Source organism: Baekduia sp. (assembly GCF_035318805.1).
Classification (GTDB): Bacteria; Actinomycetota; Thermoleophilia; order Solirubrobacterales; family Solirubrobacteraceae; genus Baekduia.
Map to the genome: position 1 here is coordinate 1 of NZ_DATHDY010000099.1, position 57098 is coordinate 57098.

At 72.3% G+C, this 57098-nt stretch carries 50 protein-coding genes (1 of these 50 running past the window's edge); 29 read left to right on the forward strand and 21 right to left on the reverse strand.

What is annotated here, in order from left to right; translation table 11 throughout:
• From VK501_RS20745 to VK501_RS20765, 5 genes are all read right to left on the reverse strand, one after another.
• Positions 1–961: hypothetical protein (locus tag VK501_RS20745; RefSeq protein WP_324340776.1), on the reverse strand; the 961-nt coding region annotated here is incomplete at its 3' end.
• A 57-nt stretch (positions 962–1018) separates the two neighbouring features.
• The gene (locus VK501_RS20750; protein ID WP_324340778.1) at positions 1019–1405 is read right to left on the reverse strand and encodes a VOC family protein; all 387 of its coding nucleotides are present in this window, start codon (positions 1403–1405) and stop codon (positions 1019–1021) included.
• Complete coding sequence (locus VK501_RS20755; protein ID WP_324340780.1) at positions 1392–2198, reverse strand: ArsR family transcriptional regulator; 807 nt, start codon at positions 2196–2198, stop codon at positions 1392–1394. Before VK501_RS20755 ends, VK501_RS20750 begins: the two co-directional genes overlap by 14 nt.
• 49 nt (positions 2199–2247) lie before the next feature.
• Entirely contained in the window at positions 2248–2886 is a 639-nt protein-coding gene (locus VK501_RS20760; RefSeq protein WP_324340782.1) for a hypothetical protein, read from the reverse strand.
• A 7-nt stretch (positions 2887–2893) separates the two neighbouring features.
• Entirely contained in the window at positions 2894–4669 is a 1776-nt protein-coding gene (locus tag VK501_RS20765) for an FAD-dependent oxidoreductase (protein WP_324340784.1), read from the reverse strand.
• A gap of 21 nt (positions 4670–4690) precedes the next feature.
• Here VK501_RS20765 and VK501_RS20770 point away from each other — a divergent pair, with 21 nt between their 5' ends.
• From VK501_RS20770 to VK501_RS20780, 3 genes are all read left to right on the forward strand, one after another.
• Entirely contained in the window at positions 4691–5338 is a 648-nt protein-coding gene (locus tag VK501_RS20770) for a cytochrome c (RefSeq protein WP_324340786.1), read from the forward strand.
• 88 nt (positions 5339–5426) lie between these two features.
• Positions 5427–6002, forward strand: coding sequence for a cupin domain-containing protein (locus VK501_RS20775; RefSeq protein ID WP_324340788.1), 576 nt, complete (start codon positions 5427–5429; stop codon positions 6000–6002).
• A 175-nt stretch (positions 6003–6177) separates the two neighbouring features.
• Complete coding sequence (locus VK501_RS20780; protein ID WP_324340790.1) at positions 6178–6570, forward strand: nitroreductase/quinone reductase family protein; 393 nt, start codon at positions 6178–6180, stop codon at positions 6568–6570.
• 49 nt (positions 6571–6619) lie between these two features.
• On the opposite strand, the gene VK501_RS20785 is transcribed toward VK501_RS20780, so the two are convergent.
• Positions 6620–7429: an endo alpha-1,4 polygalactosaminidase gene (locus VK501_RS20785; protein WP_324340792.1), complete on the reverse strand. Its 810-nt coding sequence runs from the start codon at positions 7427–7429 to the stop codon at positions 6620–6622.
• 335 nt (positions 7430–7764) lie between these two features.
• Here VK501_RS20785 and VK501_RS20790 point away from each other — a divergent pair, with 335 nt between their 5' ends.
• Positions 7765–8808, forward strand: a complete 1044-nt coding sequence (locus tag VK501_RS20790; protein ID WP_324340794.1) for an NAD(P)-dependent alcohol dehydrogenase — start codon at positions 7765–7767, stop codon at positions 8806–8808.
• Positions 8809–8844: 36 nt separating this feature from the next.
• Here the strand turns inward: VK501_RS20790 and VK501_RS20795 are convergent, their stop codons facing one another.
• Positions 8845–9561 carry a FadR/GntR family transcriptional regulator gene (locus VK501_RS20795; protein WP_324340796.1) on the reverse strand — a complete coding sequence of 239 codons (717 nt, stop codon included), beginning with the start codon at positions 9559–9561 and terminating at the stop codon, positions 8845–8847.
• Between the two features lie 76 nt (positions 9562–9637).
• Between VK501_RS20795 and VK501_RS20800 the strand changes: the two genes are divergently transcribed.
• Genes VK501_RS20800 through VK501_RS20825 form a run of 6 tightly spaced genes read left to right on the forward strand, consistent with a single transcriptional unit; the run spans position 9638 to position 16892 of the window.
• Complete coding sequence (locus tag VK501_RS20800; RefSeq protein ID WP_324340798.1) at positions 9638–11083, forward strand: aldehyde dehydrogenase family protein; 1446 nt, start codon at positions 9638–9640, stop codon at positions 11081–11083.
• A gap of 26 nt (positions 11084–11109) precedes the next feature.
• Positions 11110–12573 (forward strand): APC family permease, encoded by a 1464-nt coding sequence (locus VK501_RS20805; RefSeq protein ID WP_324340800.1) that lies wholly within the window; start codon positions 11110–11112, stop codon positions 12571–12573.
• The gene (locus VK501_RS20810) at positions 12574–13377 is read left to right on the forward strand and encodes a gamma-glutamyl-gamma-aminobutyrate hydrolase family protein (protein ID WP_324340802.1); all 804 of its coding nucleotides are present in this window, start codon (positions 12574–12576) and stop codon (positions 13375–13377) included.
• Positions 13361–14167, forward strand: coding sequence for an SDR family NAD(P)-dependent oxidoreductase (locus VK501_RS20815; RefSeq protein ID WP_324340804.1), 807 nt, complete (start codon positions 13361–13363; stop codon positions 14165–14167). The genes VK501_RS20810 and VK501_RS20815 overlap by 17 nt, the downstream gene beginning before the upstream one ends.
• The gene (locus VK501_RS20820; RefSeq protein ID WP_324340806.1) at positions 14164–15552 is read left to right on the forward strand and encodes a glutamine synthetase family protein; all 1389 of its coding nucleotides are present in this window, start codon (positions 14164–14166) and stop codon (positions 15550–15552) included. The genes VK501_RS20815 and VK501_RS20820 overlap by 4 nt, the downstream gene beginning before the upstream one ends.
• The gene (locus VK501_RS20825; RefSeq protein ID WP_324340808.1) at positions 15552–16892 is read left to right on the forward strand and encodes a M20/M25/M40 family metallo-hydrolase; all 1341 of its coding nucleotides are present in this window, start codon (positions 15552–15554) and stop codon (positions 16890–16892) included. The genes VK501_RS20820 and VK501_RS20825 overlap by 1 nt, the downstream gene beginning before the upstream one ends.
• A gap of 11 nt (positions 16893–16903) precedes the next feature.
• On the opposite strand, the gene VK501_RS20830 is transcribed toward VK501_RS20825, so the two are convergent.
• The 4 genes from VK501_RS20830 to VK501_RS20845 are packed head-to-tail and all read right to left on the reverse strand — an operon-like array spanning position 16904 to position 23959.
• Entirely contained in the window at positions 16904–18922 is a 2019-nt protein-coding gene (locus tag VK501_RS20830; protein WP_324340810.1) for a S9 family peptidase, read from the reverse strand.
• A 5-nt stretch (positions 18923–18927) separates the two neighbouring features.
• A complete protein-coding gene (locus tag VK501_RS20835) occupies positions 18928–21435 on the reverse strand; it encodes a dipeptide ABC transporter ATP-binding protein (protein WP_324340812.1) in 2508 nt (835 codons plus the stop codon).
• On the reverse strand, positions 21432–22427 hold the full coding sequence (locus VK501_RS20840) for an ABC transporter permease (protein WP_324340814.1): 996 nt from the start codon (positions 22425–22427) through the stop codon (positions 21432–21434). Before VK501_RS20840 ends, VK501_RS20835 begins: the two co-directional genes overlap by 4 nt.
• The gene (locus tag VK501_RS20845; RefSeq protein WP_324340815.1) at positions 22424–23959 is read right to left on the reverse strand and encodes an ABC transporter substrate-binding protein; all 1536 of its coding nucleotides are present in this window, start codon (positions 23957–23959) and stop codon (positions 22424–22426) included. The genes VK501_RS20840 and VK501_RS20845 overlap by 4 nt, the downstream gene beginning before the upstream one ends.
• Before the next feature lie 512 nt (positions 23960–24471).
• Here VK501_RS20845 and VK501_RS20850 point away from each other — a divergent pair.
• On the forward strand, positions 24472–25002 hold the full coding sequence (locus VK501_RS20850; RefSeq protein ID WP_324340816.1) for an HD domain-containing protein: 531 nt from the start codon (positions 24472–24474) through the stop codon (positions 25000–25002).
• Positions 25003–25014: 12 nt separating this feature from the next.
• Here the strand turns inward: VK501_RS20850 and VK501_RS20855 are convergent, their stop codons facing one another.
• Positions 25015–25839 (reverse strand): CpsB/CapC family capsule biosynthesis tyrosine phosphatase, encoded by an 825-nt coding sequence (locus VK501_RS20855; protein ID WP_324340817.1) that lies wholly within the window; start codon positions 25837–25839, stop codon positions 25015–25017.
• Positions 25840–26001: 162 nt separating this feature from the next.
• Positions 26002–29697, reverse strand: a complete 3696-nt coding sequence (locus VK501_RS20860) for a discoidin domain-containing protein (RefSeq protein ID WP_324340818.1) — start codon at positions 29695–29697, stop codon at positions 26002–26004.
• A gap of 304 nt (positions 29698–30001) precedes the next feature.
• On the opposite strand from VK501_RS20860, the gene VK501_RS20865 reads away from it, so the two are divergent.
• From VK501_RS20865 to VK501_RS20925, 13 genes are all read left to right on the forward strand, one after another.
• Positions 30002–32575: a DEAD/DEAH box helicase gene (locus VK501_RS20865; protein ID WP_324340819.1), complete on the forward strand. Its 2574-nt coding sequence runs from the start codon at positions 30002–30004 to the stop codon at positions 32573–32575.
• Positions 32576–32732: 157 nt separating this feature from the next.
• A complete protein-coding gene (locus VK501_RS20870) occupies positions 32733–33524 on the forward strand; it encodes an IclR family transcriptional regulator (protein WP_324340820.1) in 792 nt (263 codons plus the stop codon).
• A complete protein-coding gene (locus tag VK501_RS20875; RefSeq protein WP_324340822.1) occupies positions 33521–34504 on the forward strand; it encodes a thiamine pyrophosphate-dependent dehydrogenase E1 component subunit alpha in 984 nt (327 codons plus the stop codon). Before VK501_RS20870 ends, VK501_RS20875 begins: the two co-directional genes overlap by 4 nt.
• Positions 34501–35478, forward strand: coding sequence for an alpha-ketoacid dehydrogenase subunit beta (locus tag VK501_RS20880; protein ID WP_324340824.1), 978 nt, complete (start codon positions 34501–34503; stop codon positions 35476–35478). The genes VK501_RS20875 and VK501_RS20880 overlap by 4 nt, the downstream gene beginning before the upstream one ends.
• Before the next feature lie 8 nt (positions 35479–35486).
• Complete coding sequence (locus VK501_RS20885; RefSeq protein WP_324340826.1) at positions 35487–35771, forward strand: muconolactone Delta-isomerase family protein; 285 nt, start codon at positions 35487–35489, stop codon at positions 35769–35771.
• Positions 35764–36924, forward strand: coding sequence for a dihydrolipoamide acetyltransferase family protein (locus VK501_RS20890; RefSeq protein WP_324340827.1), 1161 nt, complete (start codon positions 35764–35766; stop codon positions 36922–36924). Before VK501_RS20885 ends, VK501_RS20890 begins: the two co-directional genes overlap by 8 nt.
• 33 nt (positions 36925–36957) lie before the next feature.
• A complete protein-coding gene (locus VK501_RS20895; protein WP_324340828.1) occupies positions 36958–37272 on the forward strand; it encodes an L-rhamnose mutarotase in 315 nt (104 codons plus the stop codon).
• A gap of 104 nt (positions 37273–37376) precedes the next feature.
• Positions 37377–38477, forward strand: coding sequence for a sugar ABC transporter substrate-binding protein (locus VK501_RS20900; RefSeq protein WP_324340830.1), 1101 nt, complete (start codon positions 37377–37379; stop codon positions 38475–38477).
• A 5-nt stretch (positions 38478–38482) separates the two neighbouring features.
• Positions 38483–39985 carry a sugar ABC transporter ATP-binding protein gene (locus tag VK501_RS20905; RefSeq protein WP_324340831.1) on the forward strand — a complete coding sequence of 501 codons (1503 nt, stop codon included), beginning with the start codon at positions 38483–38485 and terminating at the stop codon, positions 39983–39985.
• Between the two features lie 2 nt (positions 39986–39987).
• Positions 39988–41004, forward strand: coding sequence for an ABC transporter permease (locus VK501_RS20910; protein ID WP_324340833.1), 1017 nt, complete (start codon positions 39988–39990; stop codon positions 41002–41004).
• Entirely contained in the window at positions 41001–42143 is a 1143-nt protein-coding gene (locus VK501_RS20915; RefSeq protein ID WP_324340835.1) for a mandelate racemase/muconate lactonizing enzyme family protein, read from the forward strand. The genes VK501_RS20910 and VK501_RS20915 overlap by 4 nt, the downstream gene beginning before the upstream one ends.
• 31 nt (positions 42144–42174) lie before the next feature.
• Positions 42175–43269, forward strand: a complete 1095-nt coding sequence (locus VK501_RS20920) for a Gfo/Idh/MocA family oxidoreductase (RefSeq protein ID WP_324340837.1) — start codon at positions 42175–42177, stop codon at positions 43267–43269.
• Positions 43266–44036, forward strand: coding sequence for an SDR family oxidoreductase (locus VK501_RS20925; RefSeq protein WP_324340839.1), 771 nt, complete (start codon positions 43266–43268; stop codon positions 44034–44036). The genes VK501_RS20920 and VK501_RS20925 overlap by 4 nt, the downstream gene beginning before the upstream one ends.
• Before the next feature lie 84 nt (positions 44037–44120).
• Here VK501_RS20925 and VK501_RS20930 read toward each other — a convergent pair whose 3' ends face one another.
• The 5 genes from VK501_RS20930 to VK501_RS20950 form a co-directional block, all read right to left on the reverse strand.
• Positions 44121–45200, reverse strand: a complete 1080-nt coding sequence (locus VK501_RS20930; protein ID WP_324340841.1) for a LacI family DNA-binding transcriptional regulator — start codon at positions 45198–45200, stop codon at positions 44121–44123.
• A 9-nt stretch (positions 45201–45209) separates the two neighbouring features.
• Entirely contained in the window at positions 45210–46361 is a 1152-nt protein-coding gene (locus VK501_RS20935; protein ID WP_324340844.1) for a mandelate racemase/muconate lactonizing enzyme family protein, read from the reverse strand.
• A 97-nt stretch (positions 46362–46458) separates the two neighbouring features.
• Positions 46459–47487, reverse strand: coding sequence for a zinc-binding dehydrogenase (locus VK501_RS20940; RefSeq protein WP_324340846.1), 1029 nt, complete (start codon positions 47485–47487; stop codon positions 46459–46461).
• Positions 47487–48197 carry an SDR family NAD(P)-dependent oxidoreductase gene (locus tag VK501_RS20945; RefSeq protein WP_324340848.1) on the reverse strand — a complete coding sequence of 237 codons (711 nt, stop codon included), beginning with the start codon at positions 48195–48197 and terminating at the stop codon, positions 47487–47489. The genes VK501_RS20940 and VK501_RS20945 overlap by 1 nt, the downstream gene beginning before the upstream one ends.
• On the reverse strand, positions 48194–49639 hold the full coding sequence (locus tag VK501_RS20950) for a hypothetical protein (RefSeq protein ID WP_324340850.1): 1446 nt from the start codon (positions 49637–49639) through the stop codon (positions 48194–48196). The genes VK501_RS20945 and VK501_RS20950 overlap by 4 nt, the downstream gene beginning before the upstream one ends.
• Positions 49640–49712: 73 nt before the next feature.
• On the opposite strand from VK501_RS20950, the gene VK501_RS20955 reads away from it, so the two are divergent.
• The 4 genes from VK501_RS20955 to VK501_RS20970 all read left to right on the forward strand — a co-directional run bounded on the left by VK501_RS20955 (position 49713) and on the right by VK501_RS20970 (position 53176).
• A complete protein-coding gene (locus tag VK501_RS20955) occupies positions 49713–50579 on the forward strand; it encodes a sugar phosphate isomerase/epimerase family protein (RefSeq protein ID WP_324340853.1) in 867 nt (288 codons plus the stop codon).
• A complete protein-coding gene (locus tag VK501_RS20960; protein ID WP_324340855.1) occupies positions 50576–51619 on the forward strand; it encodes a hypothetical protein in 1044 nt (347 codons plus the stop codon). Before VK501_RS20955 ends, VK501_RS20960 begins: the two co-directional genes overlap by 4 nt.
• A 70-nt stretch (positions 51620–51689) precedes the next feature.
• A complete protein-coding gene (locus tag VK501_RS20965) occupies positions 51690–52421 on the forward strand; it encodes a metallophosphoesterase family protein (RefSeq protein ID WP_324340857.1) in 732 nt (243 codons plus the stop codon).
• Entirely contained in the window at positions 52418–53176 is a 759-nt protein-coding gene (locus VK501_RS20970; protein ID WP_324340859.1) for an MIP/aquaporin family protein, read from the forward strand. Before VK501_RS20965 ends, VK501_RS20970 begins: the two co-directional genes overlap by 4 nt.
• Here VK501_RS20970 and VK501_RS20975 read toward each other — a convergent pair.
• From VK501_RS20975 to VK501_RS20985, 3 genes are read right to left on the reverse strand one after another with little or no spacing between them, the layout of a single operon-like run.
• Positions 53169–53507, reverse strand: coding sequence for a plastocyanin/azurin family copper-binding protein (locus VK501_RS20975; protein WP_324340861.1), 339 nt, complete (start codon positions 53505–53507; stop codon positions 53169–53171). The genes VK501_RS20970 and VK501_RS20975 overlap by 8 nt on opposite strands.
• A 51-nt stretch (positions 53508–53558) precedes the next feature.
• Complete coding sequence (locus VK501_RS20980; RefSeq protein ID WP_324340863.1) at positions 53559–56147, reverse strand: molybdopterin-dependent oxidoreductase; 2589 nt, start codon at positions 56145–56147, stop codon at positions 53559–53561.
• The gene (locus VK501_RS20985) at positions 56144–56674 is read right to left on the reverse strand and encodes an arsenate reductase (azurin) small subunit (protein WP_324340865.1); all 531 of its coding nucleotides are present in this window, start codon (positions 56672–56674) and stop codon (positions 56144–56146) included. The genes VK501_RS20980 and VK501_RS20985 overlap by 4 nt, the downstream gene beginning before the upstream one ends.
• 188 nt (positions 56675–56862) lie before the next feature.
• Between VK501_RS20985 and VK501_RS20990 the strand changes: the two genes are divergently transcribed.
• A protein-coding gene (locus tag VK501_RS20990) for a metalloregulator ArsR/SmtB family transcription factor (protein WP_324340867.1) crosses the window boundary here: on the forward strand, positions 56863–57098 show its 5' portion. The gene runs 124 nt beyond the window's last position; the window shows 236 of its 360 coding nt (coding positions 1–236); it begins with the start codon at positions 56863–56865; the stop codon falls past the right edge of the window.

Here is a 57098-nt window from a genome sequence, read left to right on the forward strand (position 1 = left end):
TGCCGAGGCCGGGCTCGTCGGAGAGGAACACCCGCCGGGCGCGCAGCGCGTAGTCGACGGCAGCGCCTTGGAACGGGCGCAGCGGCGCGGTCAGGCCGTCGATGTCGATCCGGCCCTCCTCGGCGGCCGAGAGCGCTTCGAGCGCGTCGGCGCCGCCCGCCCGGACCGCCGCGGCGTCGAGCGCGGGGAGGACGTCGTGCCCGCCCTGCAGCTCCGGCCGCGCCTCGAGCAGGCCCCGCAGTCCACCGTCGCCGTGGATCGAGACCCACCACGAGTCGAAGGTGCGCGTCACCAGGCCGAGCGCGGTCAGCTCCGGCTCGAGGTCGGGATGGCAGCGGCGGCAGAGGCGCAGTCCGACCTCGCCGGCGGCGTTCTCGACGACCGCTACGTCGCAGCGGTGCGCGACGTCGACGACCGCAGCCATCGAGAGCGAAGGTTGCTCGTAGCGGCCGACCCGCTTGCGGACCTCGGGCGTAGCGGTGAGCGTCCCGATGCGGTCGAGCTCGTCGCCGAGCGCCTCCAGCGGCGCCTCGCGCGCGGGGATCCACCAGCGGTCCAGCACCGGGTCGCGGCGGCGCTCGGGCAGCTGCGCGAAGGCGGCGCGCAGCTCGGGGTCGGGCTCCATCGCGATGACGACGCCGGGCACGCCGGGCTTGTGCTCGCAGAAGTGCGCGACGGCCGTGGCGGCCTCCGGGAGCTTCTCGACGGCGGTCAGCAGGCGTTCGGCGTCGGGATCGAGGGCGATCGACGGGTGCAACGCGACCAGCGCGCGCACGGCGCGCGCGACGATCGGCACCGCCGGCGCGCTCCAGCGGTGCGGCTCGCGGACGGGATCGCGCAGGACGTGGGGGAGCGTCGACAGCGCACCGGCGAGCCCGTCGCCCGGCACCGTCGTCACGACGAAGTGCGACCCCATCGACTCGATCCCGATCGTCGCGTTCGCTGGCGAGGGCCGGTCCATTCCACCCCAGGCTATTGCGCGTCCGGGCAGGAGCGCGGACGCCGTAGCCGCGGTGCTCTAGCGGGCCGCGGGCTGGAACAGCTCGATCGGGTTGCCCGACGGATCTTCGGTGAGGATCTGCCGGCCACCAGGACCCGAGATGATCTCGCTGCGGAACGCCAGGCCGGCCGCACGTAGGCGCGCCACCTCGGAGGCGATGTCCTCGACGATCAGGTGGATGCGGTTCCATCCGCCTGGCGTCGGTGTGGTGCCGTCGGGCAGCGGGCGTCCGGCGGAGCTGGTCGGGCCGCTGAGCAGCAACCGCAGCCGGCCGCGGACGACGTCGGCGAACGCCGGGGCGGGGTTGGACAGCACCGTGAAGTCGAAGTTGCTGGTGTAGAAGGCGACCGCGGCGTCGACGTCGTCGACGATGTAGCGGACGCTGACGAGATCATCGTTGGGCATGTTCGGCTCCGGGGTTGGTCGGGGTGTGGTCGATGGACTCGAGCAGGAACGAGACGCGACCGGCGAGCTCGGTCGCCGTGCGCTGGAACGCCGGGTAGCTCGCCTCGTCGTCGCCGCTGGCTTCGCGACCCGGGTCGGCGATGCTCCAGTGCGCGACACTCGGATGGGCGGGGAACTCGGGGCAGACCTCGCGAACGCGATCGCACAGCGTGATGACGTAGTCGAAGCGCCACGCTGCGAACTCGCTGAGGTGCTTGGCGCTGCGGCCGGCGATGTCGATGCCGTGCTCTCGCATGGCGCGCACCGCGTTGGCATGCAGGCGCTTGGGGTGGCTGCCGGCGCTGAAGGCCTCGACGCTGTCGGGTGCGCGATGCTCTGCCAGCGCCTCGGCCATCTGGGAGCGGGCGCTGTTGCCGGTGCAGAGAAACAGGATCTGCGCGCGCGGCCGCCGTGGCGGGCGAGCGGCTCTCGGCGGTTCCCAAGGCGTCCCCAGACCGGGATGCAACGCGGCACCCGTCGCGGCCAGGAGGTCCCGGCAACGACGCAGATCGAGGCTGTAGTAGGTGTCGCGGCCATCGGCGGAGCTGCGTCGCATCGAGACGACGTGCTCGGCGCGCAGCCGACCGAGGTGGTAGGAGACGAGGTTCTGAGGCCGCCCGAGCAGCTCCGTCAGCTCGCCGACGCGCCGGTCGCTCTGCGCCAGCTCGCTGAGCAGTCGCCAGCGCACCGGGTGGCCGGCGAGCCGCAGGAAGTCCGGCGGAAGGAGATCCCCGCGGGTTCCGGTCTGACCCATGCCTGGGACGATACATCAAGGCAGCTTGATGGATTGCCGAGCACGCCGCTCAGGCGGCGTCCCGCCACCACCGCGCCACGACGGGGTCGAGCGACGGCTCGAGCGCGTCGGCCGCTGGAACGGCCGAGCTCGTCGCGACGTGGGCGCCGATCGCCGCCAGCTCGTCGTGCGTGCGCGCCGCCGCGACGTCGTCCCCGTGAGCGGGCACGAGCAGCACCGGGAGGCCGCCGGCCGCGCGGTCGGGGCGCTCCCAGCCCGGAACCTGGGGGATCGTTGCGCCGACGGCCGCCACGCCGGCGAGCATGTCCGGCATGAGCAGCGCGAGCGCGAGCGCCAGCTCCCCGCCCTGGCCGTGGCCGATCAGCAGCGGTGGCCGATCCCACGTCTCGTGGGCGGCGATCGCGAGCTGCTCGACGGCGTAGAGCGCGTCGCCGAAGGTCGCCGGCTCGATCTCGCCGTCGATGCTCGTGACGTACCAGCGCCGGCCGACGTGGTCGCGGCTGAGGTACAGGAAGCGCAACGGCTCCGGCAGCACGACACGATGGTCTGGCGCGGTCGCGCGGGCAAGTTCGGCGAGCCGTGCCTCGTCGGTGTGCGTGCCGCCGAGCGCGATCGTGGTACCGCCGGCCTCGCCGACCCCCGGCGCGCGGACCTCGTAGACGAGGCCCGCGCGGTCGAGCGCGTTCACGGGCCCGTCAGACGTCCTTGACGGGCTCGTTGACGGCGTTCTCCCCGGCCGTGAAGCCGCCCGTGATCGCCGGTCCGAGCGTGCCGCCGGCCGACCAGTAGGCCTGCCCGGCGATCGACGCGATGCAGTTGCCGGCGCCGTAGAGGCCCGGGATCGGCCGGCCGTCGACGTGCAGCACCCGGCCGGCGGGGTCGACGACCGGGCCGCCGCACGTGTCGAGGGTCCCGCCGCCGATGAGGATGCAGTAGTAGGGGCCCGCCGAGGCGAACGGGTACATCGTGCTGTTCTTGTCGTTGCCTTTGCGGCGCACGCCGCCCCACGACACCTGGATCGGGGTCGAGCCGCGACCGAAGTCCGGGTCGTGGCCGTCGCGGGCGAAGCCGTCGAAGCGCTCGATCGTGCGCTTGAGGTTGCTGGCAAAGCCGTCCACCAGCCGGACGTCCGGGCCGATCGCGCCGGTGATCGAGACGCTGCCGCGCAGCTTGGCGAGGCGCCGCTCGATGTTCTTCGTCAGCTCGTCGATCGTCGCCCCCTCGATCACGAACGGCGCGGTCTTGCCGGGCGCGGGATACGGCTGGCCGTACGCCTGCTGGGGGTCGTTGGCGACGGCGGAGTCGTAGATCATGAACTGCACGAGGTTCGGATACTCGGCGAGGTTCGTGTCCCAGACGAAATGGCTCTTCGTGTGCTCGTTGTAGGGGGTCTTCTCGCTGCTGACGCGGTCGCCATAGCGGTTGACCATGATCATGCTGTCGCCCGGCGGGATCCACAGGTCGTCGACGACGCTCGAGTTGGCCAGCGCCTGCTCGAGCACATGCTGGACGAAGAACCCGTTGCTCATGTTGCCCAGCCGCGCGCCGAGCTGCGTCGCCATGTCGATGAAGTCGCCGGTGTTCGTCGGCGCGGCGCAGCCGCCGAAGATCGGGCCGCGCAGGAAGTTCATCACCTTGCTGCGGTCCTGCGTGAAGCCGCCGGTGCCGAACACGACACCCCTGCGGGCGCGGTAGAGCCGCGAGGCGCCGCCGTCGACCTGCGCCTGCACGCCGACGACCTCGCCCTTGTCGTTGGTGGCGATCTGCACGACGTGCTGCCCGGTGAGGACTTTCACGCCGATCTTGCGGGCCTCGGTGGCGAGGCTCGACATGAGGTTGCCGCCGCCGCCGCCCTCGCTGCCGAGCGCCGACAGCGTGCGCCCGTACGGCGCCTTGTTCTCGGCCAACTCGGCGTGGTACTCGGGATGCGTCCAGGGCACCTTGGAGGTCTGCGTCGGCAGCAGTGCCGCGATCTGCGACTTGAGCGCACCGCTCCGCTCCAGCTGCTCGATCACCTGCGAGCCGCGGTCGTAGTAGCCGCTCAGCAGGTCATATCTCATCTGGTCGATGCCGTTGAGCGGAGCTTCCGGGTCATAGACCGTCGGGTAGGCCAGCCGCGTCATCAGCTTGATCGCGTCGTCCTTGGGATCCTCGACGCCCTTCGCGCGCAGCAGGTGGTTGTTCGGGATCCAGTACGCGCCGCCCGACCGCGCGGTCGTGCCGCCGATCGCCGGCGCCTTCTCCAGCACGAGGACACGCGCGCCATCCTGCGCCGCGCCGACGGCCGCGGAGAAGGCGGCGCCTCCGCCACCGACCACGATCACGTCGGCCTCGGCGTCGAACGAGCGCCCGGCGGCCCGGGCGGCGCGCGTCCGGCTCCCGAGCACCGCTCCGCCGGTCGCGACACCGGCCGCCGCCAGCAGCGAGCGTCGCGACACCCTCGAGCTGAGCATGGATGCGTCGTCGGACATGGCTCTCTCTCCCACCGATCGTTGGAACGCACCCGCACCGGAAAGCTCGGGGGGAACGTCGCAGCAGCGAACATATTCGCTGTTCCGGACGCGACTATCGCATATTTTCTGCACGTCATGTACGGTGAGATCGCCTCGCCGTTTCGCCCACGTCCATTAGGAGAATCGACGTCGATGTCGCTTCGTGCTGCTCAGCTGTTCGCCGTCGCGGGTGCCTGCGTCGCGCTCGGGACGGGCCTGTCCGCCTGCGGCGGGCAGAACCACGACGCGACAGCGACGGTGAAGCTGACCGAGCTCGCGCACAACCAGGAGAACGGCTACGCGCCCGGCACCCCGGCGAACGGGAGTTCCGCGACCGCCGGCGCGAACGCGCAGCCGACTGCCAAGGACAAGCCCGCGGCCGCACAGCAGCAGGCGTCCGGCACAGGAGGCAGCCACGCGGAGGGCAAGGCCATCTTCACGCAGAGCTGCGCCTCCTGTCACACGCTCGCGGACGCCGGCGCGAGCGGCTCGGTCGGCCCCAACCTCGACGCCACGAAGCTCGACAAGGCAGCGATCGCCGCGCAGATCGAGAAGGGCGGGGGCGGCATGCCGTCGTTCGGCGGCACGCTGGCGGCGAAGCAGATCGACGCCGTCGCCGTGTACGTCGCGGCCGCCGCCGGGTCGTAGGTCCCGCGCACGGGCGCGCGTGCCTGCGCGGTGAACCGCGAAGGCACGGAGGTAGATTGTGGCGCGAGGACCGCGCGCTCCAACCACGATGTCCCCCGACGCCCCCGACCCTCCCCTCGGCCCCAGGCTGCGCGAGCTGCGCAGGCGTCGCGGCCTGTCGATCAAGGCCGCGGCCGAGCAGGCAGGCGTCTCACCCTCGTTCCTGTCGCTCGTCGAGCGCAGCCAGAGCGACCTGGCGATGAGCCGCCTCATGCGCCTCCTGACGCTCTACGGCGCGTCGCTCATCGACCTCGTCGACGCGACCGACGCACCCACGTCCGACGTGATCCGCGGGGGCGAGGAGATCCACGTCACCTCGCACGGGGAGCGCATCGACGCGTACATGCTGGTCGCCGACCCCGACCGTGTGCTCGTGCCGATGATCTGGGTCTACGAGCCGGGCGCCTCGATGGGCGAGGCGCATCCGCAGCCGGCCGACCACTTCAGCTACGTGATCGAGGGCAGCGTCCTCGTCGAGCTCGACGACGAGCGCTACGAGCTCACTGCCGGCGACACCGTCTACGTGCGCGCCGGCCGCCGCTTCCGCGTGCGCAACACGAGCGAACGGGTCGCGCGGCTGCTCGGCTGCGGGCATCCCGTCGCCCCGCGCCAGCAGAAGACCTGATGCCCCGGCGCCGGCGGGCGCGGCGGTGCTCGTCGTACCTCTGCCGGGGTGGGCGGGTTTCCTGAGCTCGCCTGACATCCGGTCTGCGACCTGCGATCGTGTGCGCATGGCTGTCGAGGTCCCTCCCGGTGGGACACGAGGAGCGAGAGGGGCGCCGAGCGGGCCGATCGGGCGGATGATCATGGGCGTCGCGCGCGCGATCCACCGGCTCACCGGCAGCAGGATGGGTGGGAGGCCGCTGCTGTACCTGAGTACCGTCGGCGCCAAGAGCGGGCAGCGCCGGACCGCCGTGGTCATGCCGTTCCCGGACGGCGACGACGCCTGGCTGATCGTCGCCTCGAAGGGCGGCGCCGCGACCCACCCGTCCTGGTTCTACAACCTCGCCGCGCATCCTGACCAGGTCGAGGTGGAGGTCGACGGTCGCAAGACCGCGGTGACGCCGCAGACGCTGACCGGCGAGGAGCGCGCGACGGCGTGGCAGCGCATCACGAGCGAGCGACCGAACTACAGGAGTTACGAGACGAAGACGGATCGCCAGATCCCCGTGGTGCGGCTGACCGCGCGTTGAACCGTCGCGCATCGCACCCGCGGGCCGGTTCGATCGCCCAGCGGGTCGATCAGCAGGCGTCGTAGGTGTAGTTGTCGTCGCCCTTGCTCACCACGTCGCGGTCGCGGTAGATGATGGAGATGGACGAGCCGCGTGACGAGCACGCGGAGTGGAAGTTCGCCTCGCCGCCGTTGTCGGTGTACTCGATCTCGTAGACCTGATCGCCGAACGGCCCGGTGTAGCTGCCGCACTCGTCGTAGACGTTGCACTCCTCGGCGATGGCGAAGTCGAACCCGAGCGCCTTGCCCGCGCCGCCCAGCTCCGGGGCGTTCTTCTGCGCGATGGCCAGGCCGCGGGCGTGGGCGCGGCGGACCAGCAGCGACGCGAAGGCCTTGTTGTCGGCCATGGTCAAGCGATGCTTGGAGCGCGTCCACGAGTCGAGGTTGTCGGGTTCGACCGCCTGGTAGCCGGCCGTGGCGCAGCGGTCGATCCAGCGTCCGACGACGGCAGCCAGCGCCCTGCGCTTGGCGGCCGTCGACGCGTCGAGCAACATCTCGTTCCAGGCCGAGTCGACGACGTACTTCCCGTTGCGCCGCAGCAGCAGCGAGCGGTGCCTGGATCGCCACCAGCGGGCGGCGTCCGGCTGCGTCTGGAAGGCGTTGACGTAGCAGACGTTGTACTTGCCGGCGGCCGGGGCGGCGGTGCGGTCGCGGTCGACGATGCCGACGGTCGGGTCCGGTGTGTAGGCGCCGCCGATCTGGTAGTCGAACTGGGCGCCGGCCGGCGGCAGGGTCACGGCGCCCGACGCGGGGGTGGCCGCTGCGCACGCGGTCAGCACTGCGATGGTCAGGACGGCGCGGAGGGCGGTCGTGATGCGCATGGCTTCCATGTCCTCGGTCCGCCTCGAGCCGGAGGCTCCGACGCAACGCAGGAATCCGCTGAGGCGACCCTCGACAGCAGCTTGAGGACCAGGCCCGCGCGAGTCAAGGCGAGTCGGCCTGCGGGTCCTCTCACGGGACGCTCCATAGAGGATGCCGGCGCCGCCGTCAACGACGCCGTCGATGCCGCGGACCGTACCAAGTACCAGCGGTACGCCGGGAGCATCGTCGACAGCATCACCAACGCCCAGGCCGGTCCACGGTGGCCGGCCGTCGGAGGCGCCGCCTCCGATGTGGTCGCGCGCCCGGAACACCCATCCAGTCACCCACGGAGAACATGCTCACCGCCAACGCCTACGGGGCGACATCCCCGACCGAGCCGCTCGCCCCGCTGACCGTCGAGCGTCGCGACGTCGGGCCGCACGACGTCCTCATCGACATCAAGTACTGCGGCATCTGCCATTCCGACATCCACACCGTCCGCGGCGAGTGGGGCGAGATCCAGTACCCGCTCGTCCCCGGCCACGAGATCGCCGGCGTGGTGGCCGCGGTCGGCTTGGCCGTGACCAGCCATGCCGTCGGCGACCGCGTGGGGGTCGGCTGCATGGTCGACTCCTGCCGCGAGTGCGCGAGCTGCCGCGACGGCGAGGAGCAGTACTGCCTGCCCGGCAACACGCTGACGTACGGGTCGATCGGCCAGGACGGCACGATCACGCAGGGCGGCTACGCGACGCAGGTCGTCGTGACCGAGGACTTCGTCGTCAAGATCCCCGACGGCCTCGAGCTCGACGTCGCCGCGCCGCTGCTGTGCGCGGGCATCACGACCTACTCGCCCCTGCGCCACTGGGGCGCAGGGCCCGGCAGGCAGGTGGCGGTCGTCGGTCTCGGCGGCCTGGGGCACATGGCCGTCAAGCTCGCGCACGCGATGGGCGCCGAGGTCACCGTGCTGTCGCAGTCGCTGCGCAAGAAGGACGACGGCCTGCGGCTGGGCGCCGACCACTACCACGCCACGAGCGACCCCTCGACCTTCGAGGAGCTGGCCGGGCGGTTCGACCTCATCATCAACACCGTCAGCGCGAAGGTGGACATCAACGCCTTCCTGGGCCTGCTGGCGGTCGACGGTGCGCTGGTCAACGTCGGCGCGCCCGCCGAGGCACTGCCGGTCAACGTGTTCTCGCTGCTGCCGAAGCGGCGAGCCTTCGCCGGCTCGATGATCGGCGGCATCCGCGAGACCCAGGAGATGCTCGACTTCTGCGCCGAGCACGGCATCGCCCCCGAGATCGAGCTGGTCTCGGCCGACGAGGTCAACGACGCCTGGGAGCGCGTGCTGGCCTCCGACGTCCGGTATCGCTTCGTGATCGACACCGCGACGCTGGGCTGATCCACCCCTACGCCGAGGGTGGCCGCCGGTGTTGGTCTATGAGCCGTGCGCTGGGTCAGCGAGGATCTGTTGGAGCTGCTCGCTCGTGCGTCTGACGTGTGCGGCCATCGCGCGGCCGGCGCGGGCGGCATCGCGGGCCTGCAGAGCGGCGAGGACGCGGCGGTGGTCCTTGAGCGTCTCGGTGACCAGAAGCTTGTAGTCAAGTGCGTCGAGCGGTAGGAACATCGCTGCCCGTGCGTCTTCGACGGCGTCGCGCAGGAGCTCACACTCCGCCGCCCCCGCGATCTGGAGGTGAAAGAACGAGTCGGCCTGCCGGAACCCGCCGACCCCGTCGGCGCGCTCGATCTGCCCGACGGAGCGCTCGAGGCCGTCGAGGTCCTCGGCGGTCAGACGCGTCGCCGCGCGCTCGGCGGCCAGGCGTTCGTTGACCAGGCGAAACTCCTGGACGGCCAGGAGATCGTCGATGTTGTGTCGCAGGCGCTCGACGAGCTGGCCCCGCGTCTCGGTGGAGCCGAGCACCGTCACGCCGCCCGACGAGCCCCGTCGGGTCTTGACGTAGCCCTCGCCCTCGAGCACCCGGATCGCGCCGCGGAGGGTGACGCGTGAGACGCCCAGCGCCTCGGCGTGCTGGCGTTCGGGGGGGAACTTGTCTCCTGGTGCGTACTGGCCGAGGTGGATCGCGCGGCGCAGGTGATCGACGACGACGGCGTAGGCCGCCGGGACATCGAGGCGCTCGGTCGTCCCCTGTTCCATGTGCCGAGCATAACGCAAAGTCGGCACATGGGATAATGGACTAGTAACCGATCCATGTGTCTGTTAGCGTGGCGTCATGGCCACCGAAGAGGTCGAGCGCGTGCAGCTGCTGGTCGCGGGGACGCGGACCTCGGGGCAGACGAGGGCCCTGATGGAGCCTGCGACCGGCGGGCTTCTGGCGCTCGTCGAAGAGGCGACGCTCGAACACGTCGACGAGGCGCTGGCCAGGGCGACGGAGGCCGCTGCGGGCTGGGCGGCGATGCCCGCGAGCGGGCGCGGTGCGGTGCTGCGCGAGGCGGCGCGCGTGCTCTCGAAGCGCGCTGAGGACCTTGCGCTCCTCGAGGCGCGCAACGTGGGCAAGCCGATCCGCGACGCGCGCGCCGAGGTCGGCGCCGCGATCGCCGCGCTGGAGTTCTACGCGGGCGCGGCGGCGACGCTCGAGGGGCAGGTGCTGCCCGTCTCGGCGCCCGGGCTGGACCTCGTGTTGCGCGAGCCGGTCGGCGTGTGCGCGCTGATCGTGCCGTGGAACTTCCCGCTCTTCATCGCCGTCATCAAGGCCGCGCCCGCGCTGGCCGCCGGCAACCCCATCGTCCTCAAGCCGGCGGAGCTCACGCCGCTGTCGGCGCTCGTGCTGGGCGACGTGCTCGTCGAGGCGGGCGTGCCGGCGGGCTGCGTCTCCGTGCTGCCGGGCGACGGCCCGCTGGTCGGCGCGGCGCTGGCGGCCGATCCCCGCGTGGCGAAGGTGTCCTTCACGGGATCGACGGCGGTCGGCGTCGCCGTGCTGCGTGCCGCGGCGCCCAAGATCGGACGGGTCTCACTGGAGCTCGGTGGCAAGTCCAGCAACCTCATCTTCGCCGACGCCGACCTCGACAGGGCCGCGCCTGCCGCTGCCGCGGCGGTGTTCGGCAACGCGGGCCAGGACTGCTGCGCGCGCAGCCGCGTGCTGGTGCAGCGCACGGTCCTCGAGGCGTTCCTCGAGCGCTTTCTGGAGGCGACCGATGCGCTGCGCGTCGGCGATCCGCTCGACGAGTCGACCGACATGGGGCCGTTGGTCTCCCGCTCACAGCAGGCGCGCGTGCTCGAGTACGTCGAGGATGGTCGTCGCGCCGGCGCGACGCTGTTGCGCGGAGGCGGCGTCCCCGCCGACGAGGCTCTTGCTGCCGGCCCGTACGTGCAGCCGACGGTGTTCGGCGACGTGGCGTCACGGATGCGCATCGCCCAGGAGGAGATCTTCGGGCCCGTGGCCATGGTGATCGCCTTCAGCGACGAGGAGGAGGCGGTGGCGCTGGCCAACGACGTCGACCTCGGCCTGTCGGGATCGATCTGGACGCGCGACCTGAGCCGGGCGGTGCGCGTGGCCCGCGGTGTGCGCAGCGGTGCGCTGTCGGTCAACTCCAACCAGAGCGTTCACGTGGAGGCCCCGTTCGGGGGCATGAAGCGCAGCGGGCTCGGCCGGGAGCTCGGGACCGAGGCGCTGCGGCAGTACACGGAGATCAAGAACGTCTACATCGCGGTGGACTGATCCCACCGCCGAGTGAGGAGACCATGATGGAAGTGGGCGAGCACAGCCAGCGTCTCAGGGAGGGCGAGGTCAGCCTCCTCGGCGCCGTCATGACCGGGGCGGCCGTCATGGCGCCGTCGGCGAGCATCCTGTTCGGCGTCGCGGTCGTGGCCGCAGTCGCGGGCTCCGCGGTGCCGCTGATCTTCGTGATCGCCGCCTTGGGGGTGCTCGCCACCGGCAACTCGCTGGCGCGGTTTGCCCGTCAGTGGCCGAGCGCGGGATCCTTCGTCACGTTCATCACCCGCGTCTTCGGGCCGACCGCCGGTCTGTGGATCGGTGTCACCGCCCTGCTGGGCTGGCTCGTCGCCTACGCGGCCGTGTTCCTCTTCATCGGGGACTTCATCGCCAACGACTTCCTCGGCGGCTCGACGTCGGATCTGACCACCGGCCTGTCCATGGTCGCCTTCGTCGGCGTCGTGCTGGCGCTGGTCATCCGGGGCGTGTCGATCAGCGTGCGCGTCAGCCTCGTGGCGCTCGTGATCGAGGTCGCGGTGATCGGCATCATCTGCGCCGCAGTGCTCATCGACGGCGGCCCCAACGGCGTCAGCCTGGATCCGTTCGCCTTCCCCTCCGGCGGCTTCGAGCCCGTGGCCCTGGGCTTCGCGGTCACCGTGTTCCTGTTCGGCGGCTTCGAGCAGCCGGTTCCGCTGGCGGAAGAGACGCGCAACCCCCGCCGCAACGTCCCACTGGCCGTGCTGCTGTGCGTCGTCGGCATCGGCGCCCTGTACGTGGTGGCCTCGTGGGCGCTGGTGATCGCGTTCGGCGACGGCGCCGGCCTGGCCCAGCAGGCCGACCCGCTGCACGCCGCGGCCGACGCGTATGTCGGGTGGCTGGCCCCGGCGGTCAAGTGGGTGCTGCTGGCCTCGTTCCTGGGGTTCGGCGTGGCGGCCATCACCGCGGTGTCCCGCATCCTGTTCAACACGGCTCGCGACGGGCTGCTGCCGCCGGCCCTGGGCAGGCTGCACGCCCACTACCGCACCCCGGCCGCGGCGTCCGGCGCGTTCGCCGGCCTCGCACTCGCCATCGCGCTGGGCTCCAAGCCGATCACCGACACCCTGACCGCGGTCACGCTGCTCTCGACGGTGGGATCGCTGCTGATCATCTCGATGTACGTGGTCATCAACGCCGCCCTGATCGTGTGGTGGGGCCGCGAGCGTCGTGCAGGGCGCCGTCACAACCCGCTCACCTGCGTGGCGGTGCCGGCTGCCGGCATCGCGGTGCTCGCGTCGCCCTACTACTACAACCTGAAGCCCGGTCAGGCCTCGCCGCTGGACCTCGTGCCCTGGGTCCTGGCCGGGGCGGTGGCGATGACCGTTGCGTATGTGGCCTGGGTCCGTGGCGCGCGGCCAGCGCAGCTGGCCGACGCCGGGCGCATCCTCGCCGGCGAGTCGACGACCGTCCCCGCCGCACCGTCCTCCGGCGGCGTGCCGGCCGGCGTGGGCACGATCTGAGTGACCGCCACGACCGTCAGCGACCTACGGCCGGCGGGTGCCCGGCGCCCGCTGGTCGGCATCACCGGGCCACGGATCCATGCCGCGCAGATCTCCACGACGCCGGCGATCCTGTTGCACGCGTTCACCGACGCGTACTACGCCTGCTACGCCCAGGCGGTCGGACGCGCCGGCGGGATGCCGGTGCATGTCCCGCGTGACAACGACGCCCAAGCCGTCTGCGCGCGGCTCGACGCGATCGTGCTGGCGGGCGGCCAGGACATCGATCCGCGCCTGTACGACAGCCAGCCGACGCCGGCGGCGACCATGATGGATCCGGTCCGCGACCGCTTCGAGATCGCCCTCGCGCTCGCCGCGCTGGACCAGGATCGGCCGCTGCTGGGCATCTGCCGCGGGGCGCAACTGCTGAACGTCGCGCTCGGCGGGACGCTCATCGACGACCTCGCCGGCGAGCAGGAGGTCGAGCACACCGTCGTCCTCTACCCGCCCGACGCGCGCGTGCATCCGGTCCGGTTCACGGCGGGCTCGGCGCTCGCCGGCGTGTACGGCCCGGAGATCCGGGTCAACTCCTTTCACCACCAGGGGATCGGCAGGCTCGGCGAGGGTGTCCGCGCGACGGGGCTTGCCCCGGACGGGATCATTGAGGGCATCGAGATCGACGGCGCCCGCGCCGTCGGCGTTCAGTGGCACCCGGAGATGCTCGCGGAGTTGGACCCGCTGTTGACCTGGCTGATCGACCAAGCCGATGAACACGGGGCGCCGAGAGCCTCCCGGAAAGGATCGTGCCGTGAGCACCACAACTGAGCCACGACCGCTGCTGAACCCCGATCGCCATGCCGGCCGCGTGGCCCTGGTCACCGGGGCGGCCTCCGGCATCGGCCAGGCGGTCGCGCTTCGGCTGGCCGCAGAAGGGGCCGGCGTGGCCTGCCTCGACGTCGACGGCGACGGTGCGTCGCGCACCGCGGCACGGATCGACGACGGGGCCTCGGCCGAGGCGCCCCGCGGTCTGGCCGTCGCGGCCGACGTCCGTGATCGCGAGGCCATCCGCGCCGCCGTCGAGCAGACGGTGACGACGTTCGGCGCGCTCGACCTGCTCGTCAACGCCGCGGGCATCATCACGATGTCGGGATTCCGCGACGTCACCGACGACGAATGGGACCGCGTCGTCGACGTCAACCTCAAGGGGTGCTTCATCGTCGCCCAGGAGGCCGCCAAGGTCCTGGCCCCGGGCGCGGCGATCGTCAACATCTCGACCGTGGAGGCCGACCGCGTCGTGAGCTCCTCCGGCCACTGCCAAGTGCACTACAACGCCTCGAAGGGCGGCGTGAAGATGCTGACCAAGGCGCTCGCCGCCGAGCTGGCCGCCGATGGCGTACGCGTCAACGCGGTGGCCCCGGGGCCGGTGAACACGCCGTTGACCGGGATGGACCTGCACGCCCCGGACATCTTTGCCTTCCTGTCTGACCACCTGCTCATCAAGCGGGTCGCCGAGCCCGACGACATCGCCGCCGCCGTCTCGTTCCTGCTCTCCGACGACGCGGCGTACATCACGGGCGTGCAGCTGCCGGTCGACGGCGGATGGATGGTCCGATGAGCGTGGAGCCGAGCCCGCCCGGCCCGCCGGCCGGCGTGGGCGCGCCGCTGGATCCCGAAGGCCTGGAGCTCGCCGGGATCGAGACCGTGATCGTCGCGGCGCCCGACATGCAGGGCCGCCTGTTCGGCCGGCGCATGAGCCCGTCGATGTTCTTGTCCAAGATCGGCGGCATCGAGGTGTGCACGTGCACGCTGGCCTGGGACATCGAGCAGGAGCTCGAGCTGCAGGTCGACTTCGCCGGGTTCCACAACGGCTGGCCGGATCTGCGGCTCGTGCCCGACCTGGCGACGCTGCGGCCGCTGGGGTGGCTCGACGGGGTCGCGCTGTGCTTCGCCGACGTGCAGGGCGACGACGGGACGCCGCTGCCCATCGCGCCGCGCAACCTGCTGCGCACGCAGATCGAGCGGCTCGCGGGCCTCGGCTTCGAGCCGTACCTCGGCACCGAGCTGGAGTTCTTCCTGTACAAGGTGACCCCTGACGAGGCGCGCGCGCGCGGGTACCGAGACCTGCCACCCACGACCCGCCACCACGCCGACTACCTGATCGCCGCCGGCAACGAGCTGGAGGACTTCTTCCGGCGCCTGCGCAAGGGACTGGAGCCCGCCGGCGTCGTGCTGGAGCTCGGACAGATCGAATGGGGCCTCGGCCAGTGGGAGATCGGGATCCGCTACGACCGCGCGCTCACCACCGCCGACGCCCACGTGCTGTTCAAGATGGCCGTCAAGGACCTCGCCGCCCGCGACGGGATGGTGGCGACGTTCATGGCCCGTCCCTCGACGGGCGAGATCGGCTCGTCGGGCCATGTGCACTGCTCGTTGCGCGGGCGCGGGGGCGAGCGTGTCTTCCATGACGCCACGGCCGACGACGGCCTCAGCGACCTCTACCGCTGGGCCGTCGGCGGCATCCTCGACCATGCCCCCGAGATGATGGTGTGGTACGCGCCCACGATCAACTCCTACCGGCGAGTGTCGCGCGAGGAGCTCGTCGCGGGCGCCGGCTGTACCTGGGGCTATGACAACCGCACGGTCTCGGTGCGCACGATCGGGAAGGATCCCGCCGATCTCCGCCTGGAGTTCCGTCTCCCCGGCGCCGATCACAACCCGTACCTGACCTTCGCCGCGCTGCTGGCGTCGATCGCGGAGGGCATCGAGCGCCGCACCGACCCCGGGCCGCCGGTGGCGGGCAACGCCTACGACCAGGACCGACCGCCGCTTCCGAGCGACCTCGGCAAGGCCGGCGCGCTGTTCCGTGCCAGCGGGACGGCGCGCCGCTGGTTCGGCGACGACGCCGTCGACCACTACGCCAGGGTCGCCGACTTCGAATGGGACCAGTTCATGGCCCAGGTCACCGACTGGGAGATCCAGCGCTACTTCGAGCAGATCTAGTGGGCCACGCGGACGACGTGATGACCGACCGGCTGCTCGGCGACCTCGTTCAATGGTTGAGGATCCCCTCCATCTCGACCGGGGAGCCCGACCGCGCCGGGCTGCACGCCGCCGCGACGTGGGCGTCCGCCCGAGTGCGCGAGGCCGGCGGCACCGCGGACGTGCTCGACGGCTACGGTCACCCGCTCGTCGTCGGCGAGCTGCGCGCCGGCCACGCCGACGCGCCCACCGTCCTGATCTACGGCCATTACGACGTGCAGGCGCCCGGCGACCTCGGCGCGTGGCAGACGCCGCCGTTCGAGCCCGCAGTGCGCGACGGGCGCCTCTACGCGCGCGGCGCCTCCGACGACAAGGGCAACTTCCTCCCGCTGCTGCACGCGGCGTGCGAGCTGCACCGCGCCGGCGCGCTGCCGGTCCACGTGCGCGTGCTCGTCGAGGGGGAGGAGGAGATCGGCAGCACCGGCGCCGCGCGGTGGCTGCGCGACGACCGCCGTGGAGCCGACTGCGCGATCGTGTTCGACGCCGGGATGGCCGACGAGGCGACGCCCGCGCTCACCGTCTCGCTGCGCGGGGTGGTGCGGCTGCAGGTCGCCGTCCGCAGCGCGGCGCGCGACCTGCACTCGGGCATCTACGGCGGCAGCGTCGTCAACGCCCTGCACGTCCTTCACGCGATGCTGGCGACGGTGCTCCCCGGTCCCGACGGGACGCTGCGCGAGGAGCTGCGCGCCGGGATCGAGCCGCCCCACCCGGCCGAGCCGGCGTCGTGGGCGCGCCTCGCCCCCGGCGACGCGCTGCTCACCGCCTCGGGCGGGCGGCCGCTGCACCCCGGCGCCGGCGCCGAGTACTACCCGCGCAACGGCGCCGGCGCGTCCCTCGATGTGCACGCGATCGCGGGCGGGGACACGCGCACGATCGTTCCCGCCGTCGCCACGGCCACGCTCTCCCAGCGACTCGCACCCGGGCAGCGCCCCACCGAGATCGCGGCGACGCTGGAGCGGCTGCTGCGGGCCGCCGCGCCGGCGGGGGTCGAGGTCGAGATCGACGCCGAGACCGCCGACCCGATCCGCTTCGCCCCCGACGAGCCGGCGATCCGCCTGGCCGCCGGCGCGATCGAGCGTGCGACCGGGATCGCACCGGCGTTCGTGCGCCTCGGCGCGACGATCCCGATCGTCGCCGAGCTGGCGGCGCAGGGGATGCCGGTCATCGTCAGTGGCTTCGCGGTGCACGCCGACGCGATGCACGCGCCGAACGAGTCCTTCCGGCTCGAGAGCCTGCGGCTCGGCGAGGCGACGGCGCGCGAGCTGCTGAGCAGCCTCGCGGCGCTCGGCGCCCCTCACTGATCGACCGGCGGTCACGCGGGGGCGTGACGGGCCAGCCAGTCGATCAGCGCCTCGTTCTGGGCCACGCGGTGGCCGGGGCGACCGAGGTCGATCGCGCCGTTGTGGAAGGTGCCCGGCAGCGTCAGCAGCTCGGCCTCGCAGCCGTGGAGCTTCAGCAGCGTGTAGAACGCCTCGGTGCCGTTCGGCGGTGTGCGCAGGTCCCGCTCGTGGACGATCAGGAGCGTCGGCGTCGAGCAGTCGGCCGCGTACGTCGACGCCGAGGAGCGCGCGAGCGTCGCTGCCGCGTCGAGGCCCGTGCCGCCACGGACGCCGGTCCAGCCCTCGACGAGGATCGCCCCGATGTCGGCGCCGGTCGAGGTGAACCAGTCGATCGCCGGGTTCTCGAGCATCGCGGCCTTGAAGCGGTCGCCGTGGGTGATCAGCCAAGCGCCGAGGTATCCGCCCGCCGACAGGCCGTTGACCGCGAGCCGCTCCGGATCGGCCAGCCCGAGGTCGATCGCGTGGTCGAGCATCGCGGTGACGTCGACGGCCTCGAGATCGCCCCAGTGCTCCCGCAGCGCAAGGGCGAACTCGGGGTCGTAGCCGGTCGACCCGCGCGGGTTGCAGAGCAGGACCCCGTACCCCGCTGCGGCGAGCAGGCAGTGGTCGTAGGAGAAGGCATGTCCCCAGGCGGCGGCCGGACCGCCGTGCAGGCTCAGGACCGTCGGCACGGAGCCGTCGCGGCCGTGGGGACGCAGGAACCAGCCTTCGACCGGCGTTCCGTCCGGCGCCGTGGCCTGCAGGTGCTCGACGGCGAACGTCGCCGCCGCCGGAAAGCGGTCGGCGTTGAGCGCGGTCAGGCGGCGGCGCGGCGCGGCGTCCGTGCTCGGCGCTCCGACCTCGGCGAGCCACAGGTCGGGCGGCTCGTGCATCGTGCTGACCGCGAGCAGCAGCCGGCCGTCGCGCGCGTCCAGCGGCACTGCCGCGCAGTCGCCGGTGACGGCGCGCGCGGCGGCGCCCGGCTCGGCGTCGATCCGCCACACCTCGCCGCGGCCGCCCGCCTGCACCGGGACGTAGGCGGCCCCGCCGTGCGGATCGACGACGATGCGCGGCGCCGCGAGGCTCGTGAAGCTCGGGTGGTCGGCCTGCAGGATGCCGAACACCCAGCCGTCGACCTCGGTGGCGCAAGGTCGCGGCTGCGTCCCGTCGGGGCCGGTCACCACGAGCCCGACCGGCTCGCCGGCGCCGATGAAGTTGGCCGTCGTGCGCAGGATGCGGCCGTCGGGCAGCCACGCGGCCGCCGGCGGGTAGACACGGAACTCGTCCGACGTCCAGAGCGTCGCGACCGCGCCCGAGGCGACAGTGCAGACGCGCAGCGCCCAGGTCGGCAGCTCGCCGTCGAGGTCGAGGCAGACGTACAGCAGGCGCTCGCCGTCGGCGGACCACTGCGCCGAGACGATATGGCCGCCGTGGTCGGTCAGGCGACGCGGCTCCGGCGCGCCGGGGTCGAGCACGAACAGCTCCTGGACGATGTCGTCCAGCAGCCCGGCGCCGTCGATGCGCCACACCGTGCGCCGTACGCGCACCGGCTCCGCCGGGTCGCGCGGCGGGCGGACCGGGGCGCTGAAGGCGATCGCCGCGCTTGACGGCGCGCACAGCGGGCCGATGCTGCCAAGCCCCCAGGGCAGTGCGGCGAGCGGGACCGGGTCGTCGGCGCCGTCGCGATCGACGCGATAGGGCTGGAAGCCCGTGCCGTCGTGCAGGCGGAACGCGATCGTGCGCCCGTCCGGTGCCCACGACGGCGACGTCGCGAAGGCGCCCTCGGGACTGAGCGGCTGCGCGCCGTCGAGCGCGAGCGCGTCGCCGGCACCGGTCGGGGCGACCCACAGTCGCGCCACGTCGGCGAGCGGGTCGCGCTGGACGGACGCGACGGCCATCGCGACGTGCCGCCCGTCCGGGGAGAGCCGGGCGTCGAGCAGCGCGGTCAGGTCCAGCACGCCGTCCGGCGGCAGCGCCGCGGTCTCGGGTGGCAGGGCAGGGGTGTGGTCCATCGCGTTCATCTCCTGAGCGGCGGTTCGGTGGGCGCTTCGAGCCGGGGAACGGCGTCGAGCAGCGCCCGGGTGTAGGGGGCCTGCGGCGCGGCGAAGACGTCAGCGATCGCGCCCTGCTCGACGATCCGCCCACGGTGCAGCACCGCCACGTCGTCGCACACCTCGCTGACGACCGCAAGGTCGTGGGAGATGAAGAGGAGCGTGAGGTCCAGCTCGGCGCGCAGATCGTGCAGGAGGTCGAGCACGCCCGCCTGGACCGAGGTGTCGAGCGCGGACGTGATCTCGTCGGCGATCAGGATCGCCGGGCGCGCGGCGAGCGCTCGGGCGATCGCGACGCGCTGGCGCTGGCCGCCGGAGAGCTGGTGCGGGTAACGGGAGGACAGCCCTGGGTCCAGCGCCACTTCCCCGAGCAGGCGCTCCACCTCGCTCCTGCGCTGCGCGGCGCTCAGCGCCGGGTCGCACCCCTCGGCGATCGCGGCGGAGACGGTCATGCGCGGGTTGAGCGAGGCATACGGATCCTGTGGCACGAGCTGGACTCGTCGCAGCCCGGCCCGCCGGCGGGCGCCGCGCAGCGCCGTCAGCTCCTGGCCGTCGAGCTCCACCGAGCCCGACTGCGCGCCGACGATGCCGACGATCGCCCGCGCGATCGTCGACTTGCCGGAGCCGGACTCGCCGACCAGCCCGAGCGCGCGACCGCGCTCGAGCGCGAAGCTCACGCCGTCGACGACCGGCGCGGCGTTCGCGTCGTAGCCGACGCGCAGCTGCCGCACGGCGAGCGCGGGCGCATCCGGGTCCGCGTCGCTGTGCGCGGACGCCGTCGGGCCGTCGAGACGATCGATGCCGGCCGCGCCGGCCGCGCCGAGCCGCGGCGTGGCGCCGAGCAGCGCGCGCGTGTGCGGGTGCGTCGCCTCGCCCGCCCGCAGGCGCTCGACGGGCAGGTCCTCGACGATCCGCCCGTGCTGCATCACGAGCACGCGATGGCAGAGCTGGCAGACGACGGCGACGTCGTGCGAGATGAACAGGATCGCCGTGTCGTGCCGCTCGTTCGCGCGCCGCAGCAGGCGGAGGATCTCGGCCTGGACGGTCACGTCGAGCGCGGTCGTCGGCTCGTCGGCCACGATGAGCGACGGGTCGTTGACGAGCGCGCCGGCGAGCATCACCCGCTGGCGCTGCCCGCCGGACAGCTCGTGGGGGAAGCGGCGTAGCTGGCGCTCCGGCTCGGGCAGGCGGACCTCTTCGAGGGCCCGCACGGCGGCGTGCGCGGCGGTCGCGCGGCTCGCGCCGCCGTGCACGCGTGCGACCTCGGTCACCTGCGAGCCGATCCGCAACGCCGGGTTCAGCGACGACGACGGGTCCTGGAAGACGACGCCGAGGCTCGTCGCGAGCGCGCGCGGGTCCGCCGCGCCGAGCAGGTCTATGTCGCCGATCCGCAGCTCGGCGGCGGACGGCGTGAGGCCCGCGGGCAGCAGCCCGGCGAGCGACATGGCGGTGAGGGTCTTGCCGCTGCCGGACTCGCCGACGAGCCCGACGATCTCCCCACGCTGCAGCGCGAACGAGACGCCGCGCACGAGCTCGGCGCCGCCCGCGCCGCGTACGTGGAGGTCGCGCACGACGACGTGCCCCTCTGCCAGGCCGGCGACGTCCGCGACGTCCGCGACCGGCGCCTCCGTCGCGGCGGCGGGCGCCGCGGCCGGCGTGGCGCCGAGCGTGCCCGGCGCGAGCGCGACCGCGATGCCGTCGCCCAGCAGGCCGGCGAAGAGCCCGATCAGCAGGATGCCGACGGCCGGGCCGACCGCCTGGACGGGGTTCGTGTAGAGCGCCTGCAGCCCCTGGTTGAGCAGGCTCCCCCAGTCGTAGGAGGGCGGCTGGACGCCGAGGCCGAGGAACCCGAGCGCCGACAACGACACGACCGCCGAGGCAAAGCAGATCGACGTCAGGATCAGCAGCGTGTCGCGGATGTTCGGCACGACGTGGCGGCGCAGGATCCAGCGGCGGCTGCGCCCGAGGAGCCGCGCGACGACGACGTGGTCGCGTGCGGCGACGGTCGTGGCGAGGCTGTTGGTCATGCGCGCGAACGCGGGCGCGAGCGCGAGCCCGACCGCGAGCGTCGCGCTCCATCCGCTCGGGGTGAGCACCGTGGCCACGACGATCGCGAGCAGCACCGCCGGGAAGGCGATCAGCAGCTCGATCGCGCGCTCGCCGACCGCGCGCATGCGCCGTCCCGCGAGTGCGACCGCGGTGCCGAGGAGCGTGCCGAGGCCGAGCGCGACGAGCGTCGCGCCGCCCGCCATCAGGAGCGTCAGTCGCGCGGCGACGAGCGTTCGGGCGAGCATGTCGTGGCCGAGGGCGTCGGTGCCGAGCGGGTGCTGCGACGACGCGCCCTGGCGCAGCTGGTGCGTGAGCTCGTCCGCCCGGCCGCCCGCGACGAGCGGCGCGACGATCGCGACGAGGATCAGCACACCGAGCCCGCTGAGGCCGACGCGGGCGGCGGGGGAGAGCCGGCGGGCGCTCACGCGCCGGACCGCCGGCGCCGCGGATCGAGCGCACCGAGCAGCCCGTCGATGAGCAGCGTGATGAGGACGGCGACGAGCCCCAGCACGATGACGGCGCCCTGGATGACGGGGTAGTCGCGCGTGGCGACCGCCTCGACCACGCGCGAGCCGAGTCCCGGCCACGCGAACACGCTCTCGGCGATGATCGTGCCGCTCAGCAGGCCCGCGAGCAGCAGGCCCGCGTAGCTCAGCGTCGCGGTCATCAGGTTCGGCAGCGCGTGCCGGACATACAGCCGCAGCGGGGGCAGGTGCTTGCTGCGCGCGGCGCGCATGTAGTCGAGCTCGAGCACCGTCGCGGTCTCGCGCCGCACGATCCGCGCGAGCGTGCACGTCGGGGCGAGGCCGACCGCGATCACGGGCAGCACGAGCGTGTCGAGCGAGTCCGACCCGCCCGGCGGGAACAGGCCGAGCCCGATCGCGAAGACCAGCACGAGCAGCGTGCCCGCGACGTACTCGGGGAACGACGCGCCGATGCTCGTCAGCGCCTGGAAGGCGGCGTCGAGCCGGGGCCGCCCGCCGCGGCACAGGACGGCGACCGTCATGCCGAGCGCGATCCCGGCGACGAGCGCCGCGACCGTCGCGACCAACGCCAGCACGAGCGTGTACGGCAGCGCGTCCTGGATGATCGTCCGCACCGGCTCCCCGGTCTCGAACGAGGTGCCGAAGTCTCCCTGCGCGAGCCGCCCCACGTAGTCGCCGAACTGCTGCGGCAGCGATCCGTCGAGGCCGAGCTGGTCGCGCACCACCGCCAGCTGGTCGGCGGTCGCCTGCGTGCCGGCGACGCTGCGTGCCGGGTCGCCGGGGATCAGCCGCACGAGCAGGAAGCTCGCGACGACCAGGCCCGCGACGACGCATGCGACGCCCGCCGCCTTGCGCAGGACGGCGCCGAGGAGCCCGCCGGCGCGGGCCTGCCAAGGGCGCGCGCCGGCGGTGATGGGCTCCGTGCGGATCACCCGAGTCGGATGGTCCCGAGGTCGGGCATCCCGCCCTGCGGGGCGACCACCGAGACGCCCTTGCGTGCGACGATCGACAGCGGCAGCGTGCTGAGCGGCAGCACGTCGACACGGGCGTTGAGCGCCTGCTGGACCTGGCCCCAGGCGGCACAGCTCTGCGCCCCGACCTGCGTGATCGCCTTGCCGAGCGCGGCGCCCGCCTGCGGGTTCTGGGCGCTGCCGAAGTTCGTGCCCTTCGGCGGCGCCGCACCGGTCGTCTGGCTGATCGGGATGATGATGCTGCCTGCGGGGTTGAGCGCCGGGACGACCGACAGCTCCCAGTCGCCCTTGCCGCCCGTGAGCGTCTGCGACCAGGTCGCCGTGTCGGTGTTGCGCAGCTTCGCGTCGACCCCGACGCCGCGCAGCGCCGCCTGGATGTACTCCTGGCCGGCGCCGCCGCCGAGCTGGGTCGTGCCGATGATCGTGACCGTCCCCACCTTGCTCAGGGCGGCGCGCGCGGCGGCCGCGTCGAGCTTGGGCACGGCCGCGCCGGCCCCGGCGTCGGAGCACTGGATCGACGGCCCGACGACGCTCGGGATGACCTTGCCGCGCCCGAACGTCGCGGCGTCGGCGAACGCCGCGCGGTCGATCGCCTGCGCGACCCCGCGCCGCAGCGCCTCGTCCTTCATGCTCGTCCCCTGCTCGTTGAACGCGAGCCACACGGTGCCGCCGTCCTTCTGCGTCACCGTGAACGCGGAGCGGCCGATGCGCTCGAGGTCCGGGCCGCCGAGCAGCGCGATGTCGAGCTTGTTGGACACGAGCAGGTTGACCGCGGTGCTCTCGTTCGCCACGACATTGAGCTGCACGGTCTTCGGGGGCGTGCCGGCCTCGCTGCCGCCGAGTTTCGGTCCCCAGGTGTAGCCGCTGCGGTGTCGCAGCAGGAAGCGCCGGCCGGGCGCGGCGCTCTGGAGCTCGTACGGGCCGGTGCCGAACGACTTCGTCAGAAGCGCTTTCGGGTCCTTCAGGCCGGCCGGGCAGACGATGCCGGTCCACGACATGGCGAGGCCCGGCAGCAGCTGCGACCACGGCCCGCTGGTCTTCACCGTGACGCTGCTCGCCGCGTCGTCCGCGGTCACCGTGACCTTGTTGGGCCCGAACGACGCGCCGATGTACGGCGCCGCAGTGGCGGGGTCGACAAGCCGTGTGAGCGAGGCGGCGACGGCCGAGGCCGTGAGCTTCGTCCCGTCCGAGCAGGTCACGTCCTTGCGCAGCTGGAGCGCAACGGAGTCGGGCGTCGCCGTCCACGACGACGCGAGGCCGGCGACCACGTTGCCGCCGGCGTCGAGCCGGACGAGCGTGTCGTAGAGCCCGCTGAGGGCGATCCCGTCGGCCTGATTGGCGGCCTTCGCGGGGTCGAGCGAGGGGTTCGATGCGATCGCCATCGTCACGCTGTCGCGCGCTGTGCCGCCGCCGTCGCTCTTCGAGCCCGACCCGCAGCCGGCGAGCAGGGCAGCGCCGGCAGCTGCGGCCGCGATGAGCCCGAGCGCCGGCAAGCGCCCAGGTTGAAGCCCGGTCCGTCGTGCGTTCACTTCAGTCCCCTCCAGGTGGATCTAGCCGGCGTCGACCGCCAGCTAGGAGCTATGGAGCGCAAACCATAGCATTGATCCAAAGGTCCATGGAACGAGTTCTGGCGCCGCCGGCGACGACCATGGAATGGCCTGTTCAAACAGGAATACGGTGCAAAATCCCGCAGCGTTGACGCGCTCTGGCCAAGGATGGGGCGCAGCACCTCGGGATCGAGGGCGTCACCAACGATCCGCAGACCGGCGGCGGCCCGCCACCAAGCCGCTGACCAGGACGGTGCTGGTCGCCGTCTACCGGCTCCAGGTCGCGCTGCTGGCCGCCGAAGGGTGGCTGACCAACGCGCAGGCGAGCGAGCTGGCCGGGTTCGCGGCGAAGCTGTAGGCCGGAGGTCCCTGCTCGCGGGCGAAGGGGGTTGCGCGGTGTGAACGTCGCGTAACCTCCGGCCATGGCTCGTGCGTTTCCGGGAACCTCGGGAGAGACGATGCAGGACGATCTGGTGCAGCAGGCGCAGGAGTTCGTCGAGAGCGCCTATGGAAGCCGCGACGACCGCGCGGGCGTCGCCCACGCGCGGGGCGTCGGTGAGCTGCTCACCGAGCTGCGCTGCGAGCACCAGATCGTCGTTGCGGGCCTGCTCCACGACGTCGTCGAGGACACCGCCGTCACGGTCGGCCAGATCGAGCAGGCCTTCGGGCCGCGCGTCGCCGGCCTCGTGGCCACCCTCACCGAAGACCAATCCATCCGCGACTTCCGGGAGCGCAAGCTCGCGCTCCGCACGGCCATCGCCGAGGCCGGGCACACGGCGCTGGTGATCTTCGCCGCCGACAAGCTGGAACGCGTCCGGGCCGCCGACCGCAGCGCAACGGCGATCGAGCCCGCCAAGCTGGAGCACTACCGGCGCTGCTCGGAGATGTTCGCGGCGCACGGGGCGCGGACGCCCCACGCCGAGGAGCTGGCCCGGCGGCTGATGCTCCGGCGCGGAGGTCGAAGCAGGGCCGGTGCCCTGACGGGCTGACCGGCACGAGCCTCAGGCGGTCGCGCCCAAGCGCCTGGCGGCCTCGCGCGCCCGGCGCAGCGCGGCGCCGCCCGGGCCGCTGCGTGACGGGACCGGAGCGTCGACGCGGGGCAGCCCGTGGCGCAGCAGGAAGCGTGGGTTGGCCTGGGTGAGCTGGACGATCTGCGCGGGGGCCGCGCCGGCCGCGCCGGCGGCGGCCTCGCCGTCGGCCAGCGTGTGGTCGCGATGGCCCGGATGGCCGTCCGAGGCGATGATGTAGGCCACGCGCAGGCGGATCATGTGCTCGGCCGCGGCGAGCGCCTCGGTTCCCTGGCGGCCCAGCAGCGAGCAGGCGTTGACCTGCAGCACGGCGCCGGCCTGCATGGCCGGGCGCAGCCGGGTCAGGCCGCCGTCGAGGATGCCGGCCGCGCGCTCGGGGTGCGCGATCACGACGCCGAACCCGCGGCCGCTGATCGCCTCGAGGCCGTCGAGGAACCGGTCGTCGATGCCCGCGAAGGGCACCTCGGCGAGGACCCAGCGCGCGCCGCGCGGGCCGTGCGCGATCAGCTCGAGCTCGGCGCCCGTCAGATCGGCGCCGGCGTCGGGGTGCACCTCGCCGCCGTGGTGCAGGCGCAGCGGGATGCCTTCGTCGACCAGGGTGCGTTGCAGGGCGGCGCAGCGCTCCGGGATCGACTGGAGGTCGACGTCGAAGTACGGGGAGCCGATGTGAGGCGTGACGGTCGCGACCTGGACGCCGGCGGCGACCATCCTGGCGGCATGCGCGACGGCGGTCGCCTCGTCGGGGGCGCCGTCGTCGACGCCCGGCAGGAGGTGCAGGTGCAGATCGACGCGGGTCACGATGCTGTCTTCGGCATCTGCGACGCCAATGCTGTTACCAGCCTGCGAACGTTCAGGGGACCGTCACCGTCATAGCCGTACCTCCTCGGCAGAGCCCGCGGTTCTCAGAACGACAACACATTGGTCACCAGCCCTGCGCCGGGACGCGCGCCGCCGCAGGGCTCACGACGGTCGCAGGTCCAGCTCGGCGAGCTGGACGTTGCGCGCGGCACCGCCGCGGTCCCAGCCGACCGTGATCCGGACTCGGACCCAGCGCGCCACCGTCGGCGCGAAGGTCGTCGTGGTCGGGCCCGACGACGCGGCCGACGGCACGTCGGCGACCTGCCGCCACGCCGTCCCGTCGTCGGAGACCTCGATGGTGTAGGTCTTGGGCCCATAGCCGCTGCGTGGCGTCATGATCACCCGGCCGATCGTGACCGGCCCGGCGAGGTCGACGCCGAGCGCGATCGGGTTCGCCGGGCTCGGGCCGGTGGCGACCGAGGAGCCCGCCGAGACCCAGAACGTCGACGCCGATCCATCGGTCGCCAGAGCCGCCGGATACTCGTCCTGCTGGCTGGAGGCGAACGGCGCCGGCCACGGAGATCCCAACCCGTTCAGCGCGAGGTTCTCGCTGTGGCGCAGCGTGAGCACCTCCTCCGCGTGCGCCCCTCCGGCAGCGTCCGCCACCACGGTCAGCTCGCTCTCGCCACTGGTGAGCGACGCGTTGCGCAGCGGCAGCGAGATCTCCTGCGACGCGCCCGCGGCCACCGTCACGGGGTCGGCCGGCGTGTCGACCGTGACCCCGTCGGCCGTCCTCGCGACGATCCGGACCGGAAGATCGCGGCCGGTGTGGTTGACGGCGCGTACGGTGGCGCGGTTCACGCCCCCGGCCGCCAGCGGGATGACCGGCGTGTCGGTGACGAGGTCCAGGGCCGGCCTGACGACGAGATCCAACACGCCCGTCGAGGTCCTGGACCGGGAGCCCTGGCGGAACGCGAGCGTCCCGGTCAGCTGCACCTGACCGCCGGACGCCGTATCAGCCGGCACCCGCAGGTCGGCCTCGACGGTCTCGGCCCCGCCGGGAGCGATCGGCGGCACGTCGACGGTGGCCGTGCCCCAGCCGGCCGGGCCGGCGAGCGTCAGCGTTCCGTTCCGGACGGCCGGCCGCCCTCGGTTGAGCAGCACCGCGCGGACGTGCACGACCTCGCCCTGCAGTGCGGCACCGGTGGCCGCCAACCGCACGATCGCGGTCAAGCCTTCGGCGCGGGCGCGGTCCAGTGCCTCCAGCGTCGTCGCGCGATCCTCGGCCACGCGCTTGCGCACGGCGTCGGGCAGGAGGCGGTCCAGGGGCAGCAGGGTGACCTGCAGCGCGGCCGCGTCGAGCGCCGCCGAGGCGCGGGCCGTGTCGGGCGTCTCGGCCGTCACGGCCGCCACCACGCGGTCCAGCGTCCAGACGACGGCGTCAAGCTGGGCGCCGAGGGCCGTGGCCGCGCCGTGCGACAGCGTCCCGTCCGCGGCCCAGCCCCTGACGGCCTCCCGCAGCGCCGTCATGCGCGCCCGCGCGTCGCGCACGTGCTCGTACTCGGGCCCGGCCGTCACGAGCTCGCCTCCGACCAGCCGTGCGACGACCGCCTCGCCGGCCGTGATCGTCCGGCGCGCGGTCAGCGTCCTGCCGTCGTCGCCGACGTGCGTGACGGTGACGTGGACCGGTGCGGAGCCGTCGTTGACGAGCTGCGCCCGGTCTCCGTCCAGCGCCCGGGCCTGAAGCGCGCCGTCGCTGTGGACCAGGTAGCGGATGGTCTCGCCGTGCGACGCCGGAGCCGCGAGCTCCGTCGAAGCCTCGGCGCGGTCACCGTCGATGGTCCCGCCGGCCTGCGTGACCGGCGCGCCGCGATCGTCGGTCAGCGTCAGCGGCGCGTGGTCCGGACCGCCCCAGCGCGCGACCGCGAGGCGGCCGGTGCCGTCGGGCGCGCGGCCGTACAGCGCCGACCACTCGTCGGGGGTGTCGGGCTGGATGACGCTGCCCGCGAGGCTCGCGGTCTCCTGGTGGTCGCTGTGCGGGAGCACCAGGGCGCCGCGGTTGCCGCTGCCGGTGTCCTTGGACCCGTCGAGCTGCCGGTAGGGGTTGGCCGCGACGACGTCGGACGCCCGCAGGCCCGCGCCGCCCTCGACGACCATGCCGAGCCGGTCGGCGACGTTGGCCCACGTGCCGGTGAGGTCGCCGAGGCCCTCGCCGCCGGCCGAGTACACCGGGCGCTCGCCGGTCAGGCCGGGGATCTGCTCGAAGCCGAGGTTGAACGTGCGACCGGTCCCGCGGTCGAGCAGCATCGTGACGCCGTCGGGGAACGCGGTCATCGAGAACCGCCGCGTGCCGATGCTTCCGGCGGTCGAGAACCGGTCCGTGCCGCACTCGCAGCTGTGCGGACCGGGAGCGCCGGTCGCCGCGCCGATCAGGCTGCGCGGCGCGTAGGCGGTCAGGATCGGGTCGTCCTCATGGCCGGCGGCCGTCGGGACGACCAGGCCCATCGCACGCTGGTCGTCCCACGACATCGAGACGAACGCGTCGCGCAGCGGCGCCTGGACGACGCTGATGTACGGGTACTCGTGCACGCCGCCCGTGCGGGCCCGGTCGGCCGCCAGCTGCTCCGGCGTCGGGACGGGGGAGGGGCCGAAGAGGTGATGGTTCCACCAGGCCATCGACAGGCGCTTGATCAGCATCGACTCGTAGCCGAGCTGGGGCTGACCGACGATCGAGCCGTCCGCGTGGGTGCCCTGGCGGCGGGCGACGAGCTCCAGCGCTCGCGACTCGGCCACCGACGCATCGGCGCGGTGGAAGCGCGTGGAAAGCACGGAGAGGTAGAGCAGGTGCTGGTAGTCCTTGCTCGTCCAGTCCTGGCCGGCGGTCATGATGATGTCGCCGTCGTCGCTGACGAGCGGCCCGAGCACCTGGTCCCAGATCTGCTCGGTGCGGAACGAGAAGGCGTCGGGTACCGGCAGGCCGCTCTGTGCGCGGATGATCGCGCCCTCGCCGATGTTGGCGTGGGTGACCTGCTGGTAGATGGGGTTGAAGTACCCGTGGTTCTCCATGGTGAGATCCGAGTGCACGACGGCTCCCGCGAACCACGAGCTGAGCGGCTGGCCGTCGATCACCGGCGTGGCGGCGTCACGGTCCTGGTCACGCGTCGAGGCGTTGACGGCGTGCCGGCTCATGGCCTGGTCCCAGGCCGGCCGGCGCAGGTCGTCGGGGAACATGGCCGATGCCAGCGCCGGCGCGGGGGCGTTCCAGCCGTTGTCCTCGGCGCCGGTGTCGCCGTCGACGCCCTTGGCCGGAGCCTTGGTGACGAGGATGTCGGCCTCACCGGTCACGACCTTCTGCACGAGCGCCCGCGTGTCGGCGTCGAGGTCATGCCAGAGCAACTTGGCGGCAAAGCCCCAGCCGTACATCTCCAGCGACGCCTGCCAGGTCCCCTGGCCCCACCGGTTGTAGCCCGCGCCCGAGAGCTTGCTCGTCAGCGCCTCGTGGCGGATCGTCTGGATCGCCTGCTCCTCGAGGGTCGAGCGCGGCACGCCGCCGAACGCGGCCTGGTCGGGACGCGCGGTGAGCAGCGTGGCGAAGCTGAGGGCGACGTTGCCCGCGCCGCGCGGCTGGGTCACCCCGGGCCCGACGGCGCTGAAGTAGCCCGTGCGGGGCTCGCGCAGGTCCGACGCGGTCCAGAAGCGCTCGGCGAACGGCACGAAGCGATCCAGGATGCCGAGCATCTGCTCCTGCTTGGCCGCGTCGTCGAGCGCGAGCGGCGACGCGGCCGCCGCGCTCGAGGCGATGGCGAAGGCTGCGACGCCGGCGCAGAGCGCGACGGCGACGGCACGGAGGTGTCCCATGGTTCCCCCTCGGTAGCGGTTCGGAGGCCCCAGCGGCATGCCGGACCGGCTCGACCACGATTGGTTGAAATCGATACCGGAAACCATTCCAGCACCCGTTTCGCTGATCCTAAGCAGATTCAGATCCGGCGTGCAACGCCCACGGGCAACAATCCGTTGCCTTGCGCAGGAATGGTTCCCTGGCGTGACCACACCGTCCGGGTGTCGTACGCGCCCAGCGGCGGCGTGTCGCTGAACGCGACGCTGCGCCGCTGCGCGCCGAAGCGCCACGAGCCCGCCGGCGAGTACCGTGGCCCAGCGACGCATGAGCCTGGTCGACGCCCTTCCCACGCAGTCCAGCGCCGACTCGCTGTACGACGCCTTCACGGGCTGGGCGGCTCAGCAGGGCGTGAGCCTCTACCCGCACCAGGAGGAGGCGGCGATTGAGCTGTTCGACGCCAACAACGTAGTGCTCGCCACCCCGACCGGCTCCGGGAAGTCGATGGTCGCGGTCGCCGCGCACTTCGCCGCGCTGGCCGATCGCCGCGCCACCTTCTACACGGCGCCGATCAAGGCCCTCGTCTCGGAGAAGTTCTTCGCCCTCTGCGAGATCTTCGGCGCTGAGAACGTGGGCATGCTGACCGGCGACGCGTCCGTCAACGCCGATGCGCCGATCGTCTGCTGCACGGCGGAGGTCCTGGCCAACATCGCGCTGCGGGAGGGGTCCGGGGCGGACGTCGGCCAGGTGGTGATGGACGAGTTCCACTACTACGCCGACGGCCAGCGCGGCTGGGCGTGGCAGGTGCCGCTGCTCTGCCTGCCGCAGGCGCAGTTCCTGCTGATGTCGGCCACCCTCGGCGACGTCTCGGAGATCGCCACGGACCTGACGCGCCGCACGGGCCGCGAGACGGTGCTGATCGACGACGCCGAGCGGCCGGTCCCGCTCACCTACTCCTGGTCGGTCGAGCCGCTGCACGAGCTGCTGGAGGAGCTCGTGGCGACGGATCAGGCGCCGATCTACGTCGTGCATTTCACGCAGGCCTCCGCGATGGAGCGCGCGCAGTCGCTGCTGTCGGCGAAGCTGTGCACGCGGGAGGAGCGCGAGGCGATCGCGGAGGCCATCGGCGCCTTCCGCTTCACGGCCGGGTTCGGCCGCACGCTCTCCAAGCTGATTCGCGGCGGCGTCGGCGTCCACCACGCCGGCATGCTGCCGCGCTACCGGCGCCTGGTCGAGCAGCTGGCGCAGACGGGCCTGCTCAAGGTCATCTGCGGCACCGACACGCTCGGGGTCGGCATCAACGTCCCGATCCGCACCGTGGTGTTCACCGGCCTGGCGAAGTACGACGGGGCTCGCCACCGGCTGCTGAAGGCGCGCGAGTTCCATCAGATCGCCGGGCGGGCCGGTCGCGCGGGGTTCGACACGTCGGGATACGTCGTGGTCCAGGCGCCCGACCACGTGATCGACCGGACGCGCGCGCTGGCCAAGGCCGGCGACGACCCCAAGAAGCGCCGCAAGGTCCAGGCCAAGAAGCCGCAGGACGGGGCGATCAGCTGGACCGAGGAGACGTTCGAGCGCCTGAAGGACGCGGCCCCCGAGGCGCTGGTGTCGCGGATGCGGGTCGACCACTCCATGATCCTCAACGTCGTCAACCAGCCGGCCGACCCGGTGGTCACGATGCGGGCGCTGATGGAGGACAACCACGAGGACGAGCGCGGGCGCCGGCGGCTCGCCGAGCAGGCGCAGGCGCTCGGGCAGGAGCTCCTCGACGCCGGCGTCCTGGAGTGGCTGCCCGAGCCCGACCCCCACGGCCGCACGCTCCGGCTGGCCCTCGCGCTGCAGGAGGACTTCGCGCTCAACCAGCCGCTCGCGTCGTTCGCCCTCGTCGCGTTCGAGCTGATCGACCCGGAGTCCGAGAGCTACGCGCTCGACGTGCTCTCGGTCGTCGAGGCGATCCTCGACGATCCGTTCCCCGTCCTCATGGCGCAGGCCAACAAGGAGCGGGGCGAGGCCGTCGCCGAGATGAAGGCGCAGGGGATCGAGTACGAGGAGCGCATGGAGCTGCTCGAGCAGGTCACCTACCCGAAGCCGCTGGACGAGCCGCTCCGGGACGCGTTGCGCGTGTTCCGCGAGACCCACCCGTGGGTGCGCGAGTCGGACCTCTCGCCGAAGTCGGTCGTGCGCGACATGTACGAGTGGGGGCGCACCTTCACCGAGTTCGTGGCGTTCTACGGGCTGTCGCGCTCGGAGGGCCTCGTGCTGCGCTACCTGAGCAACGCGTATCGCGCGCTCCGCCAGACGGTGCCGGAACGGGTCAAGACCGACGAGCTCGACGAGATCGTCGAGTGGCTCGGCGAGACGGTGCGCCAGACCGACTCGAGCCTGCTGGACGAGTGGGAAGCGCTGACCGATCCGGATTCCGTCGCGCGTGCTGCGGCCGCCGTCGCCGCTGGTGAGGCACTGCCACCGCCGCGGCCGATCACCGCCAACCAGCGGACGTTCACCGTGATGGTCCGCAACGCGCTGTTCCACAAGGTCCAGCTGGCGTCCCGGGATCGCTGCGACGGGCTCGCGCAGCTCGAGGCCGCAGCGGCGGCGCTCACCGAGCCCCCGGGGAGGGTCACGATGGGCGCCCCCGCGTGGGAGGCCGCGCTCGGCGCCTACTGGGAGGAGCACGAGTCGATGGGCGACGGCCCCGACGCGCGGTCGCCGCACCTGCTGATGATCGACCGAGCGCCCGGGGGCGAGCCGCGCCGCTGGACGGTCCGCCAGATCATCGACGACCCCGAAGGCCACCACGACTTCGCGATCGTGGCGACGGTGGACCTGGATGCCTCGGACGCGGTCGGCGAGCCGGTGATCCGCACCGAGTCGTTCGGATCGGCCGCCGGTACGGCCTGAGCGGCTTCCGGGACGGACGTCGACGGAGCGGCGGCCGCTGGTGCGGCACGCCTGACAAACGATCCCGGTAACGTTTCCTCTGCGAGCGGTTCGGCCTTGACGTGAGCAGCCGTCAACCCATAACGTCGCAGCGAATCATGAAACCGGCTTTCACACCATGAAAGAGTCGACGGACGCGCCGCCCACGGTCATCCGCTCGGTCTCGCGAGCGGCCGCGCTGCTGCTGGCCGTCGCACGGGAGCCGGAAGGCCTCGGCGTGACGCAGGCCGCCGGCCAGGTGGGCCTCCCGGCGCCCACCGCGCACCATCTGCTGCGCACGCTGCTGCTCGAAGGCCTGCTCGTCCAGGACGCGCAACGCCGGTTCCGGCTCGGGCCGTCCGTCGGCGTGCTCGCCGACGCATGGGGGCGGGAGTCGCAGGTGCCGGAGTTCCTGCTGACGCAGCTGCGGAGCCTGGCGAGCGAGACGGGTGAGGCCGCCTACCTCGCGGGCTGGCGGGCAGGGGCGATCCGCGTGCTCGCGTCGGTCCAGGGCGCTCACGCCGTCCGTGTCGCCGAGGCCGAGCTCGGCACCTACGACCTGCCCCACGCGCGAGCGACCGGGAAGCTGCTGCTGGCCTTCGCCGACGAGGATCGCCGGGCGTCGATCATGGGCACGGGCCGGCTGGGCGCCGCGACGACCAACACCATCACCAGCCGCCGGGAGCTCGAGGCCGAGCTCACGCGGATCCGCGACCGGGGCTGGGCCGAGGACCACGAGGAGTACCGCGAGGGCGTCTGCTGCGTCGCGGCTCCCGTCATGGTCGGAGGGGTCGTCATCGCCGCCCTGACGCTCGCCGCTCCACGTGAGCGCTTTGAACGAGATCAACCACGACTGCGCGATGCGGCGCTCCATGCCGCAGCGCAGGCCGCCGGCGGCGACTCCGCCGCGGCCGCCGGGAGGGCCGCATGACCACCACGAACCCGATCACCACCGACGAGCTGCCGGTCGACGAGCGGCTGGAGCTGCTGCGCACGATGTGGCAGATTCGCTTCTTCGAGGACGAGTGCCACCGCCTCTTCGCCCAGGGGTTGGTGCGAGGCTCGACCCATCTGGGGCAGGGCCAGGAGGCGGTCAGCGTCGGCGTCTGCAGCGCGCTGGAGCCCGGCGACACCATGACCTGCACGTATCGCGGGCACGCGGCGACCCTCGCGAAGGGCGCCCCGCTCGACGAGGCCTTCGGCGAGATCCTCGGCAAGGCGCGCGGGCTGTGCGGCGGCAAGGGCGGATCGATGCACCTCACCGACGTGCGCGTCGGGGCGCTCGGGTCCTTCGCGATCATCGGCGGACACCTCCCGATCAGCGTCGGCGCGGCGTTCGCCGCGCGCTACCGCGAGACCAGCGAGGTCTCGGTCTGCTTCTTCGGCGACGGCACCACGAACATCGGGGCCTTCCACGAGGCGCTCAACCTCGCCTCGATCTGGAGCCTGCCGGTGCTCTTCGTCTGCGAGAACAACCTGTACGGGGAGTACTCGCCGCTGGCCTCGACCACGCCGGTGGAGGTGCTCGCCGACCGCGCCGACAGCTACGCCATGGCCAAGGCCCGCGTCGACGGCAACGACGTGCTCGCGGTCCGCACCGCCACGCTCGAGGCGACGCGGCGTGCCCGCGCCGGCGAGGGACCGACGCTGATCGAGGCGCTCACCTACCGCCAGAAGGGGCACTCCCGGTCAGACCCCGGCAAGTACCGGCCCGAAGGCGAGCTGGAGGCGTGGATCGAGCGGGACCCCAACACGCTGCTCGAGGCGGCGCTCGCGGGCGCCGGCGTCGACGCCGAACGCCTCGCCGGGCTCAAGCGTGACGCGGAACGCGACGTGCTCGCGGCGCTGGAGCGCGCCCAGTCCTGGCCTGACCCCGATCCGGCGAGCCTGATGGAGGGCGTCTACGCATGAGCACCGTGACCTACCGCGACGCGATCGTCCGCGGCATGGCCGACGCGCTGGCCGCCGACGACGACGTCTTCTTCCTCGGTGAGGACGTCGGCGCGGCCGGCGGGGCGTTCAAGCTCAGCGAGGGCCTGCTGGAGCAGTTCGGCCCGCGCCGCGTGCTCGACACGCCGATCAGCGAGCAGGCCATCATCGGGACCGCGATCGGCGCCGCGACGCAGGGGCTGCGTCCCCTCGCCGAGATCATGTTCGCCGACTTCGCCGGCGTCTGCTTCGACCAGATCGCCAACGAGCTGGCCAAGTACCGCTACATGACGGGGGGCCAGATCAGCGTCCCGGTGACGATCCGGATGGCCAACGGGGCCGGCACCGGCTTCGCCGCCCAGCACTCACAGCCGGCCGAGAACTGGTTCCTGAACGTCCCGGGGCTCAAGATCGCGGTCCCCGCGACCCCGGCGGACGCCTACGGCCTGCTCCGGGCGGCGATCGCCGATCCCGACCCCGTGCTCGTGTTCGAGCACAAGGGCCTCTTCAACGTCAAGGGCGAGCTGGCCGACGCTCCGGCGCCCGTCGAGCTGGGTCGCGCCGAGGTCGTCCGCGCGGGCGAGCACGTCACGGTGGTGGCCACCCAGCAGATGCGACACCGCGCGGTGCAGGCGGCCGACCTCCTGCAGGCCGAGGACGTCGCGCTGGAGGTCATCGATCCCCGCTGCCTGGTGCCGTTCGACGTCGAGACCGTGCTCGGGAGCCTCGAGCGCACCAACCGCCTGGTCGTCGTCCAGGAGGGCGGTCTGCCCGGAAGCTGGGGCGCGTCGCTGGTCGCGTCCGTGCTGCAGACGCACTTCGAGATGCTGGACGCCCCGCCCCGGCTGGTCGGCTCGCCCGAGACGCCGGTGCCGTACGCGGGGGCGCTCGAGGCGGCGTGGCTGCCCAGCGTCGAAGACATCGCGCAGGCCGCCCGCGAGACGATCGCCTACTAGGCCGTCCCATGGAGTTCCTGGTGCACATCACCGTGTCGATCCCGGACGACATCGCGGAGGACGTCGTCGCGGAGGAACGCCGAGTCGGCGCCCAGCTGCGCGAGGCCGGAGTCATCCGCCGCATCTGGCGCGTGCCCGGCACGACCAGCAACGTCGGCATCTGGGAGGCGTTCGACGCCACCGAGCTGCACGATGCCTTGAGCTCGCTGCCCGCGTTCCCGTGGGCCCACGTCGAGGTCACGCCGCTTGCCGTCCACCCGCTCGAAGCCGTCACAGGAGATATCAGTGCCTGACGTCGCAATGCCCCGTCTGTCGGACTCCATGGAGGAGGGGACGGTGCTGCGCTGGCTCGTCGCCGACGGCGCCGTGGTCGCGCGCGGCGAGGAGATCGTCGAGCTCGAGACCGACAAGGCCAACATGGCCTACGAGGCCGACTTCGCCGGCGTGCTGCGCACCGTCGCCGCCGCCGGCGACACGGTGCCGGTCGGCGCGGTGATCGCGACGATCGGCGAGCCCGCGGCCGGCTCGCCGGCGGGCAACGGCGCGCTCAGCGCCTCGCCCGTCGCACGCCGCCTCGCCCTCGCCCACGAGGTCGAGTTGGGCGACGTCGCGGGCAGCGGCCCGCTCGGGCGGATCCTCAAGGCCGACGTCCGTGCGTGGGTCGACGCGGCGGCGGCGAAGCCCGCGGTGCCGTCGCCTCCGACCGCCGTGCCGCTGCCCCCGACCGCGGTCGCCGTCGACGCGCCCGCCGCCGAAGGCGCCAAGGGCGTGGTCTCGGTCCAGGAGCCGAGCCGGCTGCAGCAGACCGTCGCCCGCCGCATGGCGGAAGCCAGGGCGACCATCCCGGACTTCACGGTCTCGGTCGACGCCGACATGGGCGCGGTGCTGGAGCTCCGCGAGCAGCTGCGCGGCACCGCGGCGGTGCTGCCGTCGATCAACGACATCATCGTCAAGATCGCCGCCCGGGCGCTGCGGCGACACCCGCGCGTCAACGGCGCCTACCGCGACGGCCGCTTCGAGCTCTACGAGCGCATCAACGTCGGGATCGCGGTGGCGGCCGACGACGGCCTCGTCGTGCCGACGATCCGCGACGCCGATCGCCTCTCGCTCACGGAGCTGGCCACCGAGTCGCGCCGCCTCGCGCAGCGCGTGCGCGACGGCGCGGTCTCCGCGCAGGAGCTCGCAGGAGGGACGTTCACCATCTCCAACCTGGGGATGTTCGGCGTCGACCGCTTCGCCGGGGTCATCAACCCGCCGCAGGCCGCGATCCTCTGCGTCGGCGCGGTCGCCAGGCGCGCGGCCGTCCACGAGGAGCAGCTCGCCATCCGGTCGCTGCTCACGCTGACGCTCGTGAGCGACCACCGGATCATCTACGGGGCCGACGCGGCCGCGTTCCTCGCGGATCTGCGAACCGCCCTGGAGCACCCGCTCGGCGAGTTGTTGTAGGCCGGCGTCGATGGACGTCAGAAAGGCGTGACGATGGAGAGGTTCTGCTTCACCTTCCGGTTGCGGGAGGGCATGGAAGAGGAGTACGGGCGCCGCCACGACGAGATCTGGCCGGAGCTCGTCGAAGCGCTGCGCAGCGCTGACGTGCGCAACTACACGTTGTTTCGCCGCGGGCGCGACGTCGTGGCCTACGCCGAGTGCCATCCCGACGCCGAGACGGCCTTCGGGAAGGTCGGTGCGACCGAGGTCAACGCACGCTGGTCGGCATGGTTCACCGACGTCGTCGAGGAGCTGACCGACGCTGACGGACGCCTGTTCACGGCCGACGAGGTCTGGCATCTCGACTGAACTGCCGACGGTCGCGCCTTGACGCGGCGAACGTTCCCGGATACGGTTCCGGAACCGTTTCCAATCGGTGCGGCCACCATCGGGTTTCGTAGGAGGAGAGGGTCTTGAGAGCACGTAGAGGCGCCGCCGGTCGTCCAGGCGGACGCGCGGTGATGGCGCTGGCATGCGTCGGGTTGGTCACCAGCGTTGCCGCTTGCGGCAGCAGCAACGACTCGAGCGGCGGCAGCGCGACCGCCGCCGGCACGACGGCCGCCGCGGCGCCGGCGCCGGCCGTGACGGTGTCCAAGGACGGCATCGTGAAGTTCCAGACGCCCGCCGCCGGCAGCGGCAAGGGCCTGAAGCTCGGGTTCATCGCGCTCGGCGACTCGGTGCCGTTCTCCAAGCTCGTCACCGACAGCATGAAGAAGAACGCCCAGGCCGCCGGCGCGCAGCTCGTCGTCTGCGACTCGCAGCTCGACGGGCAGAAGGCGCTGGACTGCGCGAAGTCGTTCAAGAGCCAGGGCGTGCAGGCCTACCTGAACTTCCAGGTGGATCAGAAGCTCGCCGGCGCGATCTGCAAGGCGGGGCCGCAGGTGCCCGTCATCGCCGTCGACATCGAGCAGCAGCCCTGCCAGAAGGCGTTCATGGGCGCAGCCAACGAGTACGCGGGCTTCATCGCCGGCCAGGCCGTGGGCAAGTTCGCCAAGGACAAGTGGAACTGCGACTACGACGCCTACGTGTCGCTCGAGTCGACCGCGTCGGTCGATGCGAGCAAGCAGCGCATGGGCGGCTACCGCAAGGGCTTCCAGTCGGTGTGCCCCGGCGACCTCAAGAACGAGAAGATCCTCGACGCCGACCGCACGGACACCGCGCGGACCAAGATGACCGACACGCTCACCACGCTGCCCGGCCAGAAGAAGATCGTCGTGGTCAGCATCAACGACGACGGCATCCTCGGGGCGATCGCGGCGGCCAAGACCGCCGGCCGCTCGGGTGACATCTACCTGTCCGGCCAGGGCGCCGATCCGTCGGCGCACTGCGCGATCAAGACGAACCCGAACTGGATCGCCGACGCGGGGTACTTCCCGGAGCGCTACGGCGAGATCGGGATCCCGTACCTCATCAAGGCGGCCAAGGGCGAGCAGATCGACGCCAAGCTCCTCGTCGACCACCAGCTGGTCAGCAAGGACAACATCGACCAGCTCTACGCCCCGAAGGGCTGCTGACGGGCATGAGCGACACACCCTTCCAGCTCTCCGCACGAGGGATCCGGAAGGGGTTCGGCGGCGTCGAGGTCCTCCATGGCGTGGACCTCGACGCCACCGGCGGGTCCGTGCTCGCGCTCCTCGGCGAGAACGGCGCCGGCAAGTCGACCCTCGTCAAGATCATCGCCGGCGACTACCAGCCCGACGACGGCCTCCTGACGATCGCCGGGGCGCAGCGCACGTCGCTGACCCCACCGCAGGCGCGCGACCTGGGGATCCGCATGATCTTCCAGGAGCTCGCCGACGCGCCGACGCTGACCGTCGCCGAGAACATCTCGCTCGGGCGCTGGCCGACTCGTCGCGGTCTGGTCTCCTGGAGGGCGGTCAAGCGCCGCGCCGCCGAGGTCGTCGAGCAGCTCGGCGTCGACCTGGACCTCGATGCGCCGGTGGGATCGCTGAGCGTCGGCGAGCGCCAGATCGTCGAGATCGCCCGGGCCCTGAGCGACCGGGCGCGCTGCCTGGTCCTCGACGAGCCGACGGCCGCGCTGTCCTCCCAGGAGGCGCAGCGGCTCTTCACCTTCGTGCGCCGCCTGCGGGATCAGGGCGTGGCGCTCATCTACATCACCCACCGGCTCGACGAGGTGCGCGAGATCGCCGATCGCGTCGTCGTGCTGCGCGACGGCAACGTCGCGCTGGAGGCCGACACCGGCTCGGTCACGCGCGAGCAGATGGTGTCGGCGATGGTCGGCCGCTCGCTCGGCGAGGTTCGCCGGCCGGTCGACGTCCACCAGCCCCCGGTCGACGCGACGCCGGCGCTGCGCTTCGACGGCGCGGCCCTCGCCGGCGAGTTCGACGGCGTGGCGCTTGACGTCCACGGCGGCGAGGTCGTCGCCCTCTACGGCAAGCTCGGCTCGGGCATCGCCGAGGTCGCCGAGTGCGCGTTCGGCGTCCGGCGGCTGTCGGCCGGTCGCATGGAGCTCGACGGCAAGGCCATGAGCTTCCGCCAGCCGTGGGACGCGATCGCCGCCGGCGTCGGCTTCCTGCCCGCCGACCGGCAGCGCGAGGGCGCGTTCATGGTGCGGTCGGTGGCCGAGAACCTCGCGGCGCCGTCCTGGGGCCCGCTGTCGCGGCGCGGCTTCCTGACCGCCGACCGCGAGGCCACCGCCTACCGGCGCTGGCACAAGGAGCTCAACATCCGGTCGCGGGACGACCCGCGCCAGCTCCTGGCCACCCTGTCGGGCGGCAACCAGCAGAAGGTGCTGCTCGGCCGCTGGCTGGAGCGGCAGTCCAAGGTCTTGGTGTTGGTCGAGCCGACGCGCGGGGTGGACGTCGGCGCGCGGCAGGAGATCTACCGCGCCATCCGCGCCCTCGCGGCGTCGGGCGTGGCGGTGCTCGTCGCGACGTCCGACTACGAAGAGGTCGTGCAGCTCGCCGACCGCGCGCTCGTCATGGGACGAGGGCGCGTCGTGGCCGAGCTCGCCGACCAAGAGATCACCACGCAGCGGTTGACCCAGGAGGTCGGAGGTTGATGATGAGCGCCGAAGGGGCGACGGAGGCCGGGCGCCAGGCGCCACCCGCCGGGGGAGAAGCGGTGCCGACGCCCGGACGAGCACCCCTGCTCGCGCGGATCCCGGACATCGCGCCGCTGGTGGTGTTGCTGCTGGCGCTCGGGATCTTCTTCGCGATCAAGTCGCCGTTCTTCCTCAACTACGACAACTTCCTCAACGTCCTGACCGCCGCGGCGATCGCGGGCATCATCGCGGCGCCGGCGACGCTGCTGCTGGTGGCCGGCCAGTTCGACCTCTCGGTCGGCTCGGCGCTGACCTTCTGCGGCGTGTTGATGGCCTACGTGGCCGACAAGCACGGGCTGGCGGCCGGCATCGTCGCGGCGATCCTCGGCGGCCTCCTGATCGGGGCGATCAACGGCACGCTGGTCACGGTGGTGGGCGTCAACCCGTTGATCACGACGCTCGGGACGCTCGCGGCGTTCGTCGGCCTGGCGCGCGTCATCGCCGACGGCCAGACGCTGCCCCTCAACGGCTTCGGCGGCCTGGGCACCTCGCGGCCGCTCTTCAACATCCCCCTGCCGGTGATCGTCTTCCTCGTCGTCGTCGGCGTGTTCTACGTCCTGATGCGCTACACGGTCTTCGGACGGGCGATGTACGCGATCGGCGCCAACCCGGTCGCCGCGCGGCTGGCCGGCCTGCGCACCGGGCGCCTGCTGTTCATCTCGTTCCTGCTCTCCGGGCTGTTCGTGGCGCTGGCGGCGCTGATCAACGTCTCGCAGCTCGGCGCGGCGTCCACGAACGCCGGCAACGGGCTCGAGCTGTCGGTCATCACCGCCGTGGTCCTCGGGGGCGCCAGCCTCGCCGGCGGCCGCGGCACGATCATCGGCACGCTCTTCGGGCTCCTCGTCATCGCCGTGCTCAACAACGGCCTGACCCTGCTCAGCGTCAACTCGTTCTGGCAGGACGTGGCCCGCGGCACGCTGCTCATCCTCGCCGTCTCGTTCGACCAGCTGCGGCTGCGCTTCGCGGTCGACACGTGAGCGTCGTCTCCGTCGAGGCGATCCCGGTCGCCTACCCCGAGCCCAACGACGACAACAGCGAGCGGCACCTCTGCCTCGTGCGCGTGCGCGACGACGAGGGCCGCGTGGGGTGGGGGGAGGCGGTCACGATGTGGCCCGAGGCCTCGCAGGCCACGGCCGCGCTCGTCGCGGCCCTCGAGCCGCTGGTCGCCGGGCGCGATCCCCTGCACACCGAGCGGATCTGGCAGGACCTACGCGACCACATGTGGTGGTACGGCGGCGCCGGCATCGCGTCGTTCGCGCTGTCGGCGATCGACCTCGCGCTGTGGGACCTCAAGGGCCAGGTCCTCGAGCGCTCGCTGCTCGACCTCCTGGGGGGGCCGGCGCGCGACCGGCTGCCCGTCGTCGCCAGCGGACACGCCACCAGCCCGTCGATCGCGGTGCTGGCCGAGGAGATCGGTGGCTGGGTCGAGGGCAAGGCGCAGGGCGTCAAGATCGGGTTCGGAAAGCGGGGCGACGCGAACCTGGGCTTCGACCACGACCGCGACGTCGCGTTCGTCGCCGCGGTGCGGGAGGCGATCGGCCCCGACGCCTGGCTGATGATTGACCTCGGCGTCCGCAACCGCTGGACCGTCGCCGAGGCCGTGGAGCGCACGCGCGCCTTCGAGGAGCACGGCCTGCACTGGATCGAAGAGCCGCTGGGCGCCGACGACCCGGAGGGCTACGTGACGCTCAGGGCCAAGACGTCCACGCTGATCGCCTACGGCGAGCGCGAGTGGAGCGTGCGCGGACTCGAGCGCGTCATCCGGTCAGGCACCTGCGACGTCGTGGGGATCGACCCCGGCCGTGCGGAGGGCATCACCGGGTTCCTGCGCGCCGCGCGGATCGCCGAGGCGCAGCGCGTCACCACCAACGCCCACTCGTGGTCCAGCGCGATCGTGCTCGCGGCCAGCCTCGCGGTGTCCTGGGCGCTCCCGTCCTGCCGGCTGCTGGAGAGCAAGCCCCTCGAGAACCCCATGCAGCATGAGCTGGCGGGGGCGTCGGGGTGGAAGCCGAGCGGAGGGTGGTGGCCCGTTCCGGATCGCCCGGGCCTGGGCATCGAGGTTGACGAGGACGTGGTCGAGCGCTTCCGGCTCGGCCGAGCAGAGGGCCGCCGGTGAGCGGCGAACCATCGAGTACGAGGAGCATCGAGTGAGCAAGCTGCGGTTGGGCGTCATCGGCGCGGGATCCTGGGCCGTGTCCTCGCACCTGCCGACGCTGGCCCGGCGCCGCGACGAGCTCGACTTCGTCGGCGTCAGCCGCATCGGCGCCGAGCCGCTGGCGCGCATCCGCCGGGAGTGGGACTTCGCGACGGCCAGCGAGGACTACCGCGACGTCCTCGCCGAGGGCGTGGACGTGGCGCTGATCGCCAGCCCCACCGGCTCGCACTACGAGCACGCCAAGGCGGCGATGGAGTCGGGCGCGCACGTGCTCGTCGAGAAGCCGTTCACCATCGACCCGGCACAGGCCTGGGACCTCGTGGCGACCGCGCAGCGAACCGGACGCCATCTCGTCGTCGTGTTCGGCTGGAACTACCGCCCGATGGTCCGCGCCGCCAAGCGGCTGATGGAGGAGCACGGCATCGGCCGGATCGAGCAGCTCTCGGTGCAGATGGCCTCCGTGACGCGCGAGCTGCTCTCCAACACGGGCGCCTATCCCGACGCGGCGCCGGACACGGTGCCCGAGCAGTCCACGTGGACGGATCCGAGGATCTCCGGTGGCGGCTACGCGCAGGCCCAGCTGAGCCACGCGCTCGGACTGGCGCTGTGGTTCACCGATCTGCGCGCCGCCTCGGTCTTCTCGCTGATGTCCGCGCCGCTCGGCGCGCCCGTGGAGCTCCACGACGCGATCGCGGTGCGCTACGACGAGGGCGCGATCGGCACGGTCTCCGGCGGCTCGTGCCACGAGGGCGCCAACGGCAACAAGCACCAGCTGGAGTTCCGGGCGATCGGTGACGCGGGCCAGCTGCACGTCGACGTCGAGCGTGAGGTCGCGTGGCTGTGGACCGAGCGGGGGCGGATCGACGTCCGCGTACCCGTGCAGGACGGCGACGGCGCCTATGACGCCGAGGGCCCGACGAACGCGATCGTCGACCTCGCCCTCGGCAAGGACACCGACAACAACTCGCCCGGCGAGCTCGCGGCGCGGACGGTCGAGCTGCTCGATGCCGCCTATCGCAGCGCCGCGACGGGCGCGCTCGAGCCGGTCCGCGGCGCGGAGGCGGCGACGGAGGAGGTCCCGGCGTGAGCCTGCCGCTCGGCGCAGGGCTCCAGGACCGCGGCGTGCTCGTCACCGGCGCGACCGGTGGCATCGGCTCTGCGGTGGCTCAGGCCCTGGCGCTGGAGGGCAGCCGCGTCGCCGCGCTGGACCTCCACCAGGACGCGGTCGACGCGCTCGTCGCCGGTTTCGAGCGCCCGGAGCGCCATCTGGCCGTCGCCGGCGACCTCCGGGAGACCCAACGGCTCGACGAGCTCGTCCGTGGCGTGCGGGCGCAGCTCGGGTCGCTCCGTGCCCTGGTGCACGTGGCCGGCGTGCTCGTCCGCCGCCCGGACATCGACGCGGTGACCGAGGACGACTGGGATCTGCAGCACGACGTCAACCTGCGCGCCACCTTCTTCCTGAACCGTGCCGTGGCCCGGGTCATGCAGGAGGACGGCCGCGGCGGGCGGATCATCAACTTCGCCTCCCAGGGCTGGTGGACGGGCGGCTTCGGCGGCTCGACGGCCTACTCGGCCAGCAAGGGCGGGGTCGTGTCCCTCTCGCGGGGGCTGGCCCGGACGCTCGGCCCCGACGGCATCACCGTCAACTGCGTCGCGCCGGGCGCGGTCGACACCCCGATGCTGCGCGACGGGATGGACGGCCCGGCGCTGGAGGCCTTCCGCGATCAGATCCCGCTCGGGCGCTTCGCCCAGCCGGCCGAGCTCGCGCCGACCGTCGTCTTCCTCGCCTCGGACCACGCGTCCTACATCTCCGGCGCGACGATCAACGTCAGCGGCGGCCAGTTGATGTACTAGGGGAACACTGGCCCAGAGGGCCAGGTTCCCTTGCGGGTCTTCGCCCAGGGGGCGAAACCCGCGGCGGGTCAGGGACCAGCGCTCCTAGCCGGCCGTGCGGGCGCGCGGCTTCTTGGCCGCCGCCTTCTTCTTGGGCGCTGCCGGTGGGGCGCAGCTGGCGCGCGCGACGAACTCGGTCGGGAGGACGACCTGCTGGGGCGCGAGCTCCTCGTCGCCGAGATGCTGCAGCAGCAGCTCGGCGCCGCGCCGGCCGATCTCCCGGTTGTCGCGCCGGATGACGGCGATCGGCGGGTCGAACAGCTCGGTCACGGAGATCGCGTCGCAGCTGACCAGCGAGATGTCGCGGCCGACCTTCAGCCGCCGGTCGCGGAGCTCCTCGAGCGTGCCGACGAGCAGCTGGTTGCCGCCGGCGATGATCGCCGTCGCCGCAGGGTCCTCGTCCAGGAGGCGCCGGGTCGCCTCGCGTCCGTGCTCGGAGCCCAGCCGCCCTTCGACGACCGAGTACGTCGCATCCAGGCCACGCTCGCCGTAGGCCTCCTGCAGGCCGATGAGCCGCTCGCGCGAGAACCGCAGCGGCTGACCGAGGATGAGGCCGATCCGGCGATGCCCCAGCTCGAGCAGGTGCGAGACGGCCGCCTTCATCCCCGAGCGGTGGTCCGACAGGACGGCGCTGGCGGCGACCGAGGCCGGAAGGTCGCGGTCGATGAGGACGACGGGCGCCTCCAGGCCCCGCAGCGCGTCGATCGTCTCCCGGTTGTCCTCGGCGGCGAGCGAGAGCAGCAGCCCGTCCACGCGGCGCTGCTGCAGGAGCCGCACGTGGGACGCGTCGAGCGCCGGATCGTTCTCGGAGTTGGTGAGCAGCATGGAGTACCCGGCGGCGCGGAGGGCCGTCTCGGCCCCCATCGCGATGTCGGCCAGCAGCGGGTTGGAGATGTCGCTGACGACGAACCCGACCGACTTGGTCGAGCGCCGGCGCATGCTCTGGGCGAGCATGTCGGGCTGGTAGCCGAGGCGATCCACCGCGGCCATGACCTTGTCGCGCATGGCCGGGCTCACGTCCGGGTGACCGGACAGGACGCGCGAGACCGAGGACAGCGCGACGCCCGCGAGCTCGGCGACCTCGCGGATGGTTGAGCGCGGCGTGCCGCGATGTCCGTTGGCCATGGTGCGATCCTATGCGGCGGTCACGCGGTGATGCTCGACGTAGTCCAGATCGAGCTCCCAGCCGAGCCCGGGCTCGTCGGACAGCGTCATGCGGCCGTCGACGAGCGGCGGGCGATTGGCGACGAGGTTCCACCAGATCGGATCGCGGTCCGGGTGGAAGCACTCGACGAAGCTGCCGTGCGGGATCGAGGCCAGCAGGTGGCTGGAGATCTGGGGCTCCTCGTGGTGCGCCATCTGCACGTCGAACGCCAGCGCCATGGCCGCGACCCGCCGCCACTCGGTGGGGCCGCCGGACCAGGAGGCGTCGAAGTTGCAGAAGTCGACGACGCCGTCGACCATCAGGTCCCGGCAGCCGCCGGCGCTGAACTCGCTCTGGCCCGCGCAGATCCGCACGCCCGCCATGTTGCGGACGTCGCGCATCGCGCGACGGTCGTTGTGCCAGCGGCATGGCTCCTCGAACCAGTAGAGGTCGAGGCCGTCGACGCGCCGGGCGAACTCGATCGCGGCGTCGCGCGTGAAGCCCTGGTTGCCGTCCGCGGCCAGGATGAAGTCGGGGCCGGCGGCTTCGCGTGCCTGGCGAAAGCGGTCGGCGTCGGTCGCCGGGTCCAGCCCGCCGACCTTGAACTTCATGCCCGCCAGCCCGCGCTCCTGCAGGTCGACGACCTCTTCGGCGATGCTGACCGGGCTGTCGTAGTAGCCGCCGATCGAGATCATCGGCAGCTCGTTGCGGTAGCCGCCCCAGAGCCGCCACAGCGGCTGGTTCAGCGCCTTGCCGATCGCGTCCCAGAGCGCGCTGTCGACGCAGGCGCACGCCACGAGGCCGAGCCGGCGGTCGCGGAGGATGTCGAAGGTCGCGGGGCGGGCCAGCTCCCAGCACCGCTCGATGGCCATGGCGTCGGCGCCGATGAGCTTGGGGGCGATCTCGTCGCGGATGATCGCCTCGATCTCCAGCAGGCCGGCGTCCTCGTCCCCCGCGTAGGCCTCGCCGACGATGCCCTCCTCGGTGTACACCCGGGTCACGATCGTTGAGCGGTGTGTCATCCGGTAGTGGCTGCCGCGGTACTCGCGCCCGAGCGGCACGCGCAGCGCGACCGTCTCGACCCTCGCGATCGTCAGCGTGGTGGACGCCGGAGTGGAGGCGGTCCGGTCAAGGGAAGTCACGTGGGAAGGGTCTCCTGCAGAGGATCGATAACGGTACCGGGAACGTTTCCAGTCTATGGCTCGGGGCGCGATGAAGTCAAGGATCGAGCCCCGACGCTCAGGTCCGGTCGGGACGCAGCACGCTGCGCAGGCCGCGACCGGCGCGCAGGTCGTCGAAGGCCGCGTTGACCTCCGCCAGCGGCCGCTGCGCAGAGACGAGATGGTCGACGCGCACCTGGCCGTCGGCGTGCAGCCGGAGCACGGCGGCGATGTCGCGCGCGGTGAAGCCGCGCGATCCCAGGACCGAGAGCTCGCGCCAGATGACGTCGGTCGAGCGCACCGCGAAGGGCTCGGTCGCCGCGCCGATCAACACGATCCGCCCGCCCGGGCCGGCCACCGCGACGGCGAGCGCGTCGACCGCGGGAGAGCCGACGCACTGCACGACGACGTCGTAGCCGTCCGGCGCGGCGGCCCGCAGCGCCGCGGCCTCGTCCACGCCGGGCCCGAGGGCGACGGTGGCGGCGGCCCCGAGCTCCTGCGCCAGGCGAAGCTTCCCGGCTCCGCGCGAGGCGGCGACCACGTGGGCCCCCAGGCTGCGGGCCAGCTGCACCGCGTTGCTGCCGATGCCACCGATCCCGAGCACGAGGACGGTGTCACCGGCCTGCACCCGGGCGACGCGAACGAGGGCGTGGTACGGCGTCGCGACGGCGTCGGTGAGGACCGCGAGCTCCTCCGGCGCGATCGGCGCCGGCGGTCGGATGAGCGTGTGGGCCGGGCGCACGACGTACTCGGCGAACGCGCCGTCGACGTCGACGCCCATGCGCTTCAGGGCCGGGTCGAGCTGCTCACGGCCCGCGCGGGCCCAGCGGCCCTCGGGGTCCGCGTCGATGTAGTACAGCGCCACCTGCTCGCCCACGACCCAGCCGGTCACGCCCTCGCCCAGGGCGTCGACGACGCCGGCCGCCTCGTGACCCGGAACGACGGGGAGCTTCTCGGCGCCGAAGCCGCCCTTCTGCAGGAAGAGGTCGGACCCGCAGACCCCGCAGGCCTGCACGCGCACGCGGACCGTCCCGGGGCCCGGCTCCGGGACCGGACGCTCGACGAGCTCCAACGCGCGATCGACGCCGGGAAGCACGGCGGCGAGCATCAGTGGACGAGGAAGCCGCCGTTGATGTCGACGACCTCGCCGGTGATGTACCCGGCGTGCGCCGAGGAGAGATAGGCGATGAGGTCGGCGATGTCCTCGGGCGTGCCGAGACGGCCGAGCGGGATGAGCTTCTCCATGCCCTCGCCCTGCTCGTCCATCATGGCCGTGTCGATGAGCGTCGGCGCGACCGCGTTGGCGAGCACGCCGGTCGAGGCGTACTCGTTGGCGATCGACTTGGCGAGGCACATCACGCCGGCCTTGGAGGCCGCGTAGGCCGCGCAGTTGTTCTTGCCGCCGTTGATGCCCGCGCTGGACCCGACGACGACGACGCGGCCGTAGCCGCCGGCGACCATGTGCGGAAGGGCCCGCTGCGCGCAGAGAAACGGTCCGGTCAGGTTCACGTCCAGCGAGCGCTGCCACTGCGCGAGCGTCGTGGTCGCGAACGGCTCGACGACGAAGATCCCCGCGTTGAGGACGAGCAGCTCGACCGGTCCGAGCTCTGCCTCGACCTGCGTGAACGCCGCGTCGACCGCGGCCTGATCGGTGACGTCGGCGGCGACGCCGAGGACCGCGTCGACCTCCGGCTCGCGGAGGTCGAGCCCCGCGACGCGCGCGCCCAGGGCGGCGAAGGTCTCCGCCGTCTTGCGGCCGATGCCCTGCGCCGCGCCGGTGACCAGCGCGACGCGACCCTCGAACCCGTCCAGCTTCATGTCCCGTTCCTGTCTGTCGTGATGACGCAGCCGACGCCGAGGTGCCGCGCGACGGCCGCCACTGCGGCGCCGGCGTGCCCGGTCGTCGCGGCGCTGTGATGGTTGACGCCCGCACGGACCCAGCGCGTCCACGCCGCGCCCACGGACTCGTCGCCGGCGAAGCGAAACGCCGCGTGCGCCGTCCCGGTCTCGATGAGCGCCCGTGGCACGAACGCGCCCTCGGCGACGATGAAGCGAAAGCCGCTCGGCTCGTCGCCGTGCGGGGTGAAGGCCACGAGCGACGCGGGGCCGGGCGCGGGGGCGAAGCAGGCGCACGCGCCGCAGCGCGCGTCGCCGGCCCACCACGCGTTGCGCAGCAGCCGCGGGCGCGTCGCCGGATCGGCGAGCGCGAGGTCGTGCTCGCCGGAGTTGGCCAGCAGCGCCTCGCCGCGCTCGTGGTCGAGCGCCTCGATCTCGTGGTAGAGGCCGGGCAGGCCCAGACGCTTGAGGACGAGCATCGCGACGGCCGTCACGGCGTCGCCGGCGCAGGTCCACGGAACGCCCCGCGACGTCTCGCGCCCGAGCGCGAAGCACGGTGTGATCCCGGGCTCGTCGCGGGCGAAGCGCAGCTCGTTCACGTGGCAGTTCATCGCGCCGGCGTCGATCTGCAGTTCGTCGTCGAGGACGGCCAGCGCGGCCGCGAACCGCATCGACCGGTCGAAGCCGTCGCCCTCGAGGCCGCGGTCGACGTCGAACGCGTCGCGCGTCTCGGTCGCGATCGCACGGGCGTCGGAGCGCTCGGCGCCGAGGTAGGCATCGCGCACCCGCGACGGCGCGACGTCGACGACCGTGATGCCCGTCGCCGCACGCAACGTCTCGGCGTCGACCGTGACGCAGTCGTAGCCGTCGATGGGGCGGCCGACGCGCAGCAGCCGCGCGCCGCGGAGGCTGCCGGCCGCGGCGGCGGCGGCGACCGCCGCCCGGGCGGCCGAGGGGTCTGCGTCGAGCATCGCGAGCACCACGTCGTGGCGCCGGCCGGTCCGGGCGAGGACGTTGGTGAGCTGCGGTGCGCCGACCGTCGCCCCCTGTGCGGTGATGTCGGCGTGGCCGAGACCGTCGACGCCGGAGCGGCGCGTGGCGACCAGGATCACCAGCGGCACGCCGGGCACGGCGTCGATCGCCGCCAGCACGTACGCGGGCGGCGCGCACATCGACTGGACCACCACGACCGCGTCGGGCGGGTCGGCGCGCAGCCGGCGCCCTGCCTCCTCGCCGGCCTCCTGCGAGTCGACGAGCCACGGGCCGCCGGCCTCCGGGCCGTCCCCGCCCACCAGCCGCTCGGTGACCTCCGCGGCGAGCTGGCGGCGGTCGGCGCGGAGGTCGAAGCCGACGGTGTGCTCGAAGAAGCTCCAGTACGGGGCCAGCACCTCGACCCGCCGCCCGGATGGTGCACCTCGCGCCATGCTCGGGTACACTACTGGAAACGTTTCTTGGACCGGACGGCCGCGCCTGTCGCGGCAAGGGGGAAGACCGCGGATGCAGCTGGCGAGTGCCGATTTCTCATGGCCGGGACTGCGGCCGGAGTTCGTGCTGGACCTGATCTCCGAGTTGGACGTCGAGGGCGTGTCGCTCGCGTTCTTCGGCGGGTTCACGGCGCGAACCCCGCAGGACGTCGCCGTCGACCCCGAGCAGCGCGCCGAAGCGCTGGCCGCTGAGCTGGCCGCTCGCTCCCTGGCGGCCGCCGACGTCTTCTTCGTGCCCTCGGCGGACCTGGTCGGCGGCGCCGTGAACCATCCCGACGCGTCCGAGCGCGAGATCGGCGACGAGCTCTTCGCGTCCTTCGTGCGCTTCGCCCGGCGCCTCGGGGTCAGCGGCATCACGATGCTTCCCGGCCTGGTCTTCGGCGGTGAGTCGTCCGACCGCGCGCTGGCGCGCTCCGCCGAGGGACTCGCGCGGCGGGTCGACGTCGCTCGGGAGCACGGGTTGCGGGCCTCCGTGGAGCCGCACATCGTCAGCACCGCGCCCTACGCCGGGTCGGTGATCGACACCCCCGCCCGCGTGGCGGCGCTGCTCGACCGCGTCCCCGGCCTCGAGCTGACGTTGGACTACGGCCACTTCAACGTCCAGGGCATCCCCGATCGCGAGGTCGAGCCGCTCGTCGCCCACGCGCGGCACTTTCACATGCGCGGCGGGGCGCGCGGTCTGGTCCAGACGCGCTTCGAGGACAACGTGACGGACTTCGGACGGGTGCTGGACGTCCTCGCCGAGACGGGCTACGACGGATGGGTCGAGATCGAGTACGTCCACGACGCCCGGCCGGGCTGCACCAACTGCGACAACCTGCAGGAGATCTCGAAGTTCCGGGACTTCGTCCGCGCCCACGAGCAGGCGGCGGACCGGTGACCGCACGCCAGGGCATCTCCGGCGGGATCGCGGCTCCGACGACGCGCCTGAGCTGGTCGGACTCGTTGGGCAAGCGGATCCGCGACGGAGGCCCGGCCGCGCTCGCCGTCTCCACCGTCGAGCGCATCGAGGCCGCGATCGACGCGCAGCAGTGGGAGGTGGCCGCGCAGCTGGTCGACTACTTCATGGAGGAGGCCAAGGTCTGCCACCTCGTCTACACGACGTGGGTCGAGGGCTTCGAGGGCTGGCTGCGCCAGCAGGGCGTGACGGCGGCGGAGCTGGCCGCCGAGCGCGAGCGGCTCGACCTGCTGCTGCGCTTCGACGACGGCGCGCCGTTCGAGCCGCACGTCCGGTGGACGCGCGTGGGGGAGCGCGCGGGTGGCCTCGGCAACGACCTGCGCGGGATGCAGGCCGGCGCCGGCGAGGCCCACGCGCGGGTGGCGGCGCTCGCGGTCGCGTGGCGGGACCTGCATGATCGCTGGGCCGATCTCCAGGCGGGCCTGATGGGGTTCGTCGCCGCCCGGTTCGGCGAGGCGGCGATCGGTGAGTGCTACCGGGCGGTGCTCGAGCCGTTCCTGCAGGAGCGCTATCGGCCGTTCGACGTGCGCCAGACGCCGTACGACCAGACCGTGGAGCGCAACCTGTACCTCGCGTTCGAGGCGATGCGCGCCCATCTCGTGGGCCCCGACCGGCTCGGCAACATGCAGGTGACCGAGCACGAGGACCGGTGGGTGATCGCGTTCGATCCGTGCGGCTCCGGCGGCCGGCAGACGCGCAACGGCGGGTTCGCCGGCACCGGGTTCACCGAGGAGCGCCACGACTGGGCCTGGAACCAGGAAGGCGTATGCCATTACTGCGCGCACTGCTGCCTGACCAACGAGCTCTGGGCCGTGGAGCAATGGGGCGCGCCGGTGCGCGTCACCCAGCCACCGTTGCGCGACGACCCCCAACGCCCGTGCACCTGGACGATCTACAAGACCGCCGAGGCGGTGCCGGCGTGGGCCTACGAGCGGATCGGGCGGGAGAAGCCGGCGGGCTAGGCGAGCCACGGTGAACGTCAGGTGAACCGGTTGCAGTGACGATTGTCGATGGAGTAGCGTCCCGCTCTCCATGCATCACCATGCCGGCCCCGTCGCCGTCATCACCGACATCCACGGCAACCTGCCCGCACTGCAGGCCGCGCTGGCCCGCATCGACGAGCTCGGCATCGACGAGATCTACTGCGGCGGCGACCTCGTCGGCTACGGGCCGCGCCCCAACGAGGTCTGCGCGCTGATCGAGGACCGTGGCATCCCGACGATCTACGGCAACTACGACTACGCGATCGCCCGTGACCTGGACGACTGCGGCTGCGCGTACATCACCGCGCACGATCGAGAGCTCGGTCAGCGGTCGGTCGTCTGGACGCTGGCCAACACCGGCCGGCGGTCCAAGGACTTCATGAAGGATCTGCCGTTCGACCTGCACTTCGGTCTCGGCGAGCAGCACGTCCATCTCGTTCACGGCTCGCCGCGCAAGGTCAACGAATACCTCTTCGAGGACAAGCCGGCCTCGCTCTACGAGCGCCTCGCCGGCAACGAGGACGACGACGTCCTCGTCTTCGGCCACACCCACAAGCCATGGGTGCACGATTTCGGTGGGGTGCGGTTCGTCAACTGCGGCTCGGTCGGCAAGCCCAAGGATGGCGACCCGCGCGGCGCCTTCGCGATCCTCACCGCCGGTGCCGGCGGGGTCGAGGTCACGATCGAGCGCGTGGAATACGACGCCGGCGCGGTCGCCGCCGAGGTCCGTGAGGCCGGACTCCCGGGCGAGTTCGCCGACAAGCTCCTCGTCGCGGCGTGAGCGCCCGTCCCGACCTCGCCCGTCGGCTGCTGGCCGAGCTCCTGGGCTCGGCGCTGCTGGCCGCCGTCGTCGTCGGCTCGGGCATCGCCGCCCAGCGGCTGTCGCCGGACGACACCGGCCTGCAGCTGCTCGAGAACGCCGCCGCGACGGCCACCGGCCTGTTCGCGATCATCCTCATGTTCGGCCCGGTCTCCGGCGCGCACTTCAACCCGGTGGTCTCGCTGGTCGACGCGGCCTTCGGCGGCCTGCCGTTCCGCGATGCGCTGGCCTACGTCCCGGCCCAGGTGGTCGGCTGCATCGGCGGCGCCGTCCTCGCCAACGGCATGTTCGCCGAGGCCGCCATCAGCATCTCGACCACCCATCGCGCGACCGGTGCCCATCTGCTCGCCGAGGTCGTCGCCACCGCCGGCCTGTTGTTGGTGATCTTCTCGCTGGCCCGCACGGGACGTGGCGCGACCGCGCCCGCCGCCGTCGGCGCGTACATCGGCGCGGCGTACTTCTTCACCAGCTCGACCAGCTTCGCCAACCCCGCCATCAGCATCGGGCGCATGTTCTCCGACACCTTCGCCGGCATCGCGCCCGCCTCGGTACCCGCGTACGTCGCAGCGCAGCTCGTCGGCGGCGCCGGCGCGATCCTGCTGATCCGGGCGCTCCATCCGGACGTGACGCCGGCTGAGGCCGCCGACGTCGTCGTACCGCACGACGGCCGGCCGCAGACGGCGCCGTCGAGCACCTCGGGAGGGCTCGTCAGCTGACCTTGAAGTTGCCCTTCATCCCGGCGGCCGCGTGGCCGGGCACGGTGCAGAGGTAGGAGTAGGTGCCCTTCTTGAGGTTGACGGTCAGCGTGGCGCTCTTGCCGCGCTTGATCTTCGGCGTCGCCCTGCCGGCGATCTTGAAGTCGTGGTCGATCGTCCCGGCGTTCTTGACCGTGAAGGTCACGCTGCCGTGCCTGGCGCTGGTGGGGCGCAGGGCGAACTTGAACTCCTTGGCGGACACCGAGACGCTGGCCTTCGCGGCGTGTGCCGGACGTTGCGAGGCGCCGACGGCGATCGGCGCAGCCGCAGCGGCGGTGAGGGCGAGGGTCACGGGCACCAGGACGTATGGACGCTGCACGAGGTCTCCTCGTTCGGTCGTGGGTCAGCCGCCGGGCGGCACGGCGACGGAGACGAACTCCTTGGCCTTGGAGTCGGGGTTGCCGGCGGAGCCGGGGGCGGTGATGGCGTGGCCCTCACGGGCCTTCAGGGAGTACGCCGGCGCCTTGGCGGCCGTGATCGGCGCGCGGTCGATCTTGCGCAGGGCGGCGCGGGCGTTCTTGAAGAACGCGCCGTTGGACTTCTGCTGGCCCTCGGCGCCGCCGGCGACCAGGTTGTTGGCGTAGTACTGCGGCATCCCGAACTTGTCCTTGTCCGTGTAGCCCTGCCAGCCGAAGATGGCCGAGATCAACCCCGGCTGGACGTCGTCGGAGACGTTGACGACACCTTCGGTGCGCGAGAACTGGTTGCGCACCTCGGCCCAGTCTCCGTCCTTGAGCCCGGCGTTCTTGGCGTCCTTGGGGTGGATGACCAGCTCCATGTAGGGCTGGCTGTGGGCCGACAGGTCGTGCAGGTAGCGGAACGTGTAGCCCGACTGCCACACGGTCTGGTAGCGGATCGTCGTGACGAAGAACGGGTACTGCCTGTTGGGCTTGACCGCCTCGGGGAGGAACGCGAGCGGGTCGGCGTCGGTCCACTGCTGGTCGTGCGCGACGAACCGCGCCTTGCCGTCGTCGGTGGCGAACTTGTCGGTGTACATCCGCTCGGTGCCGACGAGCGTGTTGCCCTGACGGGTGATCGGCTCCTGGATGCCGTTGGTGCCCAAGGCGGCGAGCTGTGCCGGTGTGACCTGGTCGATGCCGACCGCCCTGCCCTCCGCGGTCTGGCGCATCGCGTTGAAGACGTCGTCCCACGAGCTGAAGTTGTACTCGTTGGCGTCGACGAGTCCGTGTCGCTGCGCGAGTGCCTGGCCGATCCGGGTGAAGATGAGGTACTCGGGCAGCACCTCCCCGGGGGCGTCGTAGAACTGCTGGTTGACGCGCAGCCGACGCTCGAGGTTCTCGCGCGTGTAGGTGTACTCGCCCCAGGCGGCTGCGGGGAGGACGACGTCGGCGATCTTGGTCGTGTCCTGCGGCCGCATGTTGACGTCGACGATGAACGGCACCTTCTGGGCGAACTCCGTCAGCTGGTGTGACTGCTGCTGCATGCGCAGCGGGTTGGCGACCGCGAAGATCAACAGGCCGATCGTGCCCTTCTGGAGCTCCTGCCAGAGGTTGCGCCGGTCGTCGCCCGGCGCGGGGTGCGGCCAGTCGAAGTCGTACATGTAGGCGCTCTGGTGGCCACCCTGGCGGCCGAAGACCTGGCCGGGCCGGCCGATGCTGCCCAGCAGCAGGGCGAGGTTGGCGTAGGAGTTCATCACCGCCTCGTTCTGCGTGCCCGACCAGATGACGCCCTTCTCGAACAGGATCGACGTCTTGTGCGGCGCGCCGAGCAGCGCCGCGGCGGCGCGCACCGTCTTCGCCGGGATGCCCGTGACCTTCTCGGTGTTCTCGGGCTTGTACTTGTCCTGCGAGACGGTCGCGACCAGCTGCTGGTGGCTGGCGGGATCGACGCGTGCGTCGATGAACGCCTGATCCTGCTTGCCGGTGGCGAGGATGGCGTTCATCAGCGAGTTGACCAGCACCACGTCGGTGTTGGGCTTGAGCTGGAGGTGCACGCCGCCCGTGTCCGTCGCGTTCTTGGCGGAGACCGTGCGTCGCGGGTCGATGACGACCTGCTTGTGCTTCTTGGAGAAGATCCGGTTGTAGAGGACGGTCCCGGTCACGTAGCTGTTGGCGCCCGACAACAGCACCGTGTCGGCCGTCTCGAAGTCCTTGTAGGAGTACAACAGCGTGTTCGCCGAGCCGAAGTTCGCGGCGATGCTGGGGTGCTCGGAGTTCCACTTCGGGCGGTTGTGGATAGCCCGCACCGCGACGCCGGCGTCGGTGCCCAGCGCCGGGTTGTAGAGCCCTCTTGGTGACGGGGCGAAGAACAGCTTGGTCGTCGCGAAGTTCATCTCCGGCGACAGATGGTCGGCCGCCCACAGCCCGATCGACGACGGGCCGCCCGTGTCGAGCTGGGCCTTGATCTGGTCGGCGACGCGGTTGAGCGCCTCGTCCCAGCTGACTCGGCGCAGCGGGTCGCCGCGCTTGTCGCGCATCTGCGGGTACAGGTTGCGTTCGGTCGGGTCGCTCAGCGGATGCTTGCGCTTGGTGTAGACCGTCAGCGCGTTGGTGCCCCCACGTGGCGAGTGGTCGCCCTTGTTGACGACGCAGTCCTTGTCCGGGACCACCGCGATGTAGCTGTCCTTGCCGCCGACGCTGCCACGTGTGACGAACGTGGGGGAGACCCAGTCGCCCAACGGCCCGGCCGGCGGGGACGTGCCCTGCGGCGTGTTCTTGACCGGCCAGGTGTAGATCTTGTAGCCGCAGCCGACGTTGCAGTACTGACAGGCTGAGGTGTGGACCTTGGCGTTCTTGGGCGGAACAGGCAGCTGCTTCTGGCCGAGGAACAGCGCCATCGCCTCGTCGCGCTGCGCCTGCGTCGCGCCGATCGCGTCGCCCGGAGCCAGGAACGCCGGAAGCGAAAGAGCGCCCGCACCGGCGAGTCCGGCATCGATTGCCTGCCGGCGGTTGAGACGGGGCTCGTCGGTCATGACGTCACCTTCCTGCCGGGCGCGAGGTTCGTGCGATAACCGTAGATCAGTCCGTCCACACCCACCGCGTAGACGGCGCCGTTGCGCACCTGGAGCAGGACCCGCGGCAGCGCGCGGGTCGCGACGCCCTGCACGATCGAGGAGAGCCGCTCGGCGTCGTAGCGCGACTGATGGCACGGGCAGACGAACTCGCGCAGCGACCGGCTGTAGACCACCGGACAGCCCATGTGCTGGCACAACGTGCTGAACGCGACGATGCTCCGCTTGGGCCCCACGCCGCCGGGAACCTTGTGCCCCATGTCGACCAGCGCGTTGGGCTGGTCCTTCAACGGATACATGAAGCTCACAGGCCGGTTGACGCGCAGCCCCTTGAGGGAGGCGACGCGCAGGCGCGGATAGCTGCGCTGCGCGGCGGCGGCGGGCTCGGTGTCGATCCCCACTGCCGCGCCGGCCGTAGCGGCGGCCCCGGCGGCCAGCAGCTGCCGACGTGAAAGACGCGAGCTCTGGCCTTCGGAGGTGGCGCTCACGGCGCCCCCTTTCCCTTCAGGACTCGCGCGGCACCGGCGACACAACACCGGGTCGCGCACGCCCGGATGGCAGAAAACCCAACCTTCACCAGACCTTCACCGCGACCGTACATGCCGTCGATCGCATACGTCAACGCGGGCATTTCGGAGCATTGGCCACCGAGGGTCTCGGCGCGTACGATCGCTGCATGCCTTCGGCTCAGCCCACTCCGCTGCCGATGGTCCAGCCACCGGCGATCACCCTTCCCGGCGACACGACCCTCGAGGTCCTGCGCGCGCTGGCGCACCCACTGCGCCTCGAGCTCGTCGCCCACGTGGCGGCCCGCGGACCGCTGTGCTCCTGCCACCTCGAGGCCGACATCGACGCCTCCCAGCCCCAGATCTCCAAGCACCTCGGGGTGTTGCATCGGGCGGGGCTGCTCGA

What these genes read in the sequence shown, in the direction of transcription:
- VK501_RS20775 (WP_324340788.1), top strand. Translation starts at nt 5,427, where the DNA reads ATGTCCCCCGACGCCCCCGACCCTCCCCTCGGCCCCAGGCTGCGCGAG.
- VK501_RS20940 (WP_324340846.1), bottom strand. Translation starts at nt 47,487, where the DNA reads ATGCTCGCCGCCGTGCTTCCCGGCGTCGATCGCGCGTTGGAGCTCGTC.
- VK501_RS20750 (WP_324340778.1), bottom strand. Translation starts at nt 1,405, where the DNA reads ATGCCCAACGATGATCTCGTCAGCGTCCGCTACATCGTCGACGACGTC.
- VK501_RS20870 (WP_324340820.1), top strand. Translation starts at nt 32,733, where the DNA reads ATGAAAGAGTCGACGGACGCGCCGCCCACGGTCATCCGCTCGGTCTCG.
- VK501_RS20930 (WP_324340841.1), bottom strand. Translation starts at nt 45,200, where the DNA reads ATGGCCAACGGACATCGCGGCACGCCGCGCTCAACCATCCGCGAGGTC.
- VK501_RS20980 (WP_324340863.1), bottom strand. Translation starts at nt 56,147, where the DNA reads ATGACCGACGAGCCCCGTCTCAACCGCCGGCAGGCAATCGATGCCGGA.
- VK501_RS20880 (WP_324340824.1), top strand. Translation starts at nt 34,501, where the DNA reads ATGAGCACCGTGACCTACCGCGACGCGATCGTCCGCGGCATGGCCGAC.
- VK501_RS20820 (WP_324340806.1), top strand. Translation starts at nt 14,164, where the DNA reads ATGAGCGTGGAGCCGAGCCCGCCCGGCCCGCCGGCCGGCGTGGGCGCG.
- VK501_RS20950 (WP_324340850.1), bottom strand. Translation starts at nt 49,639, where the DNA reads ATGGCGCGAGGTGCACCATCCGGGCGGCGGGTCGAGGTGCTGGCCCCG.
- VK501_RS20885 (WP_324340826.1), top strand. Translation starts at nt 35,487, where the DNA reads ATGGAGTTCCTGGTGCACATCACCGTGTCGATCCCGGACGACATCGCG.
- VK501_RS20955 (WP_324340853.1), top strand. Translation starts at nt 49,713, where the DNA reads ATGCAGCTGGCGAGTGCCGATTTCTCATGGCCGGGACTGCGGCCGGAG.
- VK501_RS20860 (WP_324340818.1), bottom strand. Translation starts at nt 29,697, where the DNA reads ATGGGACACCTCCGTGCCGTCGCCGTCGCGCTCTGCGCCGGCGTCGCA.
- VK501_RS20805 (WP_324340800.1), top strand. Translation starts at nt 11,110, where the DNA reads ATGGAAGTGGGCGAGCACAGCCAGCGTCTCAGGGAGGGCGAGGTCAGC.
- VK501_RS20850 (WP_324340816.1), top strand. Translation starts at nt 24,472, where the DNA reads ATGCAGGACGATCTGGTGCAGCAGGCGCAGGAGTTCGTCGAGAGCGCC.
- VK501_RS20875 (WP_324340822.1), top strand. Translation starts at nt 33,521, where the DNA reads ATGACCACCACGAACCCGATCACCACCGACGAGCTGCCGGTCGACGAG.
- VK501_RS20780 (WP_324340790.1), top strand. Translation starts at nt 6,178, where the DNA reads ATGATCATGGGCGTCGCGCGCGCGATCCACCGGCTCACCGGCAGCAGG.
- VK501_RS20910 (WP_324340833.1), top strand. Translation starts at nt 39,988, where the DNA reads ATGAGCGCCGAAGGGGCGACGGAGGCCGGGCGCCAGGCGCCACCCGCC.
- VK501_RS20895 (WP_324340828.1), top strand. Translation starts at nt 36,958, where the DNA reads ATGGAGAGGTTCTGCTTCACCTTCCGGTTGCGGGAGGGCATGGAAGAG.
- VK501_RS20790 (WP_324340794.1), top strand. Translation starts at nt 7,765, where the DNA reads ATGCTCACCGCCAACGCCTACGGGGCGACATCCCCGACCGAGCCGCTC.
- VK501_RS20965 (WP_324340857.1), top strand. Translation starts at nt 51,690, where the DNA reads ATGCATCACCATGCCGGCCCCGTCGCCGTCATCACCGACATCCACGGC.
- VK501_RS20865 (WP_324340819.1), top strand. Translation starts at nt 30,002, where the DNA reads ATGAGCCTGGTCGACGCCCTTCCCACGCAGTCCAGCGCCGACTCGCTG.
- VK501_RS20765 (WP_324340784.1), bottom strand. Translation starts at nt 4,669, where the DNA reads ATGTCCGACGACGCATCCATGCTCAGCTCGAGGGTGTCGCGACGCTCG.
- VK501_RS20945 (WP_324340848.1), bottom strand. Translation starts at nt 48,197, where the DNA reads ATGAAGCTGGACGGGTTCGAGGGTCGCGTCGCGCTGGTCACCGGCGCG.
- VK501_RS20785 (WP_324340792.1), bottom strand. Translation starts at nt 7,429, where the DNA reads ATGCGCATCACGACCGCCCTCCGCGCCGTCCTGACCATCGCAGTGCTG.
- VK501_RS20905 (WP_324340831.1), top strand. Translation starts at nt 38,483, where the DNA reads ATGAGCGACACACCCTTCCAGCTCTCCGCACGAGGGATCCGGAAGGGG.
- VK501_RS20755 (WP_324340780.1), bottom strand. Translation starts at nt 2,198, where the DNA reads ATGGGTCAGACCGGAACCCGCGGGGATCTCCTTCCGCCGGACTTCCTG.
- VK501_RS20800 (WP_324340798.1), top strand. Translation starts at nt 9,638, where the DNA reads ATGGCCACCGAAGAGGTCGAGCGCGTGCAGCTGCTGGTCGCGGGGACG.
- VK501_RS20830 (WP_324340810.1), bottom strand. Translation starts at nt 18,922, where the DNA reads ATGGACCACACCCCTGCCCTGCCACCCGAGACCGCGGCGCTGCCGCCG.
- VK501_RS20795 (WP_324340796.1), bottom strand. Translation starts at nt 9,561, where the DNA reads ATGGAACAGGGGACGACCGAGCGCCTCGATGTCCCGGCGGCCTACGCC.